The organism is Flavobacterium laiguense (assembly GCF_003097655.1).
Taxonomy (GTDB): domain Bacteria; phylum Bacteroidota; class Bacteroidia; order Flavobacteriales; family Flavobacteriaceae; genus Flavobacterium; species Flavobacterium laiguense.
Window position 1 is genome coordinate 115,343 of sequence record NZ_QCZH01000007.1, and the last position, 57,627, is coordinate 172,969.

The 57,627-nt window shown below is 33.8% G+C and carries 58 protein-coding genes and 1 pseudogene; 15 read left to right on the forward strand and 44 right to left on the reverse strand.

Going from position 1 to position 57,627, the window contains the following annotated elements; translation table 11 throughout:
* Positions 1-3 precede the first annotated feature (3 nt).
* From DB891_RS08705 to DB891_RS08720, 4 genes are all read left to right on the forward strand, one after another.
* Entirely contained in the window at positions 4-525 is a 522-nt protein-coding gene (locus DB891_RS08705; RefSeq protein ID WP_116762588.1) for an NADPH-dependent FMN reductase, read from the forward strand.
* A gap of 231 nt (positions 526-756) precedes the next feature.
* On the forward strand, positions 757-2,622 hold the full coding sequence (locus DB891_RS08710) for a DNA topoisomerase IV subunit B (protein WP_116762590.1): 1,866 nt from the start codon (positions 757-759) through the stop codon (positions 2,620-2,622).
* 18 nt (positions 2,623-2,640) lie between these two features.
* Positions 2,641-3,747, forward strand: coding sequence for a PDDEXK nuclease domain-containing protein (locus DB891_RS08715; RefSeq protein WP_116762592.1), 1,107 nt, complete (start codon positions 2,641-2,643; stop codon positions 3,745-3,747).
* Positions 3,748-6,477, forward strand: coding sequence for a DNA gyrase/topoisomerase IV subunit A (locus DB891_RS08720; protein ID WP_116762594.1), 2,730 nt, complete (start codon positions 3,748-3,750; stop codon positions 6,475-6,477).
* A gap of 42 nt (positions 6,478-6,519) precedes the next feature.
* Here DB891_RS08720 and DB891_RS08725 read toward each other — a convergent pair whose 3' ends face one another.
* The 11 genes from DB891_RS08725 to DB891_RS08775 form a co-directional block, all read right to left on the reverse strand.
* On the reverse strand, positions 6,520-7,089 hold the full coding sequence (locus tag DB891_RS08725; protein WP_116762596.1) for a hypothetical protein: 570 nt from the start codon (positions 7,087-7,089) through the stop codon (positions 6,520-6,522).
* Entirely contained in the window at positions 7,076-7,570 is a 495-nt protein-coding gene (locus DB891_RS08730) for an RNA polymerase sigma factor (protein ID WP_116762597.1), read from the reverse strand. The genes DB891_RS08725 and DB891_RS08730 overlap by 14 nt, the downstream gene beginning before the upstream one ends.
* A 1-nt stretch (position 7,571) precedes the next feature.
* Positions 7,572-8,408, reverse strand: coding sequence for an alpha/beta fold hydrolase (locus DB891_RS08735; protein ID WP_116762599.1), 837 nt, complete (start codon positions 8,406-8,408; stop codon positions 7,572-7,574).
* 210 nt (positions 8,409-8,618) lie between these two features.
* Positions 8,619-9,386, reverse strand: coding sequence for a TerC family protein (locus DB891_RS08740; RefSeq protein WP_116762601.1), 768 nt, complete (start codon positions 9,384-9,386; stop codon positions 8,619-8,621).
* Positions 9,387-9,443: 57 nt separating this feature from the next.
* On the reverse strand, positions 9,444-9,818 hold the full coding sequence (locus DB891_RS08745; RefSeq protein ID WP_116762603.1) for a DNA topoisomerase IV: 375 nt from the start codon (positions 9,816-9,818) through the stop codon (positions 9,444-9,446).
* Positions 9,819-10,036: 218 nt separating this feature from the next.
* Positions 10,037-10,612, reverse strand: coding sequence for a DUF1572 domain-containing protein (locus DB891_RS08750; protein WP_116762605.1), 576 nt, complete (start codon positions 10,610-10,612; stop codon positions 10,037-10,039).
* Positions 10,613-10,614: 2 nt separating this feature from the next.
* Positions 10,615-11,187: a pentapeptide repeat-containing protein gene (locus tag DB891_RS08755; RefSeq protein ID WP_116762607.1), complete on the reverse strand. Its 573-nt coding sequence runs from the start codon at positions 11,185-11,187 to the stop codon at positions 10,615-10,617.
* Positions 11,187-11,405 carry a DUF6095 family protein gene (locus tag DB891_RS08760; protein ID WP_116762609.1) on the reverse strand — a complete coding sequence of 73 codons (219 nt, stop codon included), beginning with the start codon at positions 11,403-11,405 and terminating at the stop codon, positions 11,187-11,189. The genes DB891_RS08755 and DB891_RS08760 overlap by 1 nt, the downstream gene beginning before the upstream one ends.
* 201 nt (positions 11,406-11,606) lie before the next feature.
* Positions 11,607-12,422: an N-acetylmuramic acid 6-phosphate etherase gene (murQ, locus tag DB891_RS08765; RefSeq protein ID WP_116762611.1), complete on the reverse strand. Its 816-nt coding sequence runs from the start codon at positions 12,420-12,422 to the stop codon at positions 11,607-11,609.
* Between the two features lie 93 nt (positions 12,423-12,515).
* Positions 12,516-13,184: a ZIP family metal transporter gene (locus DB891_RS08770; protein ID WP_116762613.1), complete on the reverse strand. Its 669-nt coding sequence runs from the start codon at positions 13,182-13,184 to the stop codon at positions 12,516-12,518.
* Positions 13,184-13,960 carry a class I SAM-dependent methyltransferase gene (locus tag DB891_RS08775; protein ID WP_116762616.1) on the reverse strand — a complete coding sequence of 259 codons (777 nt, stop codon included), beginning with the start codon at positions 13,958-13,960 and terminating at the stop codon, positions 13,184-13,186. The genes DB891_RS08770 and DB891_RS08775 overlap by 1 nt, the downstream gene beginning before the upstream one ends.
* 353 nt (positions 13,961-14,313) lie before the next feature.
* Here DB891_RS08775 and DB891_RS08780 point away from each other — a divergent pair, with 353 nt between their 5' ends.
* Both DB891_RS08780 and DB891_RS08785 read left to right on the forward strand, forming a co-directional pair.
* Positions 14,314-15,507: a THUMP domain-containing class I SAM-dependent RNA methyltransferase gene (locus DB891_RS08780; protein WP_116762618.1), complete on the forward strand. Its 1,194-nt coding sequence runs from the start codon at positions 14,314-14,316 to the stop codon at positions 15,505-15,507.
* A gap of 33 nt (positions 15,508-15,540) precedes the next feature.
* Positions 15,541-15,777 (forward strand): hypothetical protein, encoded by a 237-nt coding sequence (locus tag DB891_RS08785; protein WP_116762620.1) that lies wholly within the window; start codon positions 15,541-15,543, stop codon positions 15,775-15,777.
* A gap of 84 nt (positions 15,778-15,861) precedes the next feature.
* On the opposite strand, the gene DB891_RS08790 is transcribed toward DB891_RS08785, so the two are convergent.
* The 9 genes and pseudogenes from DB891_RS08790 to DB891_RS08825 form a co-directional block, all read right to left on the reverse strand.
* Positions 15,862-16,689, reverse strand: a complete 828-nt coding sequence (locus DB891_RS08790) for a DUF6048 family protein (RefSeq protein WP_116762622.1) — start codon at positions 16,687-16,689, stop codon at positions 15,862-15,864.
* Positions 16,661-17,200 (reverse strand): DUF6452 family protein, encoded by a 540-nt coding sequence (locus DB891_RS08795; protein WP_116762624.1) that lies wholly within the window; start codon positions 17,198-17,200, stop codon positions 16,661-16,663. Before DB891_RS08795 ends, DB891_RS08790 begins: the two co-directional genes overlap by 29 nt.
* Positions 17,201-17,242: 42 nt before the next feature.
* A complete protein-coding gene (gene rlmD, locus DB891_RS08800) occupies positions 17,243-18,655 on the reverse strand; it encodes a 23S rRNA (uracil(1939)-C(5))-methyltransferase RlmD (RefSeq protein ID WP_116762626.1) in 1,413 nt (470 codons plus the stop codon).
* Positions 18,656-18,980: 325 nt separating this feature from the next.
* Positions 18,981-19,211: pseudogene (locus DB891_RS08805) on the reverse strand (PDDEXK nuclease domain-containing protein); the annotation flags it as partial.
* A gap of 136 nt (positions 19,212-19,347) precedes the next feature.
* On the reverse strand, positions 19,348-19,902 hold the full coding sequence (locus DB891_RS08810) for a PDDEXK nuclease domain-containing protein (protein ID WP_223256075.1): 555 nt from the start codon (positions 19,900-19,902) through the stop codon (positions 19,348-19,350).
* A complete protein-coding gene (locus DB891_RS17765) occupies positions 19,883-20,065 on the reverse strand; it encodes a DUF1016 N-terminal domain-containing protein (protein ID WP_223256076.1) in 183 nt (60 codons plus the stop codon). Before DB891_RS17765 ends, DB891_RS08810 begins: the two co-directional genes overlap by 20 nt.
* Before the next feature lie 41 nt (positions 20,066-20,106).
* Complete coding sequence (locus DB891_RS08815) at positions 20,107-21,102, reverse strand: virulence RhuM family protein (RefSeq protein WP_116762630.1); 996 nt, start codon at positions 21,100-21,102, stop codon at positions 20,107-20,109.
* 192 nt (positions 21,103-21,294) lie between these two features.
* Entirely contained in the window at positions 21,295-22,845 is a 1,551-nt protein-coding gene (locus tag DB891_RS08820; RefSeq protein ID WP_116762632.1) for a pentapeptide repeat-containing protein, read from the reverse strand.
* A gap of 304 nt (positions 22,846-23,149) precedes the next feature.
* Positions 23,150-24,229: an AI-2E family transporter gene (locus DB891_RS08825; protein ID WP_116762634.1), complete on the reverse strand. Its 1,080-nt coding sequence runs from the start codon at positions 24,227-24,229 to the stop codon at positions 23,150-23,152.
* Positions 24,230-24,428: 199 nt separating this feature from the next.
* On the opposite strand from DB891_RS08825, the gene DB891_RS08830 reads away from it, so the two are divergent.
* Positions 24,429-24,839: an OsmC family peroxiredoxin gene (locus tag DB891_RS08830; RefSeq protein ID WP_116762636.1), complete on the forward strand. Its 411-nt coding sequence runs from the start codon at positions 24,429-24,431 to the stop codon at positions 24,837-24,839.
* A gap of 86 nt (positions 24,840-24,925) precedes the next feature.
* On the opposite strand, the gene DB891_RS08835 is transcribed toward DB891_RS08830, so the two are convergent.
* Complete coding sequence (locus DB891_RS08835; protein ID WP_116762638.1) at positions 24,926-25,357, reverse strand: hypothetical protein; 432 nt, start codon at positions 25,355-25,357, stop codon at positions 24,926-24,928.
* A gap of 15 nt (positions 25,358-25,372) precedes the next feature.
* Positions 25,373-26,053 carry an ArsR/SmtB family transcription factor gene (locus tag DB891_RS08840; RefSeq protein WP_116762641.1) on the reverse strand — a complete coding sequence of 227 codons (681 nt, stop codon included), beginning with the start codon at positions 26,051-26,053 and terminating at the stop codon, positions 25,373-25,375.
* A 79-nt stretch (positions 26,054-26,132) separates the two neighbouring features.
* Here DB891_RS08840 and DB891_RS08845 point away from each other — a divergent pair, with 79 nt between their 5' ends.
* Together DB891_RS08845 and DB891_RS08850 are read left to right on the forward strand one after the other, a co-directional pair.
* Positions 26,133-27,296: a cytochrome P450 gene (locus DB891_RS08845; protein ID WP_116762643.1), complete on the forward strand. Its 1,164-nt coding sequence runs from the start codon at positions 26,133-26,135 to the stop codon at positions 27,294-27,296.
* 11 nt (positions 27,297-27,307) lie between these two features.
* Positions 27,308-27,664 (forward strand): antibiotic biosynthesis monooxygenase family protein, encoded by a 357-nt coding sequence (locus DB891_RS08850; protein ID WP_116762645.1) that lies wholly within the window; start codon positions 27,308-27,310, stop codon positions 27,662-27,664.
* A gap of 72 nt (positions 27,665-27,736) precedes the next feature.
* Here DB891_RS08850 and DB891_RS08855 read toward each other — a convergent pair whose 3' ends face one another.
* The 6 genes from DB891_RS08855 to DB891_RS08880 form a co-directional block, all read right to left on the reverse strand.
* Complete coding sequence (locus DB891_RS08855) at positions 27,737-28,291, reverse strand: hypothetical protein (RefSeq protein WP_116762711.1); 555 nt, start codon at positions 28,289-28,291, stop codon at positions 27,737-27,739.
* 4 nt (positions 28,292-28,295) lie between these two features.
* Positions 28,296-29,183, reverse strand: a complete 888-nt coding sequence (cysM, locus tag DB891_RS08860; protein ID WP_116762647.1) for a cysteine synthase CysM — start codon at positions 29,181-29,183, stop codon at positions 28,296-28,298.
* A gap of 1 nt (position 29,184) precedes the next feature.
* Positions 29,185-29,976 (reverse strand): serine O-acetyltransferase EpsC, encoded by a 792-nt coding sequence (epsC, locus tag DB891_RS08865; RefSeq protein ID WP_116762649.1) that lies wholly within the window; start codon positions 29,974-29,976, stop codon positions 29,185-29,187.
* 160 nt (positions 29,977-30,136) lie between these two features.
* Positions 30,137-30,817 (reverse strand): SGNH/GDSL hydrolase family protein, encoded by a 681-nt coding sequence (locus tag DB891_RS08870; protein WP_223256077.1) that lies wholly within the window; start codon positions 30,815-30,817, stop codon positions 30,137-30,139.
* Between the two features lie 46 nt (positions 30,818-30,863).
* Positions 30,864-31,322: a hypothetical protein gene (locus DB891_RS08875; protein WP_116762651.1), complete on the reverse strand. Its 459-nt coding sequence runs from the start codon at positions 31,320-31,322 to the stop codon at positions 30,864-30,866.
* A 447-nt stretch (positions 31,323-31,769) separates the two neighbouring features.
* Positions 31,770-32,930 (reverse strand): histidine decarboxylase, encoded by a 1,161-nt coding sequence (locus DB891_RS08880; protein WP_116762653.1) that lies wholly within the window; start codon positions 32,928-32,930, stop codon positions 31,770-31,772.
* A gap of 151 nt (positions 32,931-33,081) precedes the next feature.
* On the opposite strand from DB891_RS08880, the gene DB891_RS08885 reads away from it, so the two are divergent.
* Entirely contained in the window at positions 33,082-33,534 is a 453-nt protein-coding gene (locus tag DB891_RS08885) for an Lrp/AsnC family transcriptional regulator (protein ID WP_116762715.1), read from the forward strand.
* Between the two features lie 55 nt (positions 33,535-33,589).
* Here the strand turns inward: DB891_RS08885 and cysK are convergent, their stop codons facing one another.
* The 5 genes from cysK to truA form a co-directional block, all read right to left on the reverse strand.
* Positions 33,590-34,504 (reverse strand): cysteine synthase A, encoded by a 915-nt coding sequence (gene cysK, locus DB891_RS08890; RefSeq protein WP_116762655.1) that lies wholly within the window; start codon positions 34,502-34,504, stop codon positions 33,590-33,592.
* A 160-nt stretch (positions 34,505-34,664) separates the two neighbouring features.
* Complete coding sequence (gene lpdA / locus DB891_RS08895) at positions 34,665-36,053, reverse strand: dihydrolipoyl dehydrogenase (RefSeq protein WP_116762657.1); 1,389 nt, start codon at positions 36,051-36,053, stop codon at positions 34,665-34,667.
* Between the two features lie 441 nt (positions 36,054-36,494).
* Positions 36,495-37,079 (reverse strand): NUMOD4 domain-containing protein, encoded by a 585-nt coding sequence (locus DB891_RS08900; RefSeq protein WP_116762659.1) that lies wholly within the window; start codon positions 37,077-37,079, stop codon positions 36,495-36,497.
* A gap of 133 nt (positions 37,080-37,212) precedes the next feature.
* Positions 37,213-38,967, reverse strand: coding sequence for an ABC transporter ATP-binding protein (locus DB891_RS08905; RefSeq protein WP_116762661.1), 1,755 nt, complete (start codon positions 38,965-38,967; stop codon positions 37,213-37,215).
* A gap of 74 nt (positions 38,968-39,041) precedes the next feature.
* Positions 39,042-39,815, reverse strand: a complete 774-nt coding sequence (truA, locus tag DB891_RS08910; protein WP_116762663.1) for a tRNA pseudouridine(38-40) synthase TruA — start codon at positions 39,813-39,815, stop codon at positions 39,042-39,044.
* 182 nt (positions 39,816-39,997) lie between these two features.
* On the opposite strand from truA, the gene DB891_RS08915 reads away from it, so the two are divergent.
* Complete coding sequence (locus DB891_RS08915) at positions 39,998-40,495, forward strand: metallophosphoesterase family protein (RefSeq protein WP_116762665.1); 498 nt, start codon at positions 39,998-40,000, stop codon at positions 40,493-40,495.
* 149 nt (positions 40,496-40,644) lie between these two features.
* Here the strand turns inward: DB891_RS08915 and DB891_RS08920 are convergent, their stop codons facing one another.
* The 3 genes from DB891_RS08920 to DB891_RS08930 form a co-directional block, all read right to left on the reverse strand.
* Positions 40,645-42,342, reverse strand: coding sequence for an ATP-binding protein (locus DB891_RS08920; protein WP_116762667.1), 1,698 nt, complete (start codon positions 42,340-42,342; stop codon positions 40,645-40,647).
* Between the two features lie 54 nt (positions 42,343-42,396).
* Complete coding sequence (locus tag DB891_RS08925; protein WP_116762669.1) at positions 42,397-43,059, reverse strand: response regulator transcription factor; 663 nt, start codon at positions 43,057-43,059, stop codon at positions 42,397-42,399.
* A 160-nt stretch (positions 43,060-43,219) separates the two neighbouring features.
* Entirely contained in the window at positions 43,220-43,633 is a 414-nt protein-coding gene (locus tag DB891_RS08930; protein ID WP_116762671.1) for a DUF4293 domain-containing protein, read from the reverse strand.
* Between the two features lie 183 nt (positions 43,634-43,816).
* Here DB891_RS08930 and rho point away from each other — a divergent pair, with 183 nt between their 5' ends.
* Complete coding sequence (rho, locus tag DB891_RS08935) at positions 43,817-45,634, forward strand: transcription termination factor Rho (RefSeq protein ID WP_116762673.1); 1,818 nt, start codon at positions 43,817-43,819, stop codon at positions 45,632-45,634.
* Between the two features lie 136 nt (positions 45,635-45,770).
* On the opposite strand, the gene DB891_RS08940 is transcribed toward rho, so the two are convergent.
* From DB891_RS08940 to DB891_RS08950, 3 genes are all read right to left on the reverse strand, one after another.
* Complete coding sequence (locus tag DB891_RS08940) at positions 45,771-46,985, reverse strand: RsmB/NOP family class I SAM-dependent RNA methyltransferase (RefSeq protein ID WP_116762675.1); 1,215 nt, start codon at positions 46,983-46,985, stop codon at positions 45,771-45,773.
* 103 nt (positions 46,986-47,088) lie between these two features.
* Positions 47,089-49,059 carry a KUP/HAK/KT family potassium transporter gene (locus DB891_RS08945; protein WP_116762677.1) on the reverse strand — a complete coding sequence of 657 codons (1,971 nt, stop codon included), beginning with the start codon at positions 49,057-49,059 and terminating at the stop codon, positions 47,089-47,091.
* Between the two features lie 123 nt (positions 49,060-49,182).
* The gene (locus tag DB891_RS08950) at positions 49,183-50,349 is read right to left on the reverse strand and encodes a hypothetical protein (protein ID WP_189337127.1); all 1,167 of its coding nucleotides are present in this window, start codon (positions 50,347-50,349) and stop codon (positions 49,183-49,185) included.
* Positions 50,350-50,466: 117 nt separating this feature from the next.
* Here DB891_RS08950 and DB891_RS08955 point away from each other — a divergent pair, with 117 nt between their 5' ends.
* Positions 50,467-51,528: a sialidase family protein gene (locus DB891_RS08955; RefSeq protein ID WP_116762679.1), complete on the forward strand. Its 1,062-nt coding sequence runs from the start codon at positions 50,467-50,469 to the stop codon at positions 51,526-51,528.
* A gap of 55 nt (positions 51,529-51,583) precedes the next feature.
* Here DB891_RS08955 and DB891_RS08960 read toward each other — a convergent pair whose 3' ends face one another.
* From DB891_RS08960 to DB891_RS08975, 4 genes are all read right to left on the reverse strand, one after another.
* Entirely contained in the window at positions 51,584-52,042 is a 459-nt protein-coding gene (locus DB891_RS08960; protein WP_116762681.1) for a sensor of ECF-type sigma factor, read from the reverse strand.
* 39 nt (positions 52,043-52,081) lie between these two features.
* Complete coding sequence (locus DB891_RS08965; RefSeq protein WP_116762683.1) at positions 52,082-52,507, reverse strand: hypothetical protein; 426 nt, start codon at positions 52,505-52,507, stop codon at positions 52,082-52,084.
* A 33-nt stretch (positions 52,508-52,540) separates the two neighbouring features.
* The gene (locus tag DB891_RS08970; protein WP_116762685.1) at positions 52,541-53,083 is read right to left on the reverse strand and encodes an RNA polymerase sigma factor; all 543 of its coding nucleotides are present in this window, start codon (positions 53,081-53,083) and stop codon (positions 52,541-52,543) included.
* A gap of 229 nt (positions 53,084-53,312) precedes the next feature.
* Positions 53,313-54,419, reverse strand: a complete 1,107-nt coding sequence (locus DB891_RS08975) for an SRPBCC family protein (protein ID WP_116762686.1) — start codon at positions 54,417-54,419, stop codon at positions 53,313-53,315.
* 244 nt (positions 54,420-54,663) lie between these two features.
* On the opposite strand from DB891_RS08975, the gene DB891_RS08980 reads away from it, so the two are divergent.
* Positions 54,664-56,700: a dipeptidyl-peptidase 3 family protein gene (locus tag DB891_RS08980; protein ID WP_116762688.1), complete on the forward strand. Its 2,037-nt coding sequence runs from the start codon at positions 54,664-54,666 to the stop codon at positions 56,698-56,700.
* 56 nt (positions 56,701-56,756) lie between these two features.
* On the opposite strand, the gene DB891_RS17770 is transcribed toward DB891_RS08980, so the two are convergent.
* Entirely contained in the window at positions 56,757-56,945 is a 189-nt protein-coding gene (locus DB891_RS17770; RefSeq protein WP_116762690.1) for a hypothetical protein, read from the reverse strand.
* 82 nt (positions 56,946-57,027) lie between these two features.
* Between DB891_RS17770 and DB891_RS08990 the strand changes: the two genes are divergently transcribed.
* Complete coding sequence (locus DB891_RS08990) at positions 57,028-57,408, forward strand: pyrophosphohydrolase domain-containing protein (protein ID WP_116762717.1); 381 nt, start codon at positions 57,028-57,030, stop codon at positions 57,406-57,408.
* Positions 57,409-57,627 lie beyond the last annotated feature (219 nt).

Sequence of the window (57,627 nt, forward strand, 5' to 3'; positions counted from 1 at the left end):
ATCATGAAGATTATAGCCTTCGGAGGAAGTCCCAGTAAAAACTCTATTAATAAAAAATTAGCGACTTACGCATCTAGTTTATTTGAAAATGCCCAAGTTGAAGTTTTGGATTTAAATGATTATGAAATGCCGTTATTCAGCGTTGATAAGGAAGTAATAATTGGCCAGCATACTTTGGCGAAAGCATTTTTAGAAAAAATAGCCACTGCCGATCTTTTGATAGTTTCACTTGCCGAAAATAACGGAAATTACAGTGCTGCTTTCAAAAACACAGTGGATTGGTGCTCCAGAATAAACGGAAAAATTTTTCAGGGAAAACCAATGTTATTGATGGCTACTTCGCCAGGAGCGAGGGGTGGGACAAGTGTTCTTGAGATTGCCAAAAATAATTTTCCGCGTTTTGCAACCGAAATTAAAGCTGTTTTTTCATTGCCTAGTTTTGATGATAATTTTGATATTGAATCGAATGTTATTTCAAATCCAGAATTGGATAAACAATTGAAAGAGATTGTTGCCAATTTTTAAATGGCAATATTAATTTCAATGGCAATGGCAATATCAATGGAAAAGGGAATTTTAGAAAAAATCTAAATTCTGCAATCTACAATCTAAAATTTCGCCTGTCAATATCATTCTTAATAACTTTGCTGACTACTTCTTTTTAATTTTATCGATTTGCACTACATTAGCACACTCGAGGTCTTTGTGGAAAGCAAAGACCGAACAGAGCGCAGTTAAATTCGATAAAACCCCAAAATGTCAGATCAAAATCAATATACCGAAGATAATATCCGTTCTCTCGACTGGAAAGAACATATCCGTATGCGTCCCGGAATGTACATTGGAAAACTCGGAGATGGTTCTTCGCCAGATGATGGTATTTATATTTTATTAAAAGAGGTTCTCGACAACTGTATCGATGAATTTGTAATGGGTGCTGGTAAAAACATTGAAGTAACCATTAAAGATAAAACGGTTACCGTTCGTGATTATGGACGTGGAATCCCATTGGGGAAGGTAATTGATGTCGTTTCCAAAATGAACACGGGTGGTAAATACGATTCATTGGCGTTCAAAAAATCAGTTGGATTGAATGGAGTCGGGACAAAAGCGGTGAATGCGTTGTCTCATTATTTTCGTGTAGAATCTGTTCGTGATGACAAACAAAAAGCAGCGGAGTTTTCAGGTGGAAATCTGGTTCTCGAAGAGGATGTTATTGAAACCACGAAGAGAAAAGGTACCAAAGTGTCTTTTATTCCAGATGAGACGATCTTTAAAAATTATAAATTCAGGTTTGAGTATGTCATCAAAATGCTCAAAAACTATTGTTATTTGAACAATGGGTTGACGATCATTTTTAACGGAGAAAAATATTATTCAGAAAACGGTCTTAAAGATTTATTAGAAGAAACCATTCATGCTGATGATTTAGAGTATCCAATTATTCACCTCAAAGGGGATGATATCGAGATGGCTTTAACGCATAGCAAAACTCAATATAGCGAAGAATACCACTCCTTTGTAAACGGACAAAACACCACGCAAGGAGGAACGCATCTTGCGGCCTATCGTGAAGCGATTGTAAAAACGATAAGAGAGTTTTATAATAAAAGCTTTGAAGCTTCGGATGTACGTAAATCGGTAGTGAGTGCGATAAGCATCAAAGTAATGGAGCCTGTTTTTGAGTCGCAAACCAAAACTAAATTGGGATCGACAGATATGGGTTCTGAACCAGGGATGCCTTCGGTTCGTACGTTTGTAAATGATTTTGTAAAAACAAAATTAGATAATTATTTGCACAAGCATCCAGCGACTGCAGATGCCTTGTTGCGAAAAATTCTCCAAGCCGAACGCGAACGAAAAGAATTATCAGGAATTCGTAAACTAGCCACAGATCGCGCCAAGAAAGCGAATCTGCACAATAAAAAATTAAGGGATTGCCGTGCGCATCTTCCGGACACCAAAAACGCTAGGAACTTAGAAAGTACTTTGTTTATTACCGAGGGGGATTCGGCTTCCGGGTCGATTACAAAATCTCGTGATGTAAATACCCAAGCGGTTTTTAGTTTGCGTGGTAAGCCTTTGAACTCCTATGGAATGAGCAAAAAAATTGTGTATGAAAATGAGGAATTCAACTTATTGCAAGCGGCTTTGGATATTGAGGACGGATTAGAAAAATTGCGTTACAATAACATCGTAATCGCAACCGATGCCGATGTCGATGGAATGCACATCCGTTTGCTGTTGATTACTTTTTTCCTGCAGTTTTTTCCTGAATTAATCAAAGAAGGGCATTTGTATATTTTGCAAACACCACTTTTTAGAGTTCGGAACAAGAAAGAAACTATTTATTGCTATTCTGAAGAAGAACGTAGAGACGCTATAGAAAAACTAAAACCAAAACCGGAAATCACTCGATTTAAGGGATTAGGAGAGATTTCACCAGATGAGTTCAAGAATTTTATTGGAGAAACGATTCGCTTGGATCCTATTATGATGGATAAAAACACTTCTATCGAACAGTTATTATCGTTTTATATGGGTAAAAACACTCCTGATAGACAAGAATTTATCATCAAGAATTTGAAAGTGGAGTTGGATGTTTTGGAAGAAGTGAAATAATGTAGAAAGGTTTATATAGTGTCAGAAAATATTCAAAATAAAGCTTTATTCTCTCAAGTTGTCGAACTATTGCAAAATGCTCGACAACAGGTTTTTCGTACCGTAAATTCAACAATGGTTTACACCTATTTTGAAATAGGAAGAATGATTGTAGAAGAAGAGCAAAACGGAAAAGACAGGGCCGAATATGGAAAGAAACTATTAAAAGGTCTTTCTGAACAGTTGACTAATGAGTTTGGGAAAGGGTTTTCTGTCGAAAATCTTGACCGAATGAGAAAATTTTATAAAATATATTCAATTTCGTCATCAGTGATGACGAAATTGAATCTTGAGAAATCCGCAACAGTGTATCAGATTTCTCAAGATTCAATTTTCCAGTCGCTGACTGGGGAATTTGAAAGTCAAAAAGCGCAGTTGTTGATTTCGTTTTTTAAATTGACTTGGACGCATTATATTTTCTTAATGCGAATTGACGACATAAACGAAAGACGTTTTTATGAAATTGAATCAGAAAAATACAATTGGAGTGTTCGAGAGTTAAAACGCCAATATGATTCGGCACTTTATACACGATTGGCTTTAAGCCGAGATAAAGAAGGAATTTTAAAACTTTCCGAGAAAGGTCAGATTATAGAGAAACCAAAAGATATTATCAAAGATCCCTATATTTTGGAGTTTTTAGGATTGCCTGAATTACATCAATATTCTGAATCGGAGTTGGAAGAAGAAATTATCAATAAATTAGAGCATTTTTTATTAGAATTAGGCCACGGTTTTACTTTTGTAGCCAGACAAAACAGAATTACTTTTGATGATAAACATTTCCGAATCGATTTGGTTTTTTATAACCGAATATTGAAATGTTTTGTTCTAATTGATTTAAAAATAGGAGAATTAAAACACCAAGATTTAGGACAAATGCAAATGTATGTCAATTATTACGACAGAGAAATGTGTTTGGAAGATGAAAACAAAACCATAGGAATTGTGCTTTGTCAAAACAAAAGTGATTTGGTAGTAGAATACACGTTGCCTGAAAATAACGAGCAAATATTTGCCAGTAAATACAAAACAATTCTGCCAAGCAGAGAAGATTTAATACAATTAATTTCGGAATCAAAATAAATGAAAGACGAAGAAGACGATAACATAATTCCAGCAAACGAAGAAAATAATTCAGAAGATCATTCTAATGATGACAATCAAGATGATAATGATTCTGATGAAATTATTGAAGTAGAAGCCAAGCATTTTGAAGGGCAACATTTTTACGAAAATGATGAGGATGAAAATGATACCATTACCAAAGTTACAGGAATGTACAAAGATTGGTTTTTGGATTATGCTTCCTATGTAATTCTGGAGCGTGCCGTTCCTGCGATTGAGGATGGTTTCAAACCCGTACAGCGAAGAATCATGCACTCTTTGAAAGAGTTGGATGACGGCCGTTACAATAAAGTTGCCAATGTAGTTGGGCACACTATGCAGTATCACCCACACGGGGATCAGAGTATTGGTGATGCGATGGTTCAAATTGGTCAGAAAGAATTATTGATTGATTGTCAAGGAAACTGGGGTAATATCTTAACGGGTGACGGAGCTGCAGCTTCCCGTTATATTGAGGCGCGTTTGTCTAAATTCGCTTTGGAAGTATTGTATTCTCCAAAAATCACCGACTGGGGTGTTTCTTATGATGGACGTCGTGCCGAACCGAATAACTTACCCGTAAAATTCCCATTATTACTGGCTTCTGGAGCTGAGGGAATTGCTGTAGGTCTTTCGACAAAAGTGTTGCCTCATAATTTTAATGAGTTGATAGATTCCTCTATTAAAATTCTGAAAGGAAAACCATTTACGTTATATCCCGATTTCTTGACACAAGGTATAGCCGATGTGTCGAATTATAATGATGGATTGCGTGGTGGTCGTGTTCGGGTTCGTGCCAAGATTGGTCAATTTGACAAAAATACGTTGGTGATTACACAGATTCCGTTTTCGACCAATACGACGACTTTGATTGACAGTATTTTGAAAGCCAACGATAAAGGTAAAATCAAAATCAAAAAAATTGAAGATAATACCGCTGCGGAAGTAGAGATCTTAATTCATCTTTTTCCAGGGGTTTCTCCGGATAAAACTATTGATGCCTTGTTTGCTTTCACGGCTTGCGAAACTTCGGTGGCGCCATTGGGTTGTGTGATCGAGGATAACAAACCGTTGTTTATCGGGGTTTCTGATATGTTGAAAATTTCAACAAACCGAACTGTTCAGCTTTTGAAAAGTGAACTCGAGATTCAATTGAGTGAACTCGAAGAACAATGGCATTTTCTTTCTTTGGAACGTATTTTTATCGAAAATAAAATCTACCGTGATATTGAGGATAAAACGACTCGGGAAGATGTAATAAAGGCTGTTGATGATGGATTAAAACCGTTTACTCAAAATTTGAAACGCGCTGTAACCGAAGAAGATATTTTGAGGTTATTGGATATTCGAATTATGCGTATTTCGAAATTCGACAGCAATAAAGCACAGGATAAAATCGAAGCTTTAGAAGGTAGCATTGAGCAAGTAAAATATGATTTGGACCATATAATCGATTTTGCGATAGCATACTTTACCCGATTAAAAGAGAAATACGGAAAAGGTAGGGAACGCCAAACCGAGTTGCGTATTTTTGATGATATCGAAGCTACGAAAGTTGTTTTAAGAAACACCAAATTATACGTAAATAGAGAAGAAGGCTTTGTAGGTACAAGCTTGAAAAAAGACGAATACGTTACCGATTGTTCCGATATTGACGATGTAATTGTTTTTCTTCGAGATGGGAAAATGATGATTACTAAAGTCGATGCCAAAACCTTTGTTGGGAAAGACATTATTCATATTGCCATTTTTGACAAAAGTGATAAACGTACCATTTATAATATGATTTACCGCGACGGAAAATCAGGCCCATCGTATATCAAGCGATTCAATGTTTCGGGCGTTACTCGTGACAAATCGTATGATTTGACCAATGAAACTGCGGGTTCACAAACCTTGTATTTTTCTTGTAATCCGAATGGAGAAGCTGAGGTAATCACGATTTTATTACGTCAAGTGGGAAGTGTTAAAAAATTGAAATTCGACATTGACTTTGCTGCTTTGGCCATTAAAGGACGTGCTTCCAAAGGGAATCTGGTAACCAAATATCCAATCAAGAAAATCGAATTGAAGGAGAAAGGAATCTCAACGTTATTGCCAAGAAAGGTTTGGTTTGATGATACTGTACAACGATTGAACGTAGACGCTAGGGGAGAGTTGTTGGGCGAATTTAGGCCGAGCGACAAAATTTTAGTGATTTCGCAAGCTGGAAAAATAAAAGTCATTACGCCCGAATTGACAACACACTTTGATGAAGATATGATTGTTTTAGAAAAATGGGTTCCTAAAAAACCAATTTCCGCTATTTATTATGATGGTGATAAAGAGAGATATTATATCAAACGTTTCTTGGTAGAAACCGAAAATAAAGAGGAAAGTTTTATTACCGAGCATCCTAATTCGAGATTAGAAATCGTAGCAACGGATTATCGTCCTGTAGCCGAATTAGTTTTCACGAAGGTAAAAGGAGTTCAAAAAGAAAATATGACCGTAGATATTGAGTCTTTCATTGCCGTAAAAGGATTTAAAGCCCTTGGAAATCAATTGACAACGGATAAGTTGAAACAAGTGAATTTATTAGAACCCTTACCGTATGAAGCTCCTGAGGAAATTATTCCGGAAGAAATAGAAGTACAAGACGAAACCAATGCTGATGATGCTGACATTCATCTGGATGATGATGGTCAGGTTACTTTAAGTTTAGAATAAATAAACAAAAAACACCTTTCAAACTTGAAAGGTGTTTTTTGTTTAAGAGATGTTTTTTAAGAAATCTAAAAGTTGCATTTCTTTTTTAATTATTTTCAGGATAAAGTATCCAAAAATGAGCAAGAAACCAAATCCACTTATTAGTATATAGAGGTAAAAACCTTTGGATAAGTTTTCTTTAAATACGGGTAGTAAGAGTGTGAAACCCACGATATAAGTTACGTATACTATTGGAGTAAGTATATAATGAATTTTTTTTCTCCATTGATAAAATTGATGTGTCAGTTTACTGTATTCAATTAATGAAACATCTGTTTTGATAGCATTAAATTTTGAGACACTAATTCTTTCTATTAGTATTCGTAGTAAGAGCATTCCAATCATTATACTTAAGCCCAAATTTAATGTCGTTTGCATATAGGCATCCATTATAATATAATACGAAATTAATATTAGGGAGGTTAGGCTTAAAATGGCACTAGTCCAAAAATGATTACGGTTAATTTTTTTAGTATGTGCCTCTGCTTTTTTAATAATGTCATTGGCAGTAGGATTTGAACTGGCTTTAGTTTGCTGATTCCAAATAGTTTGTAAGTCTTCAAATGTTTTCATTTTGTACGCATTGAGTTAAACTTTTTTTAATTCGATGAATTCTAACGCGAAGTGTTTCTTCGGTTATTCCAACTACTTCTGATATTTCTAGATATTCTATTCCTTCTAAGATCATCAGAATGATCATTTTGTTTGTTTCTTCAAGTTTTTGTATGCATTGATACATTTGTTGAAGTTGTTCTTCTTTTTCGTTCGAATATGTTTCTGAAATGATTTGAGGTAGAATATCCGTCCTAATTTCTTTTTTGGAGGATGATTTTCGTAAATAAAGAAGGCAAGTATTTACGGCTATTCTATAAATCCATGTGCTAATACTTGATTCATTTCGGAATTTGTCTAAATTCTCCCATATTTTAATGAAAATATCTTGAGTAGCGTCAGAAGCTAATGCTATATCTCCACAAAAATAACCTTTGCACAAACGAAACACTTTAGTGTAATGCTTGCTATATATGTCGTTAAATTTTTCTTTTTTACTCAACTTATTGCATTTCTAATTTTACTTTTTCAATAAACCACTCTGGTTGATCAAACATTACAAAATGAGCAGATTTATTTGCATAATAAATTTTAACGGATGTTAGGTTTTCAAATTGCGCTTTATATGTTTTTTGTACTGTATTGATATCTGGATATGTTGCTGCTAAAATTACTACTGGTATTTTAATTTTGGCAATTTCTTTACGTAAATCTAAGTTAAGCATATCAATATAACCATTTACATAGGTTTTTCTATCAGCAATTTTCATCCAATCGTTGATTATTTTTTGTTTTTCTTCGTTTAAACACATATAAGGAATGGACTTGGAATTCATTTCATTGAATGCATTTTGTTCCATAGTCAGCATCATTTTGCTTTGCGGATTGTCATAAGGAATAATGTCTCCTTTGTAATTAGGAATCATCAAAGCTGCTGTTGCGGGTAAAGCATCAACTGCAATTACTTTTTTGAAAAGATCAATTTCTGTTGATGCTAACCAATAACTTAAAGTCCCACCTAAACTATGACCAATTAATGTGGCTTTTTTTAATTTTTTAATCTTTACATAATAAATTATTTCTTCTTTTATTGTTGATAGCCAATGACTTTCAATTGGTGGCACATTACCAAATCCTGCGAATGTAAAAATGTGACATTCATAAGTTTTAGAAAGTTCTGCTACCGTTTCATTCCATACTTCGCCTGTGCAACCAAAACCAGGGAGTAATAAAACAGGATCTCCTTTTCCCTTTATTTCTACTTTAAAAGAAGTTTGTGAATAAACAGATTTGGAAATAAAAAGTGTAAATAAGATAATTAAAATTAAATTTGTTTTCATGATGTTTATTTTTTAGTTTTCCTTTTGATACAGTACTATATTATTTGTTACATCAAAAAAACTTTTTTTTCTTAAAATAAAATATAAAAACTTGATATACAGGTTGTTTTGTTGTGGATTTGTAAAACTCAGATTATTTATAGGTTTAATTGATACGTCTGGTATATAAAAAAAAAGCTCCTGAAAAGGAGCTTTTTTTATCAAGAATAATTATTTCTTTTTAGTTTTCATATTTAATATTTCTACGAATAGTGAAAACGAAATAGCAAAGTATAAATAACCTTTTGGAACAGGAGTGACATGACTGCCAAAAATAAGTGCGTTTGATAAGTGGGCACTTTCAGTAAGTAACATGAATCCGATTAAGATTAAAAAGGATAATCCCAAAATTTGGATAGACGGATGCTTGTTGACAAAATTCCCAACAGGAACCGCAAACTGCATCATAATCAGAACGGAAATTATAACTGCAGTAACCATAATATACAAAGCACCTTCAACACCATTGGTCATCCCCACAGCAGTCAAAATACTGTCAAATGAGAAAACCAAATCGATCATTATAATTTGCAGAATAACACTCTGAAAAGATTTTGTAGCCGCTTTGCCCAATTCTTTTTCTTCGTGACCTTTCTCATCTACTTTCTCTCGAATTTCATTCGTGCTTTTGTAAATCAAAAACAATCCGCCAAATAGTAATATGAGACTTTGACCTGTAATTCCAGCATGAAACCAACTAAAATCTATTGTAAACCAAGGTTTTTTCATTTGGGTCAAAAGATTAATTCCAAACAACAATACAATTCGCATAAACATAGCCAAGAACATTCCCAATTTTGTTGCTTTTTTGCGGTCTTCGATTGCTAATTTTCCAGTTGCAATAGAGATAAAAATGATGTTATCAATACCTAAAACAATTTCAAGAAATGTCAACGTTAACAAGGCAATCCACGCATCTGGGTTTAAAAATACTTCCATTTTATTTTGTTATGTGGTTTAAAATTATGAGTTTATGTAATCTGTAGTCTGAATTCTTTAATCTGAAATCTTCGTAACCGTTCCTTTTTGTTTCGAATCGACGCCTACCATTCCAAATTCAAAGGTATAGGAATTTTTCGTAGTTGTCAAAATTTTCATATCAATCGCTTTCTCTTCCGCTTTGTTTTTGGGGTGTTTCTTTTGTAAAACATACTCGCAATCATTCACCCAACGAATTGTGGAAGTGTCTGTTTTACCTTCAAAAGTCTCAATCTCAATACTGTCATTGCGTTCAAATAACGTTGTTTTTTTAACGCCGTCTATTTCAAAGTCAAACTTAAATTTCCCTGTTTTAAAGTCGGCACAGTTGCGTTCTGCATTATAGCAGGACATTAGAAGCAATACAGGTAAGAGTAAGGTTATTTTTTTCATTTTTATTAGTTTTATTTTTATTTGGGCCTAATCCAGCTGTTCGTTGCAACTCCTCGGTCTATCCCCTTTTTTTCTAATGCCCCAAAATGAGCTTCCTTTGGTCGCTCTTTTGGGGCAAGAAAAAATAGGGTTTAGCCCTGTGGGGTTTTCACTTCCATCTGGGGCAGTATATTAGTTATTAGCAATTAGTCATTTTCTTTTGCCATTTATATTGCTCATTATTTCAATCTTCTAAATTCTTCTTCCGTAAAATTTTTAATCGTTTTCTCTTGAGCAAATTTAGTGGCATTATAACTATTCGATTTGTTTTTAGGAATGGATAAACTATCCCAATCACTATTTTTTAGTTGTTTGGAATAAAAAACAATTTGCCCAATATGATACGGATAATGTGCTAGTTGTCTGTTGATGGCTTCAATTACCGTATGTCCCTCGTTCCGAATGTAAATAATCTCCAAAAGCAGCTCGGGTTGTAAACTTTCTAAAGCTCCGAAGAAACAATTCCAGCCGGCATTCCAAGCGGTCAATACTTCTTCTTTTGTTTGTAAATCATTTTCAAATTCAGCATCGCGATTTCTCGTTTCTTTTTCGCCATCGGTGGTTAGGAAATTCGTCCAACGCGAGAGCATATTTCCCGAAAGATGTTTTACAATTACGGCAATGCTATTTGTGTCATTGTTTACAGCCACAAAAAGTTGTTCTGGTTCTAGTTGCTCCATTGCTTTTTCTCCAAGCATTTTATAGTAGAGAAATTGTTTTTTTACGCTTTCAAGGTAAGAGGTAGTTGCATTCATGATTACTCAATTTTTATATCATATTTATCCAAAAGACCAACGATTCCTTGACTAGAAAACTTGGCTTTTTTCATTGGGTTAAATTCGGGATCTATTTTATAATTGTAGGCTGTGGTAAAATCGGCTCCAGCTAAAATAGTATCGTTAAAAATGGTGTTATCCAAATTGCAGTTTTCAAAAATAGAATTGGTCAAATTGGTTCCAACAAAAGTAACTTCTTTCATGGAACAGGAATTGAATTTGGTTTTGGGCATTTTTTTATTCGCAAAAGAACAATAATCCAAAACACTTTCTTGGAATTGGACATTGAACAAAAAATCTTCACAACTTTGAAATTGAATACCCAAAAGTTTACAGTTCTTAAAACTTACTGTTTTTAGACTTGTTCCGGCTAATAGGGTCATCGATAAATTGCAATCAATGAATTCACAATCCATAAACTTGTTGTAGGAAAAATCACTATTCGAAAAATCACAATTTTTAAAAACGCAATCTTCAAATTCGCGATTATTAATCTTTTTATCGATATAGATGACTTTATCGAATGTTTTTTGAACGTGAATTAGGTTTTCCATTAGTCGTTAAATATGCCTTTCATTATTATTTTCAAACCCAAATACATCAAATACATGGAGGCTAGGCAAGCAATGATTCCGATAGCCAAAACCAAATAATGCCAGTCGTTTTTTTGATTCATAAAGGCATTATAAATCACAGATGGACCTATAAACATAAGTGGTAATGCACCCGATAAATATTTGATTCCTTTTGCTAAGAGTTCTTTGTTTGCCATTTTGTGTTATGTGTTATTGGTTTTTCGTTATCTGTTTTTAGTTTTTGAGTTATGCTAAAGATAAAGTGTGATTACTCTGTTCTCCTTAATTTTTGGGATTGTCATTCTTTTAAGAGACGTGGCGACATTTTACACGACGACTGATAACAGAAAACTGATAACAGAAAACTGATAACAGAAAACTGATAACAGAAAACTCTCTTACTTTCTATTATAAAAATCAACTGCTTTTCTCACGCTTCCGTGTGTTTTTAATAATTCGGAGCCTTCTTCGTAGGTTACAGGGATTTCTCCCATTATCATTTTTACGCCACGGTCAACCAGTTTGCTATTGCTCAATTGCATATCGACCATTTTGTTTCCTTTTACTTTTCCAAGCTGAATCATAGTGGCAGTGGTAATCATATTCAGAACCAATTTTTGCGCCGTTCCAGCTTTCATTCTCGAGCTGCCCGTTACAAATTCAGGTCCTACAATAACTTCAATAGGGAATTTTGCCGTTTGCGAAAGCGGACTTCCAGCATTGCAGGAAATACTTCCGGTGCTAATATTTTGGGCGTTGCAGGCTTGTAAACCTCCAATAACATAAGGTGTTGTTCCAGAAGCGGCGATACCCACAACAACATCATTCTCGTTTACATTAAACGCTTTTAAATCTTCCCAAGCTTGTGTGGCGTTGTCTTCGGCATTTTCTACGGCTTTACGAATGGCGGTATCTCCACCGGCAATAATTCCAACGACCAAATCAAAAGGAACTCCAAAAGTAGGAGGACATTCTGAGGCATCCAAGATTCCCAAACGACCCGAAGTTCCTGCTCCTATGTAAAATAAGCGTCCGCCTAATTTCATTTTGGTAACTATTTCGGTAACTAGTGTTTCTATTTGTGGCAAAGCTTTTTCAACTGCAAGAGGAACCGTTTGATCTTCCTGATTGATGTTGGTAAGTAATTCTTGAACCGACATTTTTTCTAAATGTTCGTATTTGGAGGATTGTTCGGTGGTTTTTGTAAAAGTCATTTTTTTGAAGTTTCTAAGTTTCTAAGATTCAAAGTTACTAAGTTTTTGTGTGTGAGTCATAAAGCTTAGTGTAGTCGATTGGCACGCCCAAATTTATATAAAATACGCCAATACAATTCCAATAACAATCATAGAAACTTTGGCGATATTGAATTTGTGTCCTTCGCTACTTTCGAAAATAATAGTTGATGAAATATGGAATAAAATCCCAATGACAACGGCCGTAATTTGGGTGTAATAGTCATTCAATTGTGGGATAAAATCAGATGCAATGGTACCCAGTGGTGTCATGATTGCAAAAGTGATCATAAAGAAAAAAATCGCCTTTTTATCTAGGCTGGCATTAACGAAAAAGGTAGTCAATATGATGGCAATCGGCAAATGATGAATAGCGATTCCGACGGCTAGATCATGATGATGGTCTACAGGAAAACCTTCTAGAAAGGCATGTATACAAAGGCTGATAAACAACAACCATGGAATTTGATCCATTTTGGCGTGACCATGAACGTGACCGTGCTCGGCACCTTTGGAAAAAAATTCTAATATGATTTGGAATAAAATTCCAAGCATAATAAAAAGCCCAATGTTACTGTTTTTACTTTCGTACACTTCGGGTAGTAGGTGCATCACGGTAAGTGATAACAAGAAAGAACCACTAAAAGCCAATAGTAATTTGAGATTGGTTTTGTTTTTGGGTTTTAAAAACAAAGCTATTATGTAACCTATTAGTACAGAAAGTAGGGGTAAAAGGTAATTCATTATTTAAAAATCATGATTAATCGTTCGCTTTCGGTTTTGTGGAACTTTTTTAGTTTGTAATCACCAAAAATATCCAACAAAAAGATTCCTGCTTCTTCCATCATTTCTTCAAAGTCTTTCAGGGTTAGGGCTTTTACTTTTTCGGTGAAATGGAATTTTTGACCTTGGTCTTCAAAATCGATTTCTTTGTAAATATGTCCGTCTTTTAGGTATCGCTTGATATGAAAATCGATTTCATCAACAGTTTTTACTTCTTCGGGAACCAAAGTGTTGAGGACGTTTGTGACATTCATAAAATCGATCACGGCAAAACCATATTCGGTTAAGCTTTCTTTGATGGCTTTTAGGGTAGTGAGATTGTCCTCATCGTTTTCGAAATAACCAAAACTGGTAAACAAATTAAAAATAGCATCAAATTTATCTTCGAAAGTTTCACGCATGTCGTGTACTTGAAAATGCAAGGTTTCGTTGCTGTTTTTTTGTGCTTCGAGAATACTATTTTCTGATAAATCGGCACCAACAACGTTGAATCCTAATTGGTTTAAGTAGATAGCATGACGACCTTTGCCACAAGCCAGATCAAGCACTTTGGCTTTTTCGGGAAGATTGAGGTAGTGCGTCAGATTATCCATAAACAATTGCGCTTCTCTATAGTTTCTTTCTTTGTAAAGAATGTGGTAATACGGGCTGTTGAACCAAGAAGCAAACCAATTTTTTGGATTTGAATTTGGGATCTGTCCCGAAGCTTCGGGATTGTTATTTGTAGAATCGGACATTTATTCTTTTTCAATTAATTTAAGTCCCGCAAATTTAGTGTATTTTTGCAGAAAATTATGCAGTTTGAACCATTTGCTTTTTTAATAAGTGGCTTTGGTTATTTTTTGTGATTGCACTAAAGATCTTTGTTTTACGCTCGCGTGAGGGATAGAAGCTAGCTGCCTTGTAGCGTGGATAGCCCGACCCCGTTGAGTAAAGTGGGCGAATAAGCGGTAACTAGAGTTGCCCACTTTGCTCAACGGGGGCACGCCCAAATGGTTTTGAAAGCAAGAAGTAGTGTTGATAGCAGAGAGGAACTGCCCTGATCCTGAAGTTTTGGGACAGGTTGAATTTAAATTTTGGAATACAAAAGATGGAGAATTTTAAGATGATTGCCAAAACCTTTTTTGGTTTTGAAGAAATACTGGCGAAAGAGCTAACGATGCTGGGCGCACAGGATGTGGAGCAAGGGGTGAGAATGGTGAGTTTTAAGGGTGACAAAGGTTTTATGTACAAAGCGAATTTGTCTTTGCGTACGGCTTTGAAGATTTTGAAACCAATTTACTTTTTTAAAGCGAGAGACGAACAAGCGTTATATAAAGGAATAAGAGGGACGAATTGGTCTAAATATATCAATGCCAATCAGACTTTTGTGATTGATGCAACGGTGCATTCGGAGTATTTTAACCACTCAGAATTTGTGTCTCAAAAATGTAAAGATGCGATTGTGGATCAGTTTCGTGAAAGAACGGGACAACGCCCAAGTATAGATAAGGCTTTTCCGGATTTGAGAATTAATATTCACATTGATAAAGATCAAGTATCGGTAGCATTAGACACTTCTGGAAATTCATTACACCAACGTGGGTACAGAACAGCCACCAATATTGCTCCAATAAACGAGGTTTTGGCAGCGGGTATTTTGTTGCTTTCGGGTTGGGATGGTCAGACTGATTTCTTGGATCCGATGTGTGGTTCTGGAACTTTCTTGGCAGAAGCTGCGATGATTGCATGTAATATTCCAGCGAACATTAATCGTAAGGAATTTGCTTTTGAAAAATGGAACGATTGGGATAATGATTTGTTTGATAGTATTCAAGATAGTTTGTTGAAACGTGTTCGCGAATTTCATTACACCATAAAAGGGTACGATAAAGCACCGTCTGCAGTTCAAAAAGCGAAGGACAATGTGAAGAATGCCAATCTGGATGAATATATTAAGATTGAGGAGCAGAACTTTTTTGATACGGAGAAAACGTCTGAAGGGAAATTGCATATTGTTTTCAATCCACCTTATGATGAGCGTTTGGATATTCATATGGAAGAATTCTATAAAAACATTGGTGATACTTTGAAGAAAAATTATCCAGGAACGAATGCTTGGTTTATTACTGCAAACCTTGAGGCATTGAAATATGTAGGATTGAAACCTTCTCGAAAAATAAAACTTTTTAATGCGAGTCTTGAAGCCCGTTTGGTAAAATACGAGATGTATGAAGGTAGTAAGAGAACTAAGTTTCAGGTTACTGAGGATAAGGTTGAAGATTCAAAAGATAGTGTTGAGTAAATCAAAGTACGTTTATTAAAAATTACATATAAAATGACAAAATTACAAGTAAGAGCATTTCTATACAATCTAGGTTGTTTTGCGATATTGTTTATCTCATTTCGTTATTTGGTAGAACACTATACCAATTTGACTGGTTTTTGGATTCCGATGACTGCTTTTGTGGCTGGGACTCTTTTGTCTCCGAAATTTCAAGTAGCAAAGACCAAAGACGGTGAAAAATTATTCATGTCTTGGTTATTTCTAAAAGGAATTAAGGAAATAGGATAAATTAAATACACCGAAAAGTTAAAGGCGTACAATTGAATCTAAAAATTCAATTGTACGCCTTTTTTTTATTGAAATAGTTACTATTTATTTTTTAGGAGCTACTTTTTTTGGGATAACTTTCTTTTTGTAAATAGGGACAAAATAGGAAACGGTATAATTAAATCCCGCTCCAAAATTCCCATCGTAGGTTCTGTTAAAACCTGGGATATAAAGGTTTTCAAAACCAGTAGGTTCCACATTGGTCACTAATATTTTTAATTGCAAACTGATGCCAACATAGACATTGTTGAATACTTTTACGTTTACTCCTGCAGCTACTTCAGCCCAACTAGCGGTTAATCCATTGTGGATTTCTCCTGAAGCAACAGTAGGTGCTTGTCCAAAATAAGGATTAGGATTGTAGATGTCATAACTGTTTAATTGCTCACTAAAAGTGCTAAAACCATAACGCATACCTACTGTGATTAGGTTTTCCATATCCAGCCAATTGGTGTAGGCATTGTAATCAAAACCTACTTTGGCATAAGAACCTTTAGTCGTAGTGTTTAATTGCGAATCATCGATTGTGATGTTTTCATTACCAATTTCTCCAAACAAATAGTGTTTTTTTGTCAATCTATAATCGCCTACAAAAGCAATTCCTTTGTAATCAGAGTCATAGATGGAACGAGTAGCTTTGTACGCATCTACCCCAACAATCAATCCGTAGCGATCAGTTTTTGGTTTTATGGTGTCAGTTTTTACAGCTTCGAGTTTTTTTTCTGTATTCTTTTTTATTGGAGTGACAGTTTTGGTTTCGGTTATCGTTACATCTTGCTGGACACTTGTCGTAGTGGTCTTTTCTTGTGCTTGCACAAAAAACAAAGACAACAAAAAGAAAAAACTAAAAGAATATTTTAATGATTGTCTCATTTTCGGATGTTATGTTATTTTTTTCCACTATCACATATTTCACCCACTTTTGATCGGCAGGCGTAGAATCGGTATGTATAAAAGGATTGCTTTGATCTAAATTGAAAACGGTTTTGAAACCACAAGCTCTAGAAACATAAATATTTTCACGAGTATATTTAAATTCAAAATTATCTTCGTTTACGAGTAGGGGATTTTTGTTACCGTAATTTAAAATGAACTTATATTTCACGACATCAGCATCTGTTTTTAATGGAAGTAATATACTGTTGCCATTAGCCAGATATTTAGCATCACCAATTGCTGTTGGACTCAAAACAACCCCATTCGTCATTCCTTCTCCAATTACTTTAAGATTATCCACGTTTTTCTGTTCCGATGGAATATTAAAGTTGTAAAATTTAATAAGCATCCTAGGTGTGGTGGGTGTAGCTGGATCACAAATATCATCGGGTTCACAACTGGAAGAAGCGAACCCGAGAATCAATAAAAATGCAATTATTTTTTTCATATAGTCTAAAGTATTCCCCCTTCAGGGGGCAGGGGGTGTGGCTTATCTTCTCTCCAAAAGGACTACATTTTCAACATGATGCGTTTGCGGAAACATATCCACCGGTCGCACTCGGGTTACTTTGTATTTTTCATCCATTAATGCCAAATCACGAGCTTGTGTAGCCGAGTTACAACTCACATAAACCACTTTTTCAGGAGCAATTTTCAGGATTTGTTCAATTACGTCTTTGTGCATACCATCTCTTGGTGGATCAGTGATAATCACATCAGGGTGACCGTGTTGTGCGATGAAGCTATCGTTAAAAACCACTTTCATGTCTCCTACAAAGAACTCACAATTGGTAATTTCATTGCGCTCTGCGTTTAATTTAGCATCTTTAATTGCTTCAGGAACGCTTTCTACACCAATTACTTTTTTAGCTTTTTTAGATACAAATTGTGCAATTGTTCCAGTTCCGGTATACAAATCATAAACGATTTCGTTTCCGGTAAGTCCTGCAAAATCTCTGGTTATTTTGTATAATTCGTAAGCCTGATCAGAGTTGGTTTGGTAAAAAGATTTAGCATTAATACTAAATTTCAACCCTTCCATTTCTTCTAAGATGTAATCTCTTCCTTTGTATAATTTGATGTCAGTGTCGTATAAAGTGTCGTTTGCTTTATTGTTGACCACATATTGCAATGATGTAATTTGAGGGAATTTCTTGTATAGGTGATTTAAAATCAATTCTCTGTTGGCTTTGTCGTTTTCAAAAAACTGAATCAAAACCATGATCTCTCCAGTAGAAGCCGTTCTCAACATCAAAGTTCTTAGTAAACCTTCATGCGCTCTAGGATTAAAGAAAGTCAATCCATGCTCATTTGCAAAAGCACGAACCTCATTACGAATTGCATTCGATGGATCTTCCTGCAAATGACATTTGTTGATGTCTAGGATTTTGTCCCACATTTTTGGAATATGAAAACCAAGCGCATTTCTATTGCCTAAATCTTCTTCGCTTCCAATTTCCTCTTCGGTCAACCAACGGCTGTTCGAAAACGAAAATTCCATTTTATTTCTATAAAAAAACTGTTTTTCAGAACCTAAAATCGGTTCAAATTCAGGAAGTTCAACTTTTCCAATGCGTTGCAAATGGTTTTTTACCTCATTTTGTTTGTAGTACAGCTGTTGGCTGTATTTCATATTTTGCCATTTGCACCCACCACAAACACCAAAGTGCTCGCAAATAGGTTCTGTACGATGCTCTGAGTATTCATGGAAATGAACCGCTTTCCCTTCATAATAAGCCTTACGCTTCTTGAAAGTTTGCACATCTACTACATCCCCAGGAACTACATTTGGGATAAAAACTACTTTACCATCCGGAGCTTTTGCCACCGAAACGCCTTTTGCACCAGCATCAAGGACTTTTATTTGATGAAAGACAACTTTGTCTGTATTTTTCTTAGCCATAGCGCAAAAATAAGGCTTTGGATTTATTTATGGATTTTAATTGTGATTTTTTTTAAAACCGAAGTGATTTTTATTTGTGCCTAATCCCGATTTCCACTACAAATCCTCATTCTTGAAGCGATAATACTAAGCCCGGTAAGGAGTTTCCGTTGGTCGCTCTTTCCAGGCAAGTGTTATAATGCTTCCAGAACTCCGGGTTTTTCGCTGCACTCGGGGGCAGGGGAGTTGTTGGTTAGAATTGGGTTTAGGGGGAGATTTTGATGCAATTCTAATTCTTTGCGTCTTTGAGAGAACTTGAAGTGCCAATTTTTATCGTAAAAAAATCCTAAACTTCGCTATTCAATTCATCTTCTATTACTTTTCGCAATTCTTCTCTGTTAGGTAAATACAATTGGTATTTTTGAACAAACAGTTGAGACGAAACGTTGTGCATTGCATACTGAATGACCAATTCATCTTTTTCTTTTGCCAACACAATTCCGATAGGTGGGTTGTCACTTTCGGTGTTTTCCTCGTTTTCAAAATAGCCCAAATACATATTCATTTGTCCTACATTTTGATAACTCGCTTCTACGTTTTAAAGGGGCGTTTATCTTAACTAACTCAACGTATTGCGTTCAAGTCAATTGGTGCGGAACTTCCGCACTTATTGGATAAGTTAAATAAAACTGTCTAAACCGTTTTGCCGTAAATTAAATATCCGTTTCCCTTTTACTTAACTTTTCAATCTCTTTCTTCACTTCATCTATCAATTGTTGTTCGGTTGGCAAATACAATTGGTATTTACTAGCTATAATTTTCGAATTGTTCTCGGGCAATGTTATTTTTACTACTGCATCGTTTTTGTCGGTACATAACAGGATTCCAATGGTCGTATTTTCAAATTCCTGTTTTTCGTATCGGTCATAATAATTGACATACATCTGCAATTGTCCAATATCCTGATGTGTGAGTTTGGTAGTTTTTATTTCTATTAGAACAAAACATTGTAATAATCGATTAAAGAATACAAGGTCTATAAAAAATTCGTCTCCCTCTATATGAATTCGTTTTTGTCGTGCCACAAATGCAAAACCATTGCCTAGCTCTAAAATAAAATCCTGCAAATGAGTAATAATGGCAGTTTCTAAGTCTTTTTGATAGTAGGCACTTTCTCTTCTAAGTCCTAAAAATTCCAAGATCATCGGGTCTTTGATAATTTCTTTGGCATCTGTAGGGTGTTTTTCTTCACGTGCTAGCCAACACATCTTTTATATTATTGCTCAACAAAAGGCGTTCAAAAAGCTGACTATTTACCTGCCTTTCCAATTGCCTCGCTGTCCAATTATTTTTGGTCATTTCGGCTATGTAAAACTCTCTTTTATCTTCATTGTCAATGCTAATTAATGTTTTGTAATGAGTCCAATTCAATTGCGTCCGCAGTGCGGACGCAATTCAAAAAGTGTTTCCTTCTATTTGTTGTTGAGCCTCTTCAATTCCCTATCCAAATCCGACAGGTAATTTTCATCTTGTTCGACACGAAAATGTTCGTATTCCTGATGTGCTTTTTCAACTGCTTGTTCATGAGAAACAGTACCTGCATTAGGAAGTACATCCAGACTGTTGCTTTCCAAAAATTTATTGATACGGTCTAACCAATCTTTCATATTCATCAATTGATTACGACGAGCTTGAAATTCAGCTAAATCCAAAAACGCACTGACTAACAAGTTCAAATCGCCAATTTCATTTTCATTCAAATAGTTTTTGGCAACCACAACATCGCTTTTCAGGATTTTGCCTTTCGGGGCATTTTTCCAAGTAGACAATCCCATAAAATCCTTTTTTCTGTCGGCACGATTATAAACGATTTCGGCTGCGGTGTTTCCTGTAACGGCAAAGTGCAGTTTGTTTTGAACCATTTTGTAAAACAATTGTGTTTCCTCGGCATCCTTACTGTAATCGGCACTGCATTGTTCGAAAATATCGCCCAACTTCTGAAAAAAACGTCGTTCGCTGGCTCGAATTTCACGAATGCGTTCCAGTAATTCGTTGAAATAATCTTTTCCAAAAGGCTTGCCGTTTTTCAGCATCTCATCATTGAGTACAAAACCTTTTATGATGTATTCTTTCAACGTTTTTGTCGCCCAAATGCGGAATTGCGTGGCTTGTTTGGAATTGACCCGATACCCAACGGCAATTATGGCATCGAGATTGTAAAATTCCACTTGTCTTTTTACCTGCCGATTACCTTCCTGCTGAACTATTTCCATTTTGGAAATAGTTGCTTCCTTATCCAGTTCGTTTTCTTCAAAAATATTGTTTAGGTGCTTGTTTATGGCAGGCACTTCAACCCCAAAAAGTTGCGCTATCAATCTTTGCGTAAGCCAAAAATTATCCTCAAAATAAGTGACATTGATAACCACATTGCTATCCTGATTTTGGTAAAATATAATTTTGTTTTCCATAATGGTTTTAAACTTGGTTTTTTGCTTTGAATTATGCTGTTTGCTGGTTTTTTATCTCCCCTCCACAATCCCAATTTCCTCCTCAATCAACCCATATAGCTCATAAGCCGTATTATCTATTTCCTTATCGGTTTTGTCGATTTGTGTTTTTAACTCGATTGCTTTTTTCTGTTCTGGAATAAAATAATCATATTATACCTTAAATTTTCTGAATGATTGTACTGTTTCATATATACCAAAAGCAATAATTATTTTACAGCCAACAAAAGTAATTCTATAAAGAAATACCATAATTGAATAAAGACAGTATTTATCTTCAAAAGCAACTTTCAAATCTAATATGCTTTTAAAATCAGTGACAATAAAAAATTTAAACATTCCGTTTATAAAACTGTTTATATCAGACGAATCAAAACTTAATTGGCTTCCTATTAATCGACTTTCAATGAAAGTTATTGCAAAATAAGCGATGAAACCAAAACTAAGAGTAAATAAAAAAGCTCTTTTCCAATTCGTACCATATTCAGAAACGGCATTACTCAAACGTAATATGAATAAATCTCGACTCAATCTATTATTTTCTCTATTCGCTCTGCTAAGAATTTTATCTTTTGGTTTTCTATTTGTTAATTCCCTTCTATAAGCATTAAATTCATAAACTCTAAATCTGCCGTAATCTATCTTATTCTCTGTTTTTTGTAATTCTTGTTTTATAGTTCTTAGTGTTCTTTTCCATTCGGTAACATTGTCCTCTAGGTATGATTCATTTGCAACATCGTTAATTTTAATATCATCAAAGTAAGTTTTACCTAAAAAATTAGCTTCCGAAAGCCTTATTTTATTGAATATTGCTTCTATAAAAGAAGTAGAATTTTCAAAAATGCAATTGTCAATATCTAAAGAGTTAAATTCGGAATGTTTAAAACTTGTAAAACCTTTAAATTCACAATCAACAAATTTAAGTTCTGAATTCTCTAGGTTCTTACATTTTTCAAACCTTGTGATGTTTTTAAACTCACAATTTTCAAATGTTTTTTTTTCTATAAATTCAGTTTCCAAAAAAGTTGTATTCTCAAATTTGTTCTTAGAAAAACCTCTATATTTATCATCAATAGAAGAGTCATTATTTTGAAGTATAATTTTATTGAAACGAGTATTACCGGAAAAAGAATTCTCATCAAAATACAAATCACTCAAAGACGAATTATAGATTGAAAAATCATTTATAAATGAATTAGAAACTATAATTTCTTCAATATCAATATTTTCAATTATAAGAGCATTTTTTATTTCTACATTATTGAAAATAAACTGAGATTTTATTTTTGAAGAATTCTTATCATTTACAAATCTAATTAGATTTGAAATAACTTTATCTTCCTTGGATTTATCCATTTCAAAATTCAAACTTAGTAAAGACTTTATGTTCGAAAACCACAACTCTTTAAAAGAAGAATTTTTAAAACTGATACCGCAATTAAATGTACAATCTTCAAAATAAATATGTAGATTTTTTTGTATTATGTCATTGAATTCTATTTTTTCGCAATTAAAAGTACAGTTACTAATTGTTAAAAAAGTATAATTTGAATTATCATATCCGTCAGTTCCTCCACCAACTTTGTAATCGCCATAAAATTCTAAAACACAGTTTTCTAAATTAAATGTTTTATTATAAAAATCGCCAGTTGTCCATAATATGTTATGAAACTCAGCTATATTGTCAATAATATTTTCCTCCATGATTAATGCCCCTCCACATTAATCTCCTTTTTCGTCAACTGATAAACCAACCCGTCAATCTCTTTGTTAGTTTTGTAGATTTGTGTTTTTAGTTCCATTTTTTTGTAAGTATGGTTTTATCCTGAGTTTTTAAGTATTTTGTTATGACCGATTTTTGGAATAATGGCATTGCTGAAAGATTAAGATTTTAATGGCTAAAATTAGTAAAGTATAGGGAATAAACAGGAGTTGTGGTTTTTAGTTTTTAACAAATTTAGAAAGATTTTTACCACCGAAATTGCTATTGCCATTGAAATTGAAATTGTCATTTTTTTTGTTTCCCATCACTCAATAACACAGATAAAGTCTTAAGACTTTCGGTTCGATCGGCAATAAGTTTTATAATGCTAATGAATGGAATAAACAGAATCATTCCTGAAGCTCCCCAAATAATTCCGCCGGCAATAATCATAACTAGAATGGCGAGTGTATTTATCTTTAAACGACTTCCCACCGCATAGGGAAATATAATGTAAGCTTCGAGAACTTGAACCGCTGAAAAGACTGCTACAACACCCAACGGGTACCAAATAGAATTGAACGTAATCCAAGCCACTGTAATGGGTAAAAGTGAAGATATCATGATGCCAACATAAGGGATAAAGGTAAGTATAGAAGCCGTGAAGCCAAAAAGGAAAGGGTAGGGAATGCCAATAATGGCGAGCCCGATGCTATTCAGAATTCCAACGATTAAATAAACCATCAGCATCCCTTTTATGAATTTATAGTATTCATGAATGGTTTCAATGATAATTTCGTGTATCATTTCTTTTTTATTCGGCGGGAAAATTTGATAAAGAGCCTGTGTCAATAATTGACGATAGGATAGTATTATTGCCGTAAAAATGGGGATTATTAGAAGAGAAAATAGGGATTCAGAAAAGGAATAGATTGTGCTTTTAAGAAAAGGAAAAATTTGAGATCCCGAATTGTTTACTGCATTTTTAATATAGTCTAACTGTTTTTCCTCATTTACCCCAAAGTGATTGGTTAGAAATACACTCAACTGATTTAGAGATTCCTCAAGTTTTAATTCTAATGTTTGCCATTCGCTAGAAAATTGGAGTATTTGCGAGATAAGTAAATATAAAATGGCCCCAAAAAAAAGGGTAACGATAAATAAGGAAATTCCAATTGCTACACTTTTATGGATTCCTTTTTGTTCCATCCATTTGCAAACGGGATAAAGTATAAAACTGATAAGCATGGCAAAACTGAGCGGAATAAATAGTGTTTTTCCAAAATAAAGCAGCACCGATAGGAGAAAGATATATTGGAGGATTTCTAAAGCTGAAATTCTTTTTGCAATATCAGACGAAATAGGCATTTTTGGAAGTGGTACCATATTGTTTTGTTTCAACTGTTAAGGTTTAATTCAATTGCGTTTTAATAGGGTAAGAAACTGACTTACAAGATACAAAATATTATGGAAACAATATTTTATGTTCTCATTCATTATGAATTTTAGTTAAATAAATCAGTTCTCGAAATCATTTTATGCATTAAAAAAACTAAATTTGAGTAAACTAAAAAATAAGACTATTATGAAAAGAAACGCAACCGCAGTTTGGAATGGTTCACTAAAAGAAGGAGCCGGTAAATTAACAACACAAAGTAAAACTTTAGAAAATACTCAATATTCATTCAAATCCCGATTTGAGGAAGGAGTAGGTACCAATCCCGAAGAACTTGTTGCGGCAGCTCACTCTGGTTGTTTTACAATGCAACTTTCAGCTTTTATCAGTGAGACGAGTGCAGTAATAGAAAGTATAGAAACGAAATGCGATATTAATTTGGTAGAAGGAACGATAATCAGTTCTCATTTAACAGTCAATGCTAAAATAAGCGGCATTTCGAATGAAACTTTCCAAGAATTAGTTACAAAAGCGGAGAAAAATTGCCCGATTTCCAAACTACTCACCGCCGAAATTACAACCACAGCTACTTTGGTTTAAAACAATAATAAAATAACAAAAGGTTCGGTTTAATGATAAACCGAACCTTTTGCTGTTTTAGAGTATCCCTTATTTTATAGAAACAATTATCCTTTCTTCTTAATCATTTCGTAGTTGATAATCGATAAAGCGTAGAAAAAAGAATCAGCTGTAATTTTACCAACAATGATTCCAAGGAAATAATTTCCGGTTAATATGGGCATCCAATACATGCATAAAGGGCGAATGAAAAAGAAATCTAAAGCGGCTGGATAACCAAATTCAAGAAATAAATTCCGGATTAAGTACAGGATTCCCTTTAGAGTTGTTTTTTGATGCTGAAGTTTATGTCTTTTATAAGATCGGTAAATCATGATGCCATAAAACGCAAAATATTCGGCAAACGTAATTAGATACGCTGTGGTCAATGCACTAAAAATTCTGCTGAATTGTGAGGCAAGTAATGCAGCACTTGTGGCTGCAAGCTCAGAATATTTATAGCGATCAAACCACTCTTTAAAATTTGATTTATTGAACATATATTTTTTTATATTTTAGATAGTAATTCCTAAACGAGATTGAAATTCTTTTTTACCCTTTGCAGTTACAGTGAGTGCTCTTGAGTCTTTGGTTTTACGAAGCCAATTCTCGAGTAACATTTTATCGAGTAATGCCGTGGCAACTGAACCAGCCATATGAGGTCTTCTTTCACTCCAATCCAAACAAGGCCGAAGGAAAGAGCGCTTTTGTTGTTTTAAAACGGTTAATGGAATTCCAAATTCAGTAAACCATTTTTCACCTTCGGGACTTATTTCAAATCCTCCAGAGGTGTCAAGCAGTAACTGTTGTTGCAATAAACTATCTGTTAGAGCCACACCTACTTTTCCAGCTAAATGGTCATAACAAGTTCTGCAATGTTTTATACCAGAGATTTTTTCGGTTTTGGTGCTTTGGGTACTTATGGATGGTGGGACCAGACTTATCATAGCTTCAATGGCATATGCAATTTCTTTTCTGGCAAAACGGTAGTATTTATGCCTCCCCTGACTTTCTACAACCAATAAGTTTGCCTGTACTAATTTAGTTAAATGCATACTGATATTTTGTGGGGAAGTAGTAACGGCAATAGCCAACTCAGTTGCTGTAAAAGCTTTCCCTTCTAGTAAAGTCCACATTATGGTTGCCCTAGTTGGGTCACCTATAAGAGTAGCGATTTGTTTAAATTGATTTTCCATTTATAGACATCGACAGTTAAGTGCAAAATGAAGTGTTAGGAGGCAAAGGTAATTATCTTTGTAAAATAATTTAGAAACCATGACAACAACTTTATTTTTACAGTCGGAAATTCAAGATCCCTATGGTCTTTATAAAACGATGATTGCCCAGAATCCAGTTTATTGGGACAAGGAAAACCAAATTTGGGTACTCTATTCGTATGATGCCTGTGTATCAATTCTCAATAGTGATTTGGCTTACATTCCAGAGATTAATCCAAACAACGAGCAGGGTTTAAACGACAGTGCTTTAGAAATATCGAATCAGTTGGCACGGTTGAGCAATGGGATTCAGCATGATATCTCAAGGGAAGTGGCTATGCTTTTATTTTCTAATATGAATGCCGTGACCACTAACAAAATTCTAGAACAGTTACTGGAAAGGAAAGAAAATAAATCTGAATTGGATTGGGTAAATTCAGTTTGCAAACAATTGCCTGTGTTGGTGGTTTTGAAAAATTTTGGTTTTAATGATAAAGACTCCCTTTTTATTTCTGAAAACATAGAACAGCTTACCAAGATAATGCTGCCAAACAAAACTCAAATGCAGGTGGATTCTATTAATACAATTGCAAAGGAGATTTATGAAATTGCCGAAAAACACTTAGTTGCTTCAGCTTTTTATACTATTTTGGAGAAAACACTTTTTGAAAAATATCAAATAAGCACAAAAGAAATTTTGTCATTGTGTGTGTGTAACATAATTGGGTTATTTATTCAAAGTTATGATGCAGGACGAGGGCTTTTGAGTAATGCTTTGCTCCAAATACTAAATAAGAATCATTCCCTTTTGAATTTAGCGATCGAAAGAGATTGGATGCAAAGTGCGATAATAGAATCATTGAGATTTGACCCGCCTATTCATACTACTCGTAGGGTTGCTGTTGGAGATATTGTTCTGAATGATAGGGTAATCAAAAAAGGAGACAAAATAATTTTAGTACTTGCCTCTGCCAATCGGGATGTAAATCAGTTTTTAAATCCTGAAAATTTCGATCCAACACGTATCAATAATGGAGAGCATTTAACCTTTGGTATTGGCGGACATGGATGTTTGGCTAAACATTTTTCTATACAATTAGGCACAGATGCTTTACTGTATTTATTTGAGCAATATAAAAATGTCTCGCTTCTAGATGAAAATATTCAATATGAACCCTTATCGAATGCTAGGCTTCCTAAGAATATTTTAATTTCAATTTAATATAAAGAACCATGATTGCAGTAATTTTTGAAGTAATCCCTAGTGAGGGAAAAAAAGCAGAATATTTAGAAATCGCTTCCCAATTAAGGCCTGAATTGGATAGAATCGAAGGATTTATTTCTATTGAAAGGTTTCAGAGTTTGAATGATCCGGAAAAAGTTTTGTCTTTGTCATTTTGGAAAAATGAAGAAAGTATCCAACAATGGAGAAGCCTTGAAATGCACCGTTGGGCACAATCCAAAGGTAGGGATGGTATATTTAAAGACTATCACCTTCGAATAGCAGAGGTAAAACGTGATTATGGAATGTTTGATAGAAATGAAGTTCCAACTGATAGTAAAAGATTTCACTCTAGAGATCAGGAGTGATTTTATATTGATTTTAAATATAGATTCAGCAATAGAATTTGGTATTTATAATTCTTCTTGCTGAATCTGATTTTAACCCTTTTTAGGAAAAAAGTTATTTTTGGCAACGGCCAATAAAGTTATGATAAGAATAATGAAATAAATGGAAGTGAGTATACTTTTTAAAATTGAAAAGGTACTTGTAATTTGAACTTGCAATACACTAATGTTTGGGTAATCTCTCAACATGCTAATAATTCCAATGTTTTCGCCGTAATCAAAGAATCCTGAAATCAAAGGGATTAAACACAAATAGAATAAAAGACTGTCTAATTTCTTTAGCTTGTTTAGAAAATAAGCGAGTACCAAACACGAACTTATTCCAAAAAGCGCTGGATATATCAGATCTAACGGAAGTTGATGATTTAAGTACGAATCTCTACCGGACTTTCCCAAAGTATTTAAAAGTGTGTTGACATAATAAGTATCATAGCCCGTAGGCATCATATCCAAGATTTTCATGCCTCCCGAATAATGCATTACTTCGGGGATAGTAATAATGAGCATAGCGGCATATACTAGGTTGGCTAGTATAAAAAACAATAACACTTTTTTGCCGCTTATATTTTTCTGGATAAGATCTTTCATTTCTTTAATCAAATAAATCCGAAGATAAATAACGATCTCCACGATCACAGATAATAGCAACCACCACTCCCGATTCTAGTTGGTTAGCAATTTTTACCGCTACCGCTACAGATCCTCCGCTGCTCATACCTGCAAAAACGCCTTCTTCCTGCGCTAATCTTTTGGTCATTTCACGGGCTTCTTTTTCGCTGACGTCAACAGTAAGATCTACTTTTGAGGGATCAAAAATTTTAGGCAAATATTCTTCTGGCCATTTTCGAATACCGGGAATTTGAGAGCCTTCACTCGGTTGTGCACCTACGATTTGAATATTTGGGTTTTTCTCTTTCAAGTAAGTTGAGGTTCCCATAATCGTTCCCGTTGTTCCCATAGCCGATACAAAATGAGTTATGGTTCCATCGGTATCATTCCAGATTTCGGGACCTGTCGTTTTGTAGTGCGCTTTCCAGTTGTCATCATTTGCAAACTGATTCAGCATCACATAACCTCCCTCGGCCACTTTCTTATCGGCATAATCTCTAGAACCTATTATTCCCAAACTGGCTGGTGTTTGAATAACCGTTGCGCCATATGCTTGCATGGTTTGCGTGCGCTCAATGGTAGAATCTTCGGGTAATACCAATTCGATTTCTATATTGAATAATTGGGCTATCATAGCCAAGGCAATTCCAGTATTACCACTCGTTGCTTCAATTAATTTATCCCCTTTTTTGATGTCGCCTCTTTCAATAGCCGATGCAATCATATTGTAGGCAGCACGGTCTTTTACACTACCTCCAGGATTGTCTCCTTCGAGTTTTAATAAAAGTTTTACATTTTTATTTTTAATCAATCGGGTTGTTTCTACCAATGGGGTATTCCCGATTAATTCTACTAATTTATAGGTCTTCATATTAGTGTTTCTCTTTTATTTTAACTTCGGTTGTAGTGGTATTCAATACAATTGAATCTGCAGGAATTGATTTGGTTACCCATGAATTCCCCCCTACAATGCTATTTTCACCAATGATTGTTGTACCGCCCAAAATCGTGGCATTGGCATAAAGGCAAACATTTTTCTCTACAGTAGGATGTCTTTTGGAGTTTTTCATGTCTTTACTCACGCTTAAGGCACCCAATGTTACTCCTTGGTATATTTTTACGTTCTTTTCGATAACGGTGGTTTCGCCAATTACGATTCCGGTAGCGTGGTCAATAAAGAAAGGTGAGTCAATGGTAGCACCTGCGTGAATATCTGTACCCGTAATACGATGGGCATATTCGCTCATTAGTCTTGAGAAAAGCAATAAATCGAGCAGATACAACTCATGGCTTAATCTATAAATAGCAATGGCATAAAAGCCAGGATAAGCTAGATAGATCTCCTCAATTCCGTTCGATGCTGGATCATTTTCTAAAGTATAGGCAGCGTCTTTATTCAAATTTTCGAGTACGGATGGGAGTTTTTCCAGAAAATGATCCCAAGCATATTCACATGAATCTTGTGGTTTTTTACAGGCAATAGAAGCTATTTCTTTAAATTGTTTTTCTAACTCATCGATACTTTCGTTTAGCGGTGCATTAGAATCAAATAAAGTATAAAATAATTTCTCGGTAAAAGCTTCTGTTTTGGTCTTGATGCTATAATTTATAGAAAAATGACTTTTTAAAGCGCTAATATTGTGGACAATCAGATCTTTGGTCATGATTATGAAATTGAATTGTTATTTTAAAGGGATAAAAGTAAGGTGTTTTTCAGAAAAAATAACAACGATTGAACAAAGAATTGGGTTAATTGCTCTTGAAACAAATTGGTTTAAAAAGATATAACATAATTGTGATTTTTTCGGAATTATATCACACAACTTATAAATTACTAATAACTGTTCCTATTATAGATCCCATCACACGATAGCCTTCTTTGTTAGGATGCACGCCATCTTGAGAATAAATAGATTTTAGTCCTTTTCGATCATCTACCATAGTCGAATAATAATCAACATAAGCAATGTTATTGGCTTTAGCATATTTTATAATCATTTTATTGAGTGCTGCAATTTTTTCAGCGGGTTCAAGACCGGACTTCCAAGGGTAATCATAAGCAGGAAGAACAGAACAAAGTACCACTTTTATATCATTTGCTTTAGCCAATTCGCACATAGAAATGAGATTTCCTAGAATCATTTCGAGTGTCGCAGGACCCGTGTTTCCTGCAATGTCATTGGTTCCTGCCAAAATCACGACAATTTTGGGTTTCAATTCAATAACATCAGTTCTAAAACGCAGTAGCATTTGTGGGGTAGTTTGACCGCTTATTCCCCGATTGATATAGGTTTTTCCAATAAAAAAATCAGGATAAATGGTTCCCCAGCCTTCGGTAATGGAATCGCCAAAATACACTACTCTTTTTTCTCCCGATGCAGGAGGAGCGAGGAGTATATTTTCGTTTTTGTATTTGTTTAAATTTGCCCAGTCTTGTGCTTTTGCTTTTCCCGCCATAATGATTGTCAACAGTAGTATTAGGTATCTAGAATTTAATTTTCCCATTTTGGTTGTTAGTTTTGAAAATGCGATTATTAAACTTAAATATACCTTAATTCTTTACACGTTTGTATTTTTCGGTGATTATTCGGTCAACGCCTAGTTTTTCTACTTTCTCAATGCCTTGCTGTGTTAAAGTGTCGTTTTTTATAGAAATTTTAAATTCAAATTTATTGTTTTCCCATTCTCTGTAAATGAAGTATTCTAAATATTCGGTGTAGGTGTCATTGATTAAAGTGTATTTTCCAGCTCCAGCCGTGAATTTCGGATTAGCTTCTTTGCCCATTGTTAAGTCATGTTGAAAAAAGGAAAAGTGAGTTGGATTAATTATTTTTATCATTTTTGTTTTCAGATTAAAAGTAGAAAAAGTAGAATCTTTATCTTTTGTTGTTGCCGAAATGAGTTCCCAAGTTCCAATAATTGGTGAATTACTTTGTTGGGTTTTATTTTGGTTAATACTGCACGAATAACTGATTAGGGTAATAAAAAATAGCGATACTTTGGTTTTCATTTTTAGGTTTAATTATTGAAAATTATAAAAAAAACTAAAATACAATTTATTTCTCCATTTTAGATTTGTTCCAAAATGTTTTCTTTCAAGAATAGAAAATCAATAAATTAAAAGGCCCAAATTAACAAAGGGATACAAGGAAATAAAATTGCTGAAATTGTGGAAAGTAAAAATGCTTTTCTAATTAAAGGATGCAATTTAGATACAGATTTTACATTTGAGTGATTGTGAATTGTAGAAGCAAAGTAATATCAATTAATCCTGTAAATTTGGGTTGTTTATGTATTTTTTGTAGGAATTATAAATGTAAAATTTGCAGATACAGGAGTAATTAAAATAAAGCCACAGATTACTTCGCTTATTCAGAATCGCTCGGGTCATGGATTAAAAAAAAATAAAAAATCCGTGGATCGAAGTCCGGTGAAGTCTATTCTGTGGCAATACTTTTTAAAAACTAAATTCTACAATTTCTTCTTGTTTTTCAACAGAATTTTCTATGTCATTAATGAATAGATCAATTTGTTCCTTGGTAACATTGGGCATACAAATAATATGCGAAATATCGCCTTCGGTGGCCAATTGCCATTTTGATTTTACTTCCTCTGTTGTTTTAGGAAAAACAACCGTTATAGCATTTGGATTTCTCCATGCTGCAATGCCTATGCTTTTTAATCTTTGTTCACAGTATTCGGCTACTTCCAAACTGTGCAAATAGCGTTTTTTTAAACCTTGGACTCCAAGTTTTTTGATGGCATACCATAAAAACAACGGACAATGACCGTTTCTTGATCCTGTAATCGTGGTGTCTAATGAGCCAATGTATGAAATTCCTTTCGAGATGCGGTCTCTGTTAGAACGCTTCGTGATGATAACTCCTGTCGGAATAGGTGAACCTATAAATTTATGGCCGCTAATAGAAATACTATCGGCACCATCTTTGAAATCAAAAGGAAATCGAGGTTCCATAAAAGCACCGTAACTGCCTGATAAGGCCGCGTCACAATGGATGTAGCTGTCTTGTATGGCCAATCCTTTCAGAATATCTCTAATTTTTGAAACATCGTCTTTGGCTTCTTTCATTGTTGTACCAAAGGTGGTAAGCACAATAGCCGGCTTATGACGATTCATTTTTAAAGTATTTTCAAAATCGACATAATCGATTTCTCCATTTTCTTGGGATCGAATAACAATACTTGGAATGTTAAGCAAATGAATGTTTTTGCGCACACTGTAATGAGTAGATTCCGAATAATATACCATTGCTTTTGGGTATAATTCACGAGCTAAATACAAGCCGTATAAATTACTTTCGGATCCCCCATTGGTTACGTAACCCCAATAATCTTTTGGATTGGCACGGAATAATTTGGCAAAAAAACCAACGACCTCTCTTTCGAGTTCGTGAGTCTGTACTTTGTAGGTGCAGTCTTCAAAAGGATCTCCCAAATTATTGATGGGATATTTCAAAAAATGGTTGATTTCTGAATAGTCAAAATCTTTTGATACTGGATAACCCAAGAAATTATCTCTTGCATTTTCTATAAATTGATTCAAATCGAATAAGCGTTGATTGTCTTGTTCGGATAATGATTTTGAAATGGGTATCATAATATTTAAATTTCTGCAAATGTAATTTTTAAGATTTAAAATCCTTTATATGAATCTATATTCAAAATATAATTCTAATTTTGTTCCTTAATACAGTTTTTTAGTATTGATTTTAATGTTTACTTTTTTAAAACCATATAATTTTTCTGAAATGGATGCTATCGACAAAAAAATTTTGATGCTTTTGCAACAAGATGCAAAACTAAATACGAAAGAAATAGCCGAAAAAGTGGGTTTATCTGTTTCTCCCACGTTTGAAAGAATAAAGAAACTGGAACAAAAACAGTACATCAAGAAATATGTTGCTATGCTAGATGCTACCAAAATAGGGAAATCGATAAGCGTGTATTGTCAAGTGACTTTGGCGGTACATTCCAGAGAATTGATCGATGATTTTAAACAGCACATTCTTGCATTACCCGAAATTATGGGATGTTATCACGTTTCTGGAAATTATGATTTTTTATTGAAAGTGGCAGTCAATGATATGAATGAGTATCAAAAGTTTGTTATTGATAAATTATCGGTTATAAAAGGGATATCAAATGTGCAAAGCTCTTTTGTAATGGAAGAAATAAAAAATGACTTTGCTTATAATTTATAAAATAAAAAAACCGACTTGCTTTCACAAATCGGTTGGTTTTAGGGAATTTATGTTTTTATTCAAATAAGCCTTCAATACTTAAATAGCGTTCTCCGGTGTCGTAGCAAAAAGTCAGTATTTTGGCATCTGAAGGGATCTCTTTTAGTTTTTTGGCAACTGCCGCCAAGGAAGCTCCCGAAGAAATTCCTAGAAGAATACCTTCTTCTTTGGCGGCTCTTTGGGTATATTCAAATGCTTCATCTTTGCTTACTTGTATGACACCATCAAGAATTCCAGTATGTAAATTGGTTGGGATAAAACCGGCTCCAATACCTTGAATAGGGTGGGGTGAAGGAGCTCCTCCGCTAATAACTGGAGAGGCTTCGGGTTCTACGGCAAAAACTTTTAGGTTCGGGAAATGTTGTTTTAATATTTCGGCACAACCTGTAATGTGTCCACCAGTTCCAACTCCTGTAATCAGATAGTCGATGCCATTTGGGAAGGCTTTTACGATTTCTTGTGCGGTAGTGGTTTTGTGAATGTCTATATTAGCGGGGTTGTCAAACTGTAGCGGTGACCAAGCTTGTGGAATTTCGGTTGTTAATTCTTGGGCCTTTTCTAGAGCCCCTTTCATCCCTTTTTCGCGTGGGGTAAGGACAAATTCGGCTCCATAAATACTCATTAATCGGCGTCTTTCTACCGACATGGATTCTGGCATGACCAGGATTAATCGGTAGCCTTTTACTGCTGCGACCATAGCAAGCCCAATACCAGTATTTCCAGAGGTAGCCTCAATTATGGTACTGTCTTTCTGTAGCAATCCTTTTTGTTCTGCATCCTCTATCATCGACAAAGCGATTCTGTCTTTGATGCTGGCGCCTGGGTTTGCTCTTTCAAGTTTTACCCAAACATTTGTATCGGGACCAAATAATTTATTGATTTTAACATGAGGCGTATTGCCAATAGTTTCTAGTATATTGTTGTGTAGCATTTTTTTTTAATTTTAGTTGGTAGTAAATATACTTCACATTTAGGGATTTACAAAACAGAATATTGGTTATTGTCCATTATAAATTTGATATTTTGGATTAAAACAAAAACCCGATTTGAATATTTCAAATCGGGTTTTAAATTTATAAAATCTTATTTTATTACAAATGGATCACTTCTCCATATGCATCGGCAACAGCTTCCATTACCGCTTCACTCATTGTTGGGTGTGGGTGGATAGATTTTAGGATTTCATGTCCTGTAGTTTCTAGTTTACGGGCTACAACTGCTTCTGCAATCATATCTGTAACGCCAGCACCGATCATGTGACATCCTAACCATTCGCCATATTTAGCATCAAAAATTACTTTTACAAAACCGTCTGGAGTTCCAGCAGCTTTCGCTTTTCCTGAAGCTGAGAATGGGAATTTACCAATTTTTAATTCGTATCCTTTTTCTTTAGCTTGTTTTTCTGTTAATCCAACAGAAGCAATTTCAGGAGTTGCATAGGTACATCCAGGAACGTTTCCGTAATCGATAGGATCTACGTGCAATCCAGCAATTTTCTCCACACAGTTAATTCCTTCAGCAGAAGCTACGTGAGCCAATGCTTGTCCTGGAGTAACGTCTCCAATAGCGTAATATCCAGGGATATTCGTTTGGTTGTATGCGTTAACCAAAATTTTATCTCTGTCAGTAGCGATACCAACTTCTTCTAATCCGATGTTTTCGATGTTAGTTTTGATACCAACAGCAGACAATAAAATGTCAGCTTCAAGAACTTCTTCTCCTTTTGCAGTTTTCACAAATGCTTTTACTCCGTTTCCAGTTGTATCAATACGCTCAACAGAAGAGTTGGTCATAATCTTGATACCCGCTTTTTTCAAAGAACGCTCAAATTGTTTTGAGATATCTTCGTCTTCTACAGGAACTACGTTTGGCATAAATTCTACAATGGTTACATCAGTTCCCATTGAGTTGTAGAAATGGGCAAATTCTACTCCAATAGCTCCAGAACCTACAATAATCATAGATTTTGGTTGAGTTGGTAATGTCATTGCTTGACGGTATCCAATTACTTTTACTCCATCTTGTGGTAAGTTTGGTAACTCACGTGAACGAGCTCCAGTAGCGATAATAATGTGGTCTGCGCTGTATTCAGTAACTTTTCCGTCTTTATCAGTAACGTCTAGTTTTTTACCGGCTTTTAGCTTTCCAAAACCATCAATAACGTCAATTTTATTTTTTTTCATCAAGAATTGAACTCCTTTGCTCATTCCTTCGGCAACCCCACGGCTACGTTGAACCACAGCAGGAAAGTCTTTATCGAATTCTTTTACAGTTAGTCCGTAATCTGAAGCGTGTTTTAGATAATCAAAAACTTGAGCCGATTTTAATAATGCTTTAGTTGGAATACATCCCCAATTTAAACATACACCACCTAGGTTTTCTTTTTCTACTACGGCAACTTTAAATCCTAATTGTGAGGCTCTAATTGCTGTAACATATCCTCCAGGGCCACTTCCTAAAACTATAATATCGTATTTCATTTTGTGCTTGTTTATTTGTTATTTGTACAAAATGCAGTCGGCAAGGCCTCGTGTCATTTCAAAGTTTTTTATTTGTTTTTTAATGGTGAAATGCAGTCGCTAACGCTCGTGTCATTTTATATTTTTTATTTAAATTATTGTAAAAATGAAATTCGCAAAAGCTGATTTCATTTTAATGGTTATTGTAATAAATTGAGATTGCGAATTTAATGATTTATTTGATTATTGAAAAATTTAGTAGCTACAAAGTTTTGGGCTATTTTGTGATAATCTTATAATCTAAGTCATTAATTTAATAAGCAGTAGGAAGTGTTATTTTTAAGAGGTGTAAGCCTTTTTATTCGTTACAAATGAAATTCAATGTTTCGTGAAATGATTTTATTGCGAAGAAAAAAAAATATCAGGGTTAGGGCAGAAAATAGAATTTTTAGTTATTAATTGTTAAATCTTTATATGTCCCCAATTTTCACCGCTGGCAATACGTCTGATTTGCATTTCGCTTACACCAAATTGTTTGGCAATCATTTTCAGGCGAGTTTTTTGTTCTGGCCGTGCTAAAATCTTTTTGATTAACATGACTTTGGTAATCGTTAATTTTCTTCCGTCAGCTTTTAAGTTGTGTTCGATTAAATTTTTTCTAGCCTGAATTATATTTGGACTGTTATTCCTATGTTCAATCATTTCAGCTTTGGTAGCCCAACGTAAATTGTTGATATCATCGTTATTACGACTGTGATCCAAGTGTAAAACATACGTTTGATCCTCAGACTGTTTCGGAATAAAATATTGAGCTACTAATTTATAAAGAAATAAACATTTGCTAATGCTTTTACCGTCTTTTTTGATTCGGAATGAAAAAATTGGATAACCATCACTTAAAGATCCTTTTAAAAGACGACAATCTTCTATGTTTTCTGAAAAACTAATTAAGCGCCCTTTGTTTGAAATGGCATATCGAAGTTTTAAAGAGTAATCAAATTCTATTTCTTTAAATTGTTCGTTTGGATAAATTCTAATTTGTGGCATTTGAATTTGAATTTAGATATTCAAAGATATTCAAATTAATGAATTAATATATTTAACGAGTGTTTTTTAGATGTTACTTTGGGTTTTTACTAATGTAATGTCAGTTATTGTGATAATTTTCTTTAATTTAAAATCAGTTTGCAACCGAAAATTGCGAATCATACAAGTTTTTATAATACCCCTTTTCTTGGTTTATCAATTCTTGATGTGTACCCTGTTCAACAATCAATCCTTTGTCCATAACCACAATTTTATCGGCGTTGACAATGGTGGCCAATCGATGCGCAATAACGATTGATGTTCTGCCTTTGGTAATGGTTTCGGTAGCGCTCTGAATGAGTTCTTCAGAATGGGTATCGATTGAGGAAGTTGCTTCGTCCAGAATAAGAATACTTGGATTACTTACATACGCTCGTAAAAATGCAATAAGCTGTCGTTGCCCCGAAGATAGCATTACTCCACGTTCTTTTACATCAAAATCGTAATTGTCCGGTAAGCTCATGATGAATTCATGCACGCCTATTTTTTTGGCTGCAGCCAAAACTTGGTCACGGGAAATATCGGGATTATTGAGTGTTATATTTTTGAAAATAGTATCGGCAAAAAGAAAAACATCTTGTAAAACCACCGCGATTTGCTTGCGTAAAGAACTCAAAGTGTAGTTCTCAATATTGTGATTGTCTATATATATCGAACCGCTGTTAATTTCATAAAAACGATTCAGTAAATTAATGATTGTCGATTTTCCCGCTCCGGTAGATCCAACTATGGCAATGGTTTGTCCGGCAGTTACTTCAAGATCAATTCCTTTTATGACTTCCTCATTTGGAATATAGCCAAATCGAACATCTTCAAAGCGAATATTTCCATGAAATGTCGGCGCTTCAATGGTTCCTGTGTCTTGTATTTGATCCTGAGTGTCCAATATGTCAAAAACACGGTTGGCAGCAATCATTCCCAATTGCATCTCATTGAATTTATCAGCAATTTGACGCAAGGGATTAAACAACATTCCAATGAACATGGTGTATGAAAATAGATCCCCAAATGTCGTCGAAGTATCACCTTCTAAAATATGAAATCCTCCGTACAAAACAATAAAACCAAGTGTCAATGACGAAATAATATCGGCAATTGGGAAGAAAATCGAGTTGTATAAAATTGTTTTTATCCAAGCTCTATTGTGTTTGTCATTGATCACCCTGAATTTCTCGGCTTCAATATCTTCGCGGTGAAACAGCTGAACAATTTTCATACCGGTGACTCTTTCTTGAACAAAGGAGTTCATGTTGGCAATTTGTGTTCGTACTTCTTCAAAGGCAATTTGCATCTTTTTTTGAAAAATACGGGTGATAAAAACCAATATTGGCATAGCGACAATCACGATCCAAGTTAGTTTCCAGTTCATATAAAACATAAAAATAAGAACCACAACCATTTTCATCAAGTCACTTATAATCATAAATAACCCTTGACTGAAAATACGGGCAATCGCTTCAATATCCGATACTGAACGCGTTACGAGTTGGCCTACTGGTACGTGATCAAAATATTTCATTCTGAAACTTAGAATATGTTTGAACATTTTTATCCGAATGTCTTTTACAATGTCTTGTCCGAGCCAGTTTGCCCAAAAAACAAAGTAGAATTGAGAGAAAACTTCTAATAAAAGCACAATTCCCATTAAGGTTATGTACATCAATAATCCGTTTTGATCTTTGGGTTGGATGTAACTATCAACAGTTTGCTTGAGTAAATAGGGGCGAAGTGCCGCAAAAAACGATAGCGAAATGGCAAAAATAATCACGCCATTAAATCGCCATTGGTAAGGTTTGGTATATTTTAATATTCTTTTGAATAATCGGGTATCAAATGCTTTTGCTTTCAAAATTGAAGTTATGCGTTAATTGTTATGCATTCTGGTAGTTAATCTAAAATCTATTATATCTTCGTATAAATTCTCTATTTTTTATCCTCTATTTTCTCTTCTCTCTTCTCTATTTTCTCTAAATCGTACTCTATTTTGGTTAAATACAACCCATGTGCCGGTACCGAAAATCCAGCTTTGTCTCTGTTTTTACTTTCTATAATCTTTTCAAAATCATTCAAAGTGATTTTGTGTAATCCAATATTAATTAAGGTTCCCACTATGGATCTAACCATATTTCTCAAAAAACGATTGGCTGATATTGTGAAAATTAATTTGTTATTTTCTTTTATCCAATAAGCCTCAAATATACTGCAGTCAAATGTATTTACGTCGGTATTTACTTTGGAAAAGCATTGAAAATCAGTATGGTTCAGCAGTGATTTTGCGGCCTCATTCATTAAATCCAAATCTAGTTTTTGATAAAAATACCAGCTTTGCTCTTGAAGAAATGCATCTTTAAAGGTGTTTATGTGGTATTCGTAGGTTCTTTTTGTAGCATCAAAACGAGTGTGTGCTTCATCGGCAACGGGAAAAATTGCATACACAACAATATCTTTTGGTAAAAAAGAATTGAGTTTATGTATTAAACTTGTAATATCAAATGGAGTGTCAAAATCAAAATGAGCATACATTTCTTTGGCATGAACTCCTGTATCGGTTCGTCCAGCTCCCATGATATTAATCTGGGAATTGAGAATAGTTGAAAACGCTTTGTTCATCGTTTCTTGAACAGAAGCTGCATTGGGTTGGTGCTGCCAACCATGATATAGGGTTCCGTTGTATGCTAGTTTTATAAAATATCTCAAAAGATTTTTGATTGTAGATTAACGAATGATGATTTTTGATTTCACTATAGTGGTGAAATCATCTCCTGCAAATTTACGAAGTTTTGTGTTGCGATTGTTCTAAATCTGAATTCAAAAATCGTTAATCTTCTCCCGATGCTTCGGGATTAAATCATAACTTTGCGACTTTAAGACTATTTATCATGACCCAAATCCTCCTTCTTTCCGATACGCACAGTCACATTGATGATACAATTCTGAAATATGTTAATCTGGCTGACGAGGTTTGGCATGCTGGAGATATTGGGGATTTAATCGTTACGGACACGATAAAGAAGCTAAAACCATTGCGTTGCGTTTATGGGAATATTGATGATACCCAAGCGCGATTGGAATTTCCGTTGCACAACCGTTTTTTTTGCGAAGGTGTTGATGTCTGGATTACGCACATTGGTGGTTATCCCGGAAAATACAACCCAACTCTGAAAGCTGAAATGGCTTCTAACCCGCCAAAGTTGTTTATTTGTGGACATTCCCATATACTAAAAGTGATTTTTGATAAAAAGCATAATTTGTTGCACATGAATCCAGGAGCTGCAGGGATAAGTGGCTTTCATCAAGTGAGAACGATGCTTCGTTTTGTAATTGATGGAGATAAAATAAAGGATTTGGAAATTATAGAAATAGGGAAGAAAGTGTAATTATTCAGTGATTAGTGAATGGCCTTAAGTGATTAGCATTAATCTGTAATTTATCGACTAAAGCTTTTCTTGAATAATTTTACGTTTTGGGATGGCTAACAGCTAATTACTTTTTACTAATCACTAAATATTCACAAAAAAATCAGTTCTTATTTGTTTAAAATAGGGGTTTTTAAGATGATCGTAGTTCCGGTATTAAGAATGGAATTGATAATAAATTCACCTTTCATATTGTTCATTCGGGCTCTAATTTGATTGATACCGAAACCTTCTTTTAGTTCAAATTCATTGTCGATGAAGCCATTTCCATTATCAGTAACTACAATAAGGAGGTTGTTGTCAATTTCTTCTAAAGCAATTTTTGCATTAGAAGCCTCACTGTGTTTAATGATATTGTTCAGTAACTCGGTAACGATAAAATAGAGTTTCATTTCAAATTCTTCGTTGTAGCGTTTTTTTATTGGGACAAGACTGTTGAATTCTATTCTTATATTTGAATTAGAATTTTTTTCACACAAATCATCTAAACCATAAAGCAATCCAAATCTAACCAGAAGCGAAGGCATAAGTTCGTGGGATAAATTCCTAATTTGATTGTGGGCTTCTTCAAGTATTGTTTTAGTTTTTACTATTTCTTCTGTTTGTAAAAAATTTTGGGAGGTAAAAACTTTGAGATGTATCCCTGCAGAGGAAAGTAAGGAGCTAATATTGTCGTGTAAAAAAGATGCTATTTTTTTTCGCTCTAATTCTTGTCCATCTATAGAGGCATTAATGATGTTCTCTTGTATTTTACTTTGTAAATCATTGAGTTTGTTTTTTTCTTTTAAACGTAAATTTTGAATAAAATAGTAGAAAAATACAATAGCAGATATGAAAAGCAAAAAAACAATAATTACAATTTTTTTGTTTCTGGATTGTTCTTCAAGTAGTTTGTTTTGTTTTATTTTATACTTGGTTTCAATTTTGTCTATTTCCCTTTTGTATTGGTCTATTTCGAGATTTGCACCTATTACATTTGCTTTTTTGAGTTTGTTTTCTAGCTGTTGTTCGTCTGTAATTTTATTGTAAAGGCGAAGATTTTCATAGGCTTTTTTATAATTGCCTATTTTATTCAAAAATTTAGAATATTCTAAATAGGAGTATGATAAATCTGATTTTTCATTTCCTAAATTTCCTTGTTGAATTGCAAGGGTAAAATGTTTTTCAGCTTTTTTATTCTCGTCTTTATTGTTGTAATACATTCCGTTCAACATGTTTACGGCAACAATTGTAGACTCATCTCCATGAATGGATTGGTATTTATTGACATGTTTTAAATAAGGAAAACCTTCGTCATATTTATTAATGTCAAAATGGGCCCAAGCGATATTAAGATTGGTAAGTAATGTTTGTTCAGTATCATGAATTTTTTGACTGATACTTAATGATTTTTTGTAATAGTAAATGCCTTTGTTGTACACTTTTTTATCAAAACAATAAATGTTACCCAAATTATTGTAAAATTGATTTTTTAAAATGTTATTGTTAGTTCTCTTTGCATAAGAAAGACCTAAATTGTAATAGAATAAAGCCTTTGTTGGTTCTGTTAATTCATCAAAGTTTGCCGCTATAATTAAATAGGAATTGGCTATTAAATCGTGATTTTTAACAGTAATGGCTTTTTCCAGGGCAATTCTTGATTTTAATAATGATTTTTCATATTGATTATTATTAAGTTCAGCGCTAGCATCGTTTATTAATGAGATAATTTCTTTTTCAGCAAGCGTTTTTTTCTGAGCAGAAGAACTTTCGCCCCAAAAAAGCACAAGAATAAATGACAGTAAAAAAAGGAATCGATTTTGAAACATAAATTAGCGCAATCAGTAATAAGAATAAGTATGGGTAAATAGTTTATAATAAGTTTACGAAATAATTAAATGGTTGTTCATAGCGTATTTAACAATGCTTATAGTGTTTTTTGCTTTTAATTTTTTTAAAATATTTTTTCGGTGTGTTTCAACAGTGTTTGTGCTAATAAACAGTTCTTCACTTATTTCCTTTCCGCTAAACTCCAGTGCAATCAAGATAATAATTTCTATTTCACGCTCTGTCAATAAAGGATTTACTTTAGGTTTGTAGATGTTTAGCTTAGGGTTGTTTTTGGTAGCTTTATTGAATATTTTTTCACGGATAGATTCACAAAAATATTCTTCTCCATTTGCAACAGCCTGTACAGCTTCAATAATATTTTCGCCGGCACATTGCTTAGTTAAATATCCGCTTACGCCAAGATCCATGATTTCCTTTATTAGCTTCAAATCATCATAGCTGGAAAGAATAATGACTTTACAAGGAAAACCTTTTTCGGCAAATTCCTTTACTACTTCAATTCCGTCTTTTTCGGGCATACTAATGTCTAATACAAGAATGTCTGCTTTGTTGTTGGTAACATCGTCAAAAATAGTAGTTCCGTTTAATGAAAAACCTACGATTTCAAAATTGGGTATGGTGTTGAGTAATGTTTGAATCCCGTGAATAATTATTTTATGGTCATCTGCTAGGTGAATTCTGGTATTTGTTGTCATGTTTTTTTGAACTGGTTTCCAAATTTATGAAAAAAAATGATCTATGATACTTGTGTTTCTGTATTTTTTTTTGAAAAGTAATAGTTCTTTTCTGTAATAAAAAAACCCGAATTATTACATTCGGGTTCTCTTCGCACATTAATAAATTAACTTTATAGGTTTACCTCAATCGATCCACAGATTTTACAAGATCTTCATCCTTCTTGATGGCTTTATTAGCCAAGACTAATAATACGATAGCCAAGATAGGTAGAAACATCCCAATACCTTTCTCTGAAACAGCAGGTGTTTCTCCAGATAGATTTAGTGAATGATATACAAACAATCCTAATAAAATCAAATTTAATATGATATTCAATCTGTTAACAACAAATTGGGTTTGTCTTTTTTTAAATGTTATAATGCTATAAACGGTTATTGCAGTACTTAATCCTAATAAGATAACGTAGATTTGATTTTGCATAAAAAAATAATCTTTTCCATTATCCATTGTCCATAAAGGAAAAATATAAGGCAAAACTCCTACCGCTATAAAAGTAAGGAATAAATATATGGTTTGAATTCTTTGTATCATATTCTTAAAATTGTTTTACAAAAATATATTTTCTTTTTATTAAATACTATTGTATGATAAATTTTATTTGTATTATTGCATAACATTACCGTAAGCACTTCATACTGCGGTCTATTTAACTAAGATACTACCTTAAAAATCTTTTGTATTTTTTCCAAAATTAATTAAACAAATAGAACATTCATGTTTGATATTTCTGCATTAAAAGAATTGAAGCTTTCTGAGCTTCAAGAAATAGCTAAAACAGCTAAAACCATAAAATATAACGGTGTAAAAAAAGAAACTTTAATTAGTCAAATTTTGGAACACCAAGCCGCAGCTGTTGCAACAACTGTAGAAATAATATCAGAAAAGAGTATTGAAGTAGATAGCCCTAAAAGAGTTCGAATTGCTTCTGTAAAAAAAGAAACTACTCCGAAAATAGTTCCAGCTTCTCTATTTGTTAATGAAGAAGTTCAAAACGCAAGGGTTGATGAAATAGTACCGCAAAAAAGCACGGATGATTCAATAGTATCTAAAACGGAAGACACTATAACACCAGTTGCTTCTGAGAAAAAAGAGCCCAAAATAGTAAAATTCAGCAAGTCGGCTTACGAGAAAAAGATGGCTTTGCAAAAAGAAAAAGAAGCATTAAAAGAAGCGGCAACTACAGAAGAGGCCTCTTCGAATGCTAATTTGGATGAAGTAGTAGTTGAAACGGCTGAATCGACAGAAAACTCTGCTCCTGCAAAAAAAATAAATCCAAATCAATTAAATAAAAAGGTTCCAAATCAAAGCGGGAATGCTAATCCAAACCCAAGCCCAAATCCAAACGGGAATTCAAATCAAAACCAAAATCCTAATTTTAAAAACAAGAAAAGTAATTTTAAAGATTCTGATTTTGAATTTGATGGGATTATTGAAAGCGAAGGTGTTCTTGAAATGATGCCTGACGGTTATGGTTTCTTGCGTTCTTCGGATTATAATTATTTGGCTTCACCAGATGATATTTATTTGTCTACTTCTCAAGTGCGTTTGTTTGGATTAAAAACCGGTGACACTGTAAAGGGAGTGGTTCGTCCTCCAAAAGAAGGAGAGAAGTTTTTTCCTCTAGTTCGAGTTTTAAAAATAAATGGACATGATCCGCAAGTGGTTCGTGACAGAGTTTCATTCGAACATTTAACGCCTGTTTTTCCTTCAGAAAAATTCAGATTAGCCGAAAAACAAAGTACGATTTCAACCCGAATTATTGATTTGTTTTCTCCAATAGGAAAAGGGCAACGTGGAATGATCGTGGCACAGCCTAAAACGGGTAAAACGATGTTGCTTAAAGAAATTGCCAATGCAATTGCTGCGAACCATCCTGAGGTTTACTTAATTGTTTTATTGATTGACGAGCGTCCGGAAGAGGTTACAGACATGCAGCGTAGTGTGCGTGGCGAGGTAATTGCATCTACATTTGATAGAGAGCCTCAAGAACACGTTAAGATTGCTAATATTGTCCTAGAAAAAGCGAAGCGCTTGGTTGAATGTGGTCACGACGTTGTGATTCTTTTAGACTCCATAACTCGTTTGGCTAGAGCTTATAATACAGTACAACCTGCTTCCGGTAAAGTATTGAGCGGTGGAGTTGATGCGAATGCTCTGCAAAAACCTAAGCGTTTCTTTGGAGCGGCTCGTAATGTTGAAAATGGTGGGTCGTTGAGTATTATTGCAACTGCATTAACAGAAACGGGTTCTAAAATGGACGAGGTTATCTTTGAGGAATTCAAAGGAACCGGTAATATGGAATTGCAATTGGATAGAAAAATTGCTAATAAACGTATTTTTCCAGCTATTGATTTGACTTCTTCAAGTACGAGACGAGACGATATGTTATTAGATCAAAAAACATTGCAAAGAATGTGGATTATGCGTAAATATCTATCGGATATGAATCCTGTTGAAGCGATGGATTTTATCAATGATCGTTTTAAGAAAACCAAAAATAATGATGAATTTTTAATCTCTATGAATGATTAAAGAAATTGCAATAGCAATAACAATTTCAAGAATCAATTTTTTTAATAGAATAAAAAACTCCAATTTTCAAATCGAAAATTGGAGTTTTTTTTGGTAATTGCAATTGCAATTGCAATTGATTTTTGATATTGAAATTTTACTCTTTTCTCTCCAACAAAGCCATGTAAAATCCATCAAAACCAGACTCAGATGCCAGTATTTTTTGGTCTTTTATGAAATTGAATTGTTTACCAATATCTGTTGTCAAGAAACGAGCGATTTGCTCTTGATTTTCAGAAGGTAAAATTGAGCAAGTTGCATAAACTAATTTACCACCTGGTTTTACAATTTTCGAATAACTTTCTAAAACTTCCGATTGTACTTTACGGATGTTATCAATGAATTCGGGTTTTAATTTCCACTTGGCGTCAGGATTTCTTTTAAGAACACCCAGACCGCTACAAGGAGCGTCAATCAAAACTCTATCAGCTCTTTCGTGAAGTTTTTTGATGATTTTTGTAGAATCAATGATGCGGTATTCAATATTGAAAGCGCCATCTCTTTTGGCTCTAATTTTTAATTGTTTCAATTTGCTTTCATACAAATCCATTGCAATCAATTGTCCTTTGTTTTCCATCAAAGAAGCGATATGCAACGTTTTTCCTCCAGCACCAGCGCAAGTATCTACTACACGCATTCCTGGTTTTACATCTAGGAAGTGAGCTACTAATTGTGAATTGGCATCCTGTACTTCAAAAAAACCTTGCTTGAAGGCATCTGTCAAGAATACATTGGCTCTTTCTTTTAATACTAAAGCATCAGGTTGATCTTTTAAGAACTCTGTTTCGATGTTTAGATCCATCAAAATAGCTCTTAAATTTTCTTTGGTAGTTTTAAGGGTATTTACTCTTAAAATCACTTTTGCAGGTTGGTTTTGAGCAGCAATTTCTGTTGCCCAAACTTTTTCTCCAAGTTCTTTTACGCCCAATTCATCCATCCAGTCTGGAATAGATTCTTTTAAGGCTCTCACTTTTGAAAGCTCATCAAAGCGACCTTTTATTTTTCGCTCAGGTGTGCCTTCTAATTGTCTCCAATCTGGAATTGGGTATCCTCTTAACACTGCCCATACAGAGAACATTCTCCAAAGATTATCTCTGTCAAACGGTTCTTTTACTTCGGCAATCTCGGCATATAATCTTTTCCAACGTACAACTTCGTAGATGGTTTCGGCAACAAATTTTCTATCTGAACTTCCCCAACGTTTGTCTTTTTTTAGGGATCTTGCTACTACTTTATCGGCATATTCTCCTTCGTTAAAAATAGCGTTAAGAGCATCGATGGTAGTGTAAACTAAATTTCTGTGTAATCTCATTTTAAATAATTGAAGTGCAAAGGTACTATTTATTGATTAAATCTAAGATTTATATTTTAACCAAAAAAAAACACTGTTTTACAACAGTGCTTTTTGGGTGTTTTTAGTTTTTAACGAATACTCTCGTTAGTCCAATGTTTTCTGGTGGGTGGAGTACCATTGGGAATTTTTCTATTTTCACGGAGCTACTATCCAATCCAAAAGCGCTTTCTTCGGATAGGCTTAGTTTTTTAATAAAGAAATAAGAATTCATTATTAATTTTTCATGCCATAACATATCGCTGTCATTGGATAAGAATTTCTCAGACAATACAAATTTAAAGTCGCCAATAATGTTGTTTTTGTTTAATGACTCGTATCTACTGGTAATATCTACTTCACCATTTTTCACCATGTCTTTAATAACTTCTTTGAACATTAAGTTGATTTTAGTAGGCTCTCTAAAACCTAAATTGAAATCAACACGGTATAAATCGTCTTTCAGAATCTCTTTTACTTTGTATTCGGTTTTGTAAGGTTCTGGTAATATGTTAACGTGAACAAACCAATATATATCAGCTCTTTTAGGTCTTTTCTGCAAGATTGAAAACATCACTTTTTCTTCTATTTCATCAGTGCGATTGGCATTGGTCATATACACTAAATGTGTTGCATATTTTGGAATAGATAAATCAGCACTTAATTCTTCCAATACTTTTTTGTAATCATCTATTTTTACAATTTTAGTATAGCTTTTACTAATCTGTTTTGCTCTGTACCAAACAGTCATAACTCCTGTTAAAATCAAAGCGATAAAAAGAGTTACGTAACCACCTTCTCCAAACTTTGTGATATTGGCGGCCAAAAAACTAAACTCAATTCCTAAGTAAATGGTAATTAATGGAACGAAAAAATACCATTTTACCCTTTTCATTATTAAATAAAAATTAAGCAAAACGGTGGTCATTATCATACATAATATAATTGCCAAACCATAGGCGTGTTCCATATTGCTGGACTCTTCAAAATGCAAAACGATTCCAACACAACCAAAAAATAACAACCAGTTTATCGATGGGATATATATTTGTCCTTTTAGCTCAGTAGGGTATTTGATTTTTACTTTTGGCCAAAAGTTCAATTTCATTCCTTCATTTATTAAAGTGAATGATCCTGAGATAAGTGCTTGAGAGGCAATCACAGTGGCAAGAGTGGCAATGACAATTCCAAAAGGTTTAAACCATTCTGGCATCATTAAGTAAAAAGGGTTTGCATAATCTCCTCCTAAAGTTTGCAATGTTACTCCTTCATGATGTATTAAGTAGGCTGCTTGGCCGAAATAATTAAGAACTAATGCGATTTTTACAAAAATCCAACTGATTCTAATATTCTTTCTCCCGCAATGTCCCATGTCAGAATATAGAGCTTCTGCTCCAGTGGTACAAAGGAAAACAAAACCTAGTACAAAAAAGCCTTCAGGATGTATGGATAATAAGTGATAAGCATAATAAGGATTTATTGCTTTGAAAACCTCAGGATGCATTGATATTTGATAAATACCTAAGGTAGCTAGCATTCCAAACCAAATAAGCATCATTGGAGCAAAAAATTTACCTACTAATTTAGTTCCGAATTGCTGAATCGTAAAGAGTATGAATAAGATTCCAATTACAATAGGCACTGTATTGATATGAGGAAAGTACATTCTCATTCCCTCTACCGCTGATGATACAGAGATAGGAGGTGTAATGATTCCGTCAGCAAGCAAGGCACTACCTCCGATAATTGCGGGGACAATTAACCATTTAATTTTAGTTTTCTTGACCAAGGCATAAAGGGCGAAAATTCCGCCTTCACCATGATTGTCAGCACTTAATGTAATCAGTACGTATTTGATGGTGGTCTGTAAAGTAAGTGTCCAAAAAACACAAGAGATACCACCTAAAACAATATCTGCATTTATAATATAATCGCCAAGTATGGCTTTCATTACGTATAATGGAGATGTTCCAATATCTCCATAAATTATTCCTAGAGAAATTAATAATCCACCTAAAGTTAATTTGCTGTGGAGGTCTTTGTGCGTTGCGCTCATTTAAAATTTTTAAAAAACTTGTCAAATTTACTATTTTAAAATAAAATAAAGCGCCTTATTTTTTAAAATAAAAAAAAAGGCTCGGTAGTTATCTACCGAGCCTTTTTTGTAATTTAAATTCATTTAGATTCTTCTGTTTGTGTTTCTAGATGTGTAGTCTGTACTTCTTTGGGATTCAGTTCTTTGGGTGTTGTTGCTTGTTCTGTTTTGAGAATGTTCCCTTTGAGGTTCTGCCTTTTGAGTGTTGTATTCTCTTGGAGTACTTGTTCTGTTTTGAGTGTACTCTCTTTGAGGTTCGACTCTTTGAGTGTTGTATTCTCTTGGAGAGCTTGTTCTATTCTGAGAATATTCTCTTTGAGGTTCTCCTTTTTGAGTGTTATTTTCTCTTGTAGTGTTAGTTCTATTTTGAGAATATTCTCTTTGGGGTTCTACTCTTTGAGTTGTATATTCTTTTGGTGAACTCGTTCTGGTTTGAGTATACTCTCTTTGATAATTGCTATTGTTTCTAGAATAAGCGATATCGTTTCTGGATCTGTTATTAGTATTGTATCTTTTTTGGTCTAATTCATATCGGTTCGAAACTTGATAGTTTCTTCTAGAAAATGCGTAGTTTGGGTATTGCTTTTCATAACTATTACAGCTATAAGAATTATAGATTACTGGAGCTCTATAGCATCTTCTGTAATTTACATAATTGTAATTGTTATAATAGTTTACGCAACCATATATATTGTTTCTATATCTGTATAAAGGATATGGGTTCCAAGAATAATAGTAGGTTGGGTAGTAATTCCATGTCCAAGAAGAATAATAAGGTTGGTAACTATTAATCCATAATGAAGCGTAGATTTGAGGCGTATAACAATATTCAGGTTCGTAAATGTAATTCTGACCATACATATAAGAGTTTCCAACGATTTGTATCGAAATATTGTTTTGTCTGTCTTTCTCTACTTCGATAGTAGCAACATCTTGATAAAGATCACGACCAATAACCGATTGTACAATGATTACGTGTGTTCTTTTCTCTACAGATTCAATTACTCTCAAGTAGTCAACTTGATTGTCGTTATTCAAATCTAAGTTTGATATTTTAGTTCTAGGATCGTTTAATCTTCTTTCAAAATCTTTTAAGTTTTGAGATTCTCCAAAGATTGAAGATACAGCTCTTAAATCTAAATTATCACTAATTTCAGAGTTCATTGCGTTTACCGTTGTTCTGTCTTGTGCATTCATTTGTAATGCAAAGAATGTAGTTATAAGTGCTACGAATTGTAATTTTGATTTCATGGCTATTTGGGTTATTATTTGTTTTTAAGATATAAACAACAATTGTGCCATAATTAAATGATACTGGTAATTTTTGTTTAACATTATTATATATTTGTTCTAAAAAAAATCGATACCATGAGAAGAATTTATATAACTATACTGTTGTTGAATGTTTTGTTTTTTGTTGAAGCTCAAAATTCCTCCAAAAATAAAAATACACAAGCCGTTTTTAGCACCATACAAGTTGATACTTTGTTTCAAGATAAAATAAGTATTAGGGCAATTGTATTGGATAACGGTAAAATATGGTACGCTGCTGATCAAGGGAAATTTGGTTATTATGATTTAAAATCAAATAAAAAATTTGAAAAGGTTATAAAAAAAGACACTTTGAATATTGAGTTTAGGAGTATAGCCAAAACTTCAAAGTTTATATATGCGCTTAATGTGGCTAATCCTGCATTGTTGTATCAAATTAGTAAAGATGGAAAAGAGGTTCAATTAGTGTATCAAGAAAATGATAAAAAAGTTTTTTATGATAGTATGCAGTTTTGGAATGATAAAGATGGGATAGCTGTTGGTGATCCTATTGATGATTGTCTTTCGGTTATCGTAACCCATGACGGAGGGAATACATGGAGTAAAATCCCCAATAGTAAATTGCCAAAAGTTTTTGAAGGAGAAGCTCATTTTGCCGCAAGTAATACGAATATTGTTATAAAGGGCAATGATACTTGGATTGTTTCCGGAGGAAAAAAATCAAGGGTTTTTTATTCTTCGGATAAAGGAAATTCTTGGGAAGTCTTTGAAACACCAATTGTGCAAGGAAAACAAATGACTGGTATTTTTACTGCAGATTTCTATGATAAGGAAAATGGTTTTTTAGCTGGTGGAAATTATGAAGTACTGAATCAGAATTTTGAGAATAAAGCAGTCACCAACGATGGCGGGAAAACTTGGCAACTCATTGCAGAAAAACAAGGATTCGGTTATGCTTCCTGTGTGCAATATGTCCCTAACAGTAACGGAAAAGGATTGGTCGTTGTAGGGGCTTCAGGTCTAAGTTATTCATCGGATGGTGGTGTGACTTGGGTACAATTGCTGCAAGATTCAAGTTTGTTTACGATTCGGTTTTTAGATAAAAACACCGCAATTGCAGCTGGTCGTAATAAAATGATCCGAATTCGTTTTAAATAAAAAAAATCCCCGTTTAATAGAATGAACTATCAAACGGGGATTTCCTGAATTAAAATTATTTTTTTGGAGCGTTGTCTCTATACTGCTGCAATAATTTTCTACTGAAATTTTCTTCTGCTTTTTTTAATTTAATGATTTTTATGGCAGGAAGTACATCTTTCAAATTACTGATAAATTTTTTTCTTAATTGAAACAATTCCTCTTCATTGCTTTCAATTTGGTTTAAAAGTACCTTTGCTTCTTTCTCGGATAACTTGTCTAATTCATCATTATCCATTTTTCGATAAGATCCTTTCAATTTTTTATGTCTCAATTCAAACTGCTTATCATCGAAAGTATTGTAAATGGGCCAGAATTTTTCGGCTTCATTAGAGGTAAGGTTTAATTCCGTGGTTAAAAAAGCTACTTTCATGGCTTTAATTTGTTCCTTTTTTTCTTTCATTCTTTCGCCTTGAGCGTAAAAAGTAAAAGACATAAATAAAAATAATATCGGATATAATTTTCTAATGTTCATTGTTTCTGATTTTGGTTCTGTTAATGTGATATTTTATATCTAATTTTCGATAAGTAAATTTTCCATGTTCGGATTTGTGACTAAAATGTCTTCCAATGTTTCATCTTCTAGTTTTGTTAAATTTACAATACTGTTGTTTTCAGGTTCAATTTCTCCAATTAACTCGTAATGGTTTATGTTGGAATCTTCGGCTAGATAATTTTCAATAGTTGTAGAATCTAGTTCGTTATTTTTCACATCAGTGGTATAAAGAATCGGAATCATTATGGCAAGTACTAACACAGCCGCAATTGCCATTATAATAGTTTTCCTTTTTCTAAAGATAGAGATTACTTTTACATTACTTGTAATTTCTTCTTTTGGTAGATTTTGTAAAAATTTTGAAGAAAAGGAATCATGATAACCCTCAGGAGTTTTAAATCCTGGATTTATTTTTGGTTCGTCTTCTAGTTTAAATGGTTTCATAATGTGTATTTGACTTAATCTTAACTAAATGGTTTAATTGACTGTCACAAAAATTTCTATTTTTTTAACGGCATGATGGTAAGATGCTTTTAAGGCACCAACCGAAGTACCCAGTATTTCGGATATTTCTTCGTATTTTAAATCTTCAAAATATTTCATTTTAAAAACCAATTGTTGTTTTTCCGGTAAGGTTGCTATTGCTTTTTGTAGTTTGAATTGAATCTCATCGCCGTCAAAATAGATGTCGGCTTTTAGATTGTCAATCGCTTTATTTTGCAATTCAACAGATGATATGCCGCTTTTTTTTGCTTTTAGATTCAAAAAAGAAAGGGCTTCATTAGTTGCTATTCGATACATCCAAGAAAATAGTTTGCTTTCACCCTTAAAATTCTTTAGATGTTGAAACACTTTTACAAACGTATTTTGTAAAACATCATCGGTATCATCATGGCTTAAAACGATATTCCGAATGTGATTGTACAGCGGTTTTTGATATTCGTGTAAGAGCTTTTGAAACGCTTGATTCTGCGTTTGAGGGTTCAATAAATTGGTGATGAATTCCTTTTCTTCCTGCAATTTCTATTTCTTTTGTAGTTAGATGCCAATGAATCAAAAAGGTTTAATCTAAAATGAAAAAATGATGCTATTTTAAATTTAGCATAGAATGAATTTGAACCATATAAGTCATATAAGAAAATGTAAGCTCAACTTCCTTTACTCATACTCATATATTATTTAAGAATTCAAAATAGTCCAACTTAAATGAACTTATATGTCTTATATGGTTGGAAAACGTCCAAAATAATTAAAATTCAGATTTGTCTTCACTCTTAATTGTGGTAGGAGTGAGTGTAAGACTGTCTTTTATTACTCGTTTATAAGGTGCTGGTATAGCTTTTGGTTTTATAGGATAATAGATTTCGGTTACCCATTTTGATGGAGTCTTCGCTTCTTTTTTTCCAATGGTAAATATTTCCATGTGTGAAAAAGTAGAATCCGCAATAATTTTGTTTGTGGTAAAATATTCCAAAGATTTATCCAAAGCCTTTCCTTTGTATGTATAATTACCCATTAAAGTTGTTTTTACGGCTTCAAATGGGATCAATTTTCCAGATAAAATATCACTTCCTTCGCTAGTAAAGATTTCCTCTTTTATAGGAATACAAAAAGAAACTTTCGTTAAATTATGAATGGTGTCGTATGTGTGATAAATGATAAATGGTTTTCCGTTCAAAACGATATTGTTTTGTTTGCAAAAAGTCAATATTTTAGGGAAAATGACATTTGCATTTCGGGTAATGTCGGATATTTTACTGGTGAAAGATTGTCTTAAATAAAAAGTCTCCAATTTTTTTACTCTTCCATTTACTTTTACATCAAAAGTATTGGTTTCAAAATCAAGTGTTTTGTTTAAATTGGCTAAACATTTATCAAAGACTTTAGCCAATGAATTTTGAGTTCCTCCACTCAAAAAAGAATTCACTTTTAATAGAAAATCCATTTTTCCTTTCGATTTCCAAGTTACTTTCGTGCCTCCCAAAGTATCTTTAAAATGCCAAGTTACATCTGAAGAGGTTTCGTTAAAATCCATTTTTTGAACAATACTGTCATTGTCTTTTGTATATAATGTTTGAATGGTACCCGAATCATTTGCGCCATCCCAAGATAAAGAACTTCCTTTTCCTATTGAAATTGGAGAATAGGACAATTTTATATTTGTGTCAGCGGTTATCCAAGAGCTAAATTTTCCCCAGTTTTTATAGTCATTTACATAATTAAAAACAGTGGCCTTTGGAGAATTTATTGTTTTACTGCTTTTTACAGTGAAATCTCCTTTTTGAGTTGCGATAAATATGGTAAGTGCCACAAGGCTTAATAGCAGCAAAAGAAAAAGGTATTTAATGATTCTCATAGTAGGTTGGTTTGTTTCTGTTGTAAAGTTAGAAATTTAATTAATATTCTAAAGTAACTGCCTGTAAAATATCCCCGCCTTGCTTCGAAAAAGTGTTTTTAGAAAACAAAATAAGAGTAAGGTGTTTTTTGATGGTTTAGGGCAGCGGATTTGTTTTTTATCTAGTCCAGAGATTTATTATATGTTTGAAGAATGCTTATATTTGTTGAGTATTTATTTGTTTAACATCTAAAAAATAATAATAATGAAATTACTTAAAAGTGCAGGGTTTTTTATGACCATTGCGGTTTCTGTTGTTTGCAACGCTCAAAATGAGAAAACTACAACGGTAAAATCTGCTGAGAATACTCCATTTGATTATGTGGTAGAGCAATTCTCTGATATAAAAGTGTTGCGTTACCAAATTACTGGCTGGGAAAATCTTACTTTAAAAGAGCAAAAACTAGTGTACTTTCTTACGCAAGCGGGCACTTCTGGGCGAGATATCATGTGGGATCAAAATTACAGACACAATCTAAAAATTAGAAAAGCATTAGAAAATATTTATCAAAATTATAAAGGGGATAAAAATGTTCCAGATTGGAAAAATTTTGAAATTTATTTAAAAAGAGTTTGGTTTTCAAACGGAATCCATCATCATTATTCAAACGAGAAAATCAAGGCTGGTTTTTCATTAGCTTATTTTAATGGCTTGTTGAAAAATACTAAAACGACTTTGTCACCTCAAATAGCTGAAATTCTCTTCAATGATGTTGATTCAAAAAAAGTAAATCTCGATTCCTCAAAAGGATTGTTAGAGGGTTCGTCTATTAATTTTTATGAAAAAGGAATTACCCAAAAAGAAGTCGAAGCTTTTTATGCCAAAAAAACGAGTCTAGACGCTAAGAAACCCTATTCGTATGGCATTAATTCTAAATTGGTTCGTAATTCGAAAGGACAATTAGAAGAAAAAGTTTGGAAAAGCAAAGGAATGTACGGAGCTGCAATTGATAAAATGATTTATTGGTTGGAGAAAGCGCAAAGCGTAGCCGAGAATAAAAAACAAGCCGATGCAATTACTTTATTGGTTAGTTTTTATAAAACAGGAAGTCTTAAAACATGGGATGATTTTAATATTGCTTGGTTACAGGCTACCGACGGTAATATAGATTACATCAACGGATTTGTTGAAGTGTACAATGACCCATTAGGATATAGAGGTTCTTATGAAGGCATTGTTCAGATAAAAGATTTTGATATGTCTAAGAAAATGGAAGTGGTATCTAAAAATGCTCAATGGTTTGAGGACAACTCTCCGTTATTGCCAGAACATAAAAAGAAAAACGTTGTTGGGGTTTCATATAAAACGGTTGTTGTTGCGGGTGAATCTGGAGATGCTTCTCCGAGTACACCAATTGGGGTGAATCTTCCAAATGCCGATTGGATTCGTGCAGACTATGGTTCTAAATCCGTTTCTCTAGGGAATATTATAGATGCTTATTCTAAATCTGGAGGAAAAGGAAAATTGCAAGAATTTGCAAATGATGAAGAGGAAATAAGATTGGCTGAAAAATACGCTGAGTTAGGTGGTAAATTGCATACTTCTTTGCATGAAGTGGTAGGTCACGCTTCGGGACAAATAAATCCAGGTGTTGGAACTCCAAAAGAAACATTAAAAAATTACGCTTCAACACTAGAGGAAGGAAGAGCCGATTTAGTGGGATTGTTCTATTTATACAATCCTAAAATTCAAGAACTTGGATTAGTAGATAATTGGAAAGATTTAGGGATGCAGTGTTATGATGGGTATATCAGAAATGGGTTAATGACACAGCTGGTTCGTTTAGAATTGGGTGCTAATATTGAAGAAGCGCACATGAGAAACCGTCAATGGGTAAGTGCTTGGGTGTATGAAAACGGGAAGAAAGACAATGTTATTGAAATGGTTTCCCGTAATGGAAAAACGTATTTTAATATCACCGATTATGATAAACTACATGATTTGTTTGGGCAATTATTGAAAGAAGTGCAACGTATAAAATCCGAAGGCGATTTTGAAGCAGGAAAAGCATTGGTAGAAAATTACGGAGTAAAAGTAGATCAAAAAATACATGCCGAAGTACTAGAACGTAATAAACAATTTCCTGATGCTCCTTATAATGGTTTTGTAAATCCAGTTTTGGTTCCGAAATTAAATGCTAAAGGAGAAATTAGTTCTATAGTGGTAGAGCAACCTAAAACATTTGCAGAACAAATGTTGAAGTATTCTAAAAACTTTGGTTTTTTACCATTAGAAAATTAAAAAGCAAAAATGCTGTAATGATAAAAACGCCCACAGTGAAGTGGGCGTTTTTTATTTTAATGCTTAAAATAAATTTTGATCACAAATAAGAGTCCAATAAAAACAAGGAAACCTATTAGAATTTTATAATTTCCTTTATAGAAAACTTTGTGTAAATTGGCATCTTTTCGATAGGCAAAAACCATTGCAACAACAAAGGCTATAAAAAAACAAACTGCAAATACTAATTGACCTTGACTAAACATGTTTAAATAATTTTTGACAAATTTAGGTAATAGTTTAGAAATAGTTGTTAATTTTCCATTTCAAATCAATGAATTAAAAAGTATGCAAAAACAAATCAACGCCGTTAAGGAATTTCATACCGCATTTAGAATTGGGCATAGCGAAACTCCGATTGCCGACTTAGGAGAAAGTAAAAACATACTTCGCTACAATTTGATGAAGGAAGAAAACGAAGAGTATCTAGAAGCGGTTCAAAATAATGATCTAATTGAAATTGCCGATGCACTTGGCGATATGATGTATATCCTTTGCGGTACGATTATAGAACACGGATTACAACACAAAATTGAAGAAGTCTTTGACGAAATTCAACGCTCTAATATGAGTAAATTAGGTGAAGATGGAAATCCTATTTACAGAGAAGACGGAAAAGTGATGAAAGGCCCGAATTATTTCAAACCCGATTTCTCGAAGCTTATTTAAGAAAAGTGTTCAGTTCCCGATAATTATCGGGACAGTTTTTGAGTGTTCAGTTTTAGAACGAGGTAATCAGATTTTGTATTCAGTCTGTGTTTAGAAATAAAAAAAGCGATTTTCAGGATGAAAATCGCTTTTTTTATAGGACAAAATCTAAAATCTAAAATCTAAAATCTAAAATCTAAAATCTAAAATCTAAAATCTAAAATCTAAAATCTAAAATCT

Bases quoted from the DNA above. Each gene is read 5' to 3' on its own strand.
- DB891_RS08885 (WP_116762715.1), top strand. From the start codon at position 33,082: ATGGATGCTATCGACAAAAAAATTTTGATGCTTTTGCAACAAGATGCA.
- DB891_RS08770 (WP_116762613.1), bottom strand. From the start codon at position 13,184: ATGAATTACCTTTTACCCCTACTTTCTGTACTAATAGGTTACATAATA.
- DB891_RS08825 (WP_116762634.1), bottom strand. From the start codon at position 24,229: ATGGTACCACTTCCAAAAATGCCTATTTCGTCTGATATTGCAAAAAGA.
- DB891_RS08880 (WP_116762653.1), bottom strand. From the start codon at position 32,930: ATGATACCCATTTCAAAATCATTATCCGAACAAGACAATCAACGCTTA.
- DB891_RS08965 (WP_116762683.1), bottom strand. From the start codon at position 52,507: ATGAAACCATTTAAACTAGAAGACGAACCAAAAATAAATCCAGGATTT.
- DB891_RS08810 (WP_223256075.1), bottom strand. From the start codon at position 19,902: ATGTGTTGGCTAGCACGTGAAGAAAAACACCCTACAGATGCCAAAGAA.
- DB891_RS08900 (WP_116762659.1), bottom strand. From the start codon at position 37,079: ATGCCACAAATTAGAATTTATCCAAACGAACAATTTAAAGAAATAGAA.
- DB891_RS08750 (WP_116762605.1), bottom strand. From the start codon at position 10,612: ATGAATGCAACTACCTCTTACCTTGAAAGCGTAAAAAAACAATTTCTC.
- DB891_RS17770 (WP_116762690.1), bottom strand. From the start codon at position 56,945: ATGTTTAGTCAAGGTCAATTAGTATTTGCAGTTTGTTTTTTTATAGCC.
- DB891_RS08725 (WP_116762596.1), bottom strand. From the start codon at position 7,089: ATGAAAACATTTGAAGACTTACAAACTATTTGGAATCAGCAAACTAAA.
- DB891_RS08755 (WP_116762607.1), bottom strand. From the start codon at position 11,187: ATGGAAAACCTAATTCACGTTCAAAAAACATTCGATAAAGTCATCTAT.
- DB891_RS08950 (WP_189337127.1), bottom strand. From the start codon at position 50,349: ATGAAATCAAAATTACAATTCGTAGCACTTATAACTACATTCTTTGCA.
- DB891_RS08925 (WP_116762669.1), bottom strand. From the start codon at position 43,059: ATGACAACAAATACCAGAATTCACCTAGCAGATGACCATAAAATAATT.
- DB891_RS08775 (WP_116762616.1), bottom strand. From the start codon at position 13,960: ATGTCCGATTCTACAAATAACAATCCCGAAGCTTCGGGACAGATCCCA.
- DB891_RS08920 (WP_116762667.1), bottom strand. From the start codon at position 42,342: ATGTTTCAAAATCGATTCCTTTTTTTACTGTCATTTATTCTTGTGCTT.
- DB891_RS08780 (WP_116762618.1), top strand. From the start codon at position 14,314: ATGGAGAATTTTAAGATGATTGCCAAAACCTTTTTTGGTTTTGAAGAA.
- murQ (WP_116762611.1), bottom strand. From the start codon at position 12,422: ATGACTTTTACAAAAACCACCGAACAATCCTCCAAATACGAACATTTA.
- DB891_RS08845 (WP_116762643.1), top strand. From the start codon at position 26,133: ATGACAACAACTTTATTTTTACAGTCGGAAATTCAAGATCCCTATGGT.
- DB891_RS08835 (WP_116762638.1), bottom strand. From the start codon at position 25,357: ATGTTCAATAAATCAAATTTTAAAGAGTGGTTTGATCGCTATAAATAT.
- DB891_RS08940 (WP_116762675.1), bottom strand. From the start codon at position 46,985: ATGAGATTACACAGAAATTTAGTTTACACTACCATCGATGCTCTTAAC.
- DB891_RS08960 (WP_116762681.1), bottom strand. From the start codon at position 52,042: ATGAACATTAGAAAATTATATCCGATATTATTTTTATTTATGTCTTTT.
- DB891_RS08975 (WP_116762686.1), bottom strand. From the start codon at position 54,419: ATGAGAATCATTAAATACCTTTTTCTTTTGCTGCTATTAAGCCTTGTG.
- DB891_RS08990 (WP_116762717.1), top strand. From the start codon at position 57,028: ATGCAAAAACAAATCAACGCCGTTAAGGAATTTCATACCGCATTTAGA.
- lpdA (WP_116762657.1), bottom strand. From the start codon at position 36,053: ATGAAATACGATATTATAGTTTTAGGAAGTGGCCCTGGAGGATATGTT.
- DB891_RS08760 (WP_116762609.1), bottom strand. From the start codon at position 11,405: ATGGCAAACAAAGAACTCTTAGCAAAAGGAATCAAATATTTATCGGGT.
- DB891_RS08980 (WP_116762688.1), top strand. From the start codon at position 54,664: ATGAAATTACTTAAAAGTGCAGGGTTTTTTATGACCATTGCGGTTTCT.
- DB891_RS08945 (WP_116762677.1), bottom strand. From the start codon at position 49,059: ATGAGCGCAACGCACAAAGACCTCCACAGCAAATTAACTTTAGGTGGA.
- DB891_RS08790 (WP_116762622.1), bottom strand. From the start codon at position 16,689: ATGAGACAATCATTAAAATATTCTTTTAGTTTTTTCTTTTTGTTGTCT.
- DB891_RS08830 (WP_116762636.1), top strand. From the start codon at position 24,429: ATGAAAAGAAACGCAACCGCAGTTTGGAATGGTTCACTAAAAGAAGGA.
- cysM (WP_116762647.1), bottom strand. From the start codon at position 29,183: ATGAAGACCTATAAATTAGTAGAATTAATCGGGAATACCCCATTGGTA.
- DB891_RS08930 (WP_116762671.1), bottom strand. From the start codon at position 43,633: ATGATACAAAGAATTCAAACCATATATTTATTCCTTACTTTTATAGCG.
- rho (WP_116762673.1), top strand. From the start codon at position 43,817: ATGTTTGATATTTCTGCATTAAAAGAATTGAAGCTTTCTGAGCTTCAA.
- DB891_RS08735 (WP_116762599.1), bottom strand. From the start codon at position 8,408: ATGAAAACAAATTTAATTTTAATTATCTTATTTACACTTTTTATTTCC.
- DB891_RS08785 (WP_116762620.1), top strand. From the start codon at position 15,541: ATGACAAAATTACAAGTAAGAGCATTTCTATACAATCTAGGTTGTTTT.
- DB891_RS08875 (WP_116762651.1), bottom strand. From the start codon at position 31,322: ATGAAAACCAAAGTATCGCTATTTTTTATTACCCTAATCAGTTATTCG.
- cysK (WP_116762655.1), bottom strand. From the start codon at position 34,504: ATGCTACACAACAATATACTAGAAACTATTGGCAATACGCCTCATGTT.
- DB891_RS08705 (WP_116762588.1), top strand. From the start codon at position 4: ATGAAGATTATAGCCTTCGGAGGAAGTCCCAGTAAAAACTCTATTAAT.
- DB891_RS08840 (WP_116762641.1), bottom strand. From the start codon at position 26,053: ATGGAAAATCAATTTAAACAAATCGCTACTCTTATAGGTGACCCAACT.
- DB891_RS08915 (WP_116762665.1), top strand. From the start codon at position 39,998: ATGACCCAAATCCTCCTTCTTTCCGATACGCACAGTCACATTGATGAT.
- DB891_RS08745 (WP_116762603.1), bottom strand. From the start codon at position 9,818: ATGAAAAAAATAACCTTACTCTTACCTGTATTGCTTCTAATGTCCTGC.
- DB891_RS08850 (WP_116762645.1), top strand. From the start codon at position 27,308: ATGATTGCAGTAATTTTTGAAGTAATCCCTAGTGAGGGAAAAAAAGCA.
- DB891_RS08955 (WP_116762679.1), top strand. From the start codon at position 50,467: ATGAGAAGAATTTATATAACTATACTGTTGTTGAATGTTTTGTTTTTT.
- epsC (WP_116762649.1), bottom strand. From the start codon at position 29,976: ATGACCAAAGATCTGATTGTCCACAATATTAGCGCTTTAAAAAGTCAT.
- DB891_RS08870 (WP_223256077.1), bottom strand. From the start codon at position 30,817: ATGGGAAAATTAAATTCTAGATACCTAATACTACTGTTGACAATCATT.
- DB891_RS08710 (WP_116762590.1), top strand. From the start codon at position 757: ATGTCAGATCAAAATCAATATACCGAAGATAATATCCGTTCTCTCGAC.
- DB891_RS08820 (WP_116762632.1), bottom strand. From the start codon at position 22,845: ATGGAGGAAAATATTATTGACAATATAGCTGAGTTTCATAACATATTA.
- rlmD (WP_116762626.1), bottom strand. From the start codon at position 18,655: ATGGCTAAGAAAAATACAGACAAAGTTGTCTTTCATCAAATAAAAGTC.
- DB891_RS08740 (WP_116762601.1), bottom strand. From the start codon at position 9,386: ATGGAAGTATTTTTAAACCCAGATGCGTGGATTGCCTTGTTAACGTTG.
- DB891_RS08795 (WP_116762624.1), bottom strand. From the start codon at position 17,200: ATGAAAAAAATAATTGCATTTTTATTGATTCTCGGGTTCGCTTCTTCC.
- DB891_RS08720 (WP_116762594.1), top strand. From the start codon at position 3,748: ATGAAAGACGAAGAAGACGATAACATAATTCCAGCAAACGAAGAAAAT.
- DB891_RS08815 (WP_116762630.1), bottom strand. From the start codon at position 21,102: ATGGAAAACAAAATTATATTTTACCAAAATCAGGATAGCAATGTGGTT.
- DB891_RS08855 (WP_116762711.1), bottom strand. From the start codon at position 28,291: ATGAAAGATCTTATCCAGAAAAATATAAGCGGCAAAAAAGTGTTATTG.